46 protein-coding genes and 7 pseudogenes (2 of these 53 cut by a window edge) are annotated in these 57,450 nt (G+C 69.8%); 18 read left to right on the forward strand and 35 right to left on the reverse strand.

Annotation, left to right across the window (positions count from 1 at the left end):
* A protein-coding gene (locus AB0O76_RS06265) for a pectate lyase (RefSeq protein ID WP_365486012.1) crosses the window boundary here: on the forward strand, positions 1-759 show its 3' portion. The gene continues 87 nt to the left of window position 1, outside the view; only the last 759 of its 846 coding nucleotides appear in the window; its start codon lies off the left edge, out of view; its stop codon occupies positions 757-759.
* A gap of 18 nt (positions 760-777) precedes the next feature.
* Here the strand turns inward: AB0O76_RS06265 and AB0O76_RS06270 are convergent, their stop codons facing one another.
* Positions 778-1,230 (reverse strand): hypothetical protein, encoded by a 453-nt coding sequence (locus tag AB0O76_RS06270; RefSeq protein ID WP_365486014.1) that lies wholly within the window; start codon positions 1,228-1,230, stop codon positions 778-780.
* Positions 1,231-1,268: 38 nt separating this feature from the next.
* On the opposite strand from AB0O76_RS06270, the pseudogene AB0O76_RS06275 reads away from it, so the two are divergent.
* A pseudogene (locus tag AB0O76_RS06275) lies at positions 1,269-1,777 on the forward strand (helix-turn-helix domain-containing protein); the annotation flags it as partial.
* A 32-nt stretch (positions 1,778-1,809) separates the two neighbouring features.
* Here the strand turns inward: AB0O76_RS06275 and AB0O76_RS06280 are convergent.
* Complete coding sequence (locus AB0O76_RS06280) at positions 1,810-2,508, reverse strand: helix-turn-helix domain-containing protein (protein ID WP_365486016.1); 699 nt, start codon at positions 2,506-2,508, stop codon at positions 1,810-1,812.
* A 200-nt stretch (positions 2,509-2,708) separates the two neighbouring features.
* Between AB0O76_RS06280 and AB0O76_RS06285 the strand changes: the two are divergent.
* Positions 2,709-4,490, forward strand: a pseudogene (locus AB0O76_RS06285) (ABC transporter ATP-binding protein); the annotation flags it as partial.
* The gene (locus tag AB0O76_RS06290) at positions 4,487-6,202 is read left to right on the forward strand and encodes an ABC transporter ATP-binding protein (RefSeq protein WP_365486018.1); all 1,716 of its coding nucleotides are present in this window, start codon (positions 4,487-4,489) and stop codon (positions 6,200-6,202) included. The pseudogene AB0O76_RS06285 and the gene AB0O76_RS06290, both read left to right, overlap by 4 nt.
* Before the next feature lie 109 nt (positions 6,203-6,311).
* On the opposite strand, the pseudogene AB0O76_RS06295 reads toward AB0O76_RS06290, so the two are convergent.
* From AB0O76_RS06295 to AB0O76_RS06340, 10 genes and pseudogenes are all read right to left on the reverse strand, one after another.
* Positions 6,312-6,434: pseudogene (locus AB0O76_RS06295) on the reverse strand (rhamnogalacturonan acetylesterase); the annotation flags it as partial.
* The gene (locus AB0O76_RS06300; protein WP_365486020.1) at positions 6,431-7,795 is read right to left on the reverse strand and encodes a sugar ABC transporter substrate-binding protein; all 1,365 of its coding nucleotides are present in this window, start codon (positions 7,793-7,795) and stop codon (positions 6,431-6,433) included. The gene AB0O76_RS06300 and the pseudogene AB0O76_RS06295, both read right to left, overlap by 4 nt.
* A gap of 11 nt (positions 7,796-7,806) precedes the next feature.
* Positions 7,807-9,351 (reverse strand): family 43 glycosylhydrolase, encoded by a 1,545-nt coding sequence (locus AB0O76_RS06305; RefSeq protein WP_365486022.1) that lies wholly within the window; start codon positions 9,349-9,351, stop codon positions 7,807-7,809.
* Entirely contained in the window at positions 9,348-10,202 is an 855-nt protein-coding gene (locus tag AB0O76_RS06310) for a PmoA family protein (RefSeq protein ID WP_365486024.1), read from the reverse strand. The genes AB0O76_RS06305 and AB0O76_RS06310 overlap by 4 nt, the downstream gene beginning before the upstream one ends.
* A 331-nt stretch (positions 10,203-10,533) precedes the next feature.
* Positions 10,534-11,712, reverse strand: a pseudogene (locus AB0O76_RS06315) (Gfo/Idh/MocA family oxidoreductase); the annotation flags it as partial.
* A complete protein-coding gene (locus AB0O76_RS06320; protein WP_365486025.1) occupies positions 11,709-12,542 on the reverse strand; it encodes a carbohydrate ABC transporter permease in 834 nt (277 codons plus the stop codon). The pseudogene AB0O76_RS06315 and the gene AB0O76_RS06320, both read right to left, overlap by 4 nt.
* Positions 12,539-13,495 (reverse strand): sugar ABC transporter permease, encoded by a 957-nt coding sequence (locus tag AB0O76_RS06325; protein ID WP_365486026.1) that lies wholly within the window; start codon positions 13,493-13,495, stop codon positions 12,539-12,541. The genes AB0O76_RS06320 and AB0O76_RS06325 overlap by 4 nt, the downstream gene beginning before the upstream one ends.
* A gap of 133 nt (positions 13,496-13,628) precedes the next feature.
* Positions 13,629-15,344: an L-arabinonate dehydratase gene (araD, locus tag AB0O76_RS06330; RefSeq protein WP_365486028.1), complete on the reverse strand. Its 1,716-nt coding sequence runs from the start codon at positions 15,342-15,344 to the stop codon at positions 13,629-13,631.
* A complete protein-coding gene (locus AB0O76_RS06335) occupies positions 15,341-16,267 on the reverse strand; it encodes a dihydrodipicolinate synthase family protein (RefSeq protein ID WP_365486030.1) in 927 nt (308 codons plus the stop codon). Before AB0O76_RS06335 ends, araD begins: the two co-directional genes overlap by 4 nt.
* On the reverse strand, positions 16,264-16,911 hold the full coding sequence (locus AB0O76_RS06340; RefSeq protein ID WP_365486032.1) for a GntR family transcriptional regulator: 648 nt from the start codon (positions 16,909-16,911) through the stop codon (positions 16,264-16,266). The genes AB0O76_RS06335 and AB0O76_RS06340 overlap by 4 nt, the downstream gene beginning before the upstream one ends.
* Before the next feature lie 266 nt (positions 16,912-17,177).
* Between AB0O76_RS06340 and AB0O76_RS06345 the strand changes: the two genes are divergently transcribed.
* From AB0O76_RS06345 to AB0O76_RS06365, 5 genes and pseudogenes are all read left to right on the forward strand, one after another.
* Positions 17,178-18,479 (forward strand): extracellular solute-binding protein, encoded by a 1,302-nt coding sequence (locus AB0O76_RS06345; RefSeq protein ID WP_365486034.1) that lies wholly within the window; start codon positions 17,178-17,180, stop codon positions 18,477-18,479.
* Positions 18,480-18,490: 11 nt separating this feature from the next.
* Positions 18,491-19,474 (forward strand): sugar ABC transporter permease, encoded by a 984-nt coding sequence (locus AB0O76_RS06350; RefSeq protein WP_365486347.1) that lies wholly within the window; start codon positions 18,491-18,493, stop codon positions 19,472-19,474.
* Positions 19,471-20,340 (forward strand): carbohydrate ABC transporter permease, encoded by an 870-nt coding sequence (locus AB0O76_RS06355; RefSeq protein ID WP_365486036.1) that lies wholly within the window; start codon positions 19,471-19,473, stop codon positions 20,338-20,340. Before AB0O76_RS06350 ends, AB0O76_RS06355 begins: the two co-directional genes overlap by 4 nt.
* A gap of 39 nt (positions 20,341-20,379) precedes the next feature.
* Complete coding sequence (locus AB0O76_RS06360) at positions 20,380-20,928, forward strand: hypothetical protein (RefSeq protein WP_365486349.1); 549 nt, start codon at positions 20,380-20,382, stop codon at positions 20,926-20,928.
* Between the two features lie 80 nt (positions 20,929-21,008).
* Positions 21,009-22,266 (forward strand): annotated as a pseudogene (locus tag AB0O76_RS06365) (hypothetical protein).
* Here the strand turns inward: AB0O76_RS06365 and AB0O76_RS06370 are convergent.
* From AB0O76_RS06370 to AB0O76_RS06390, 5 genes are read right to left on the reverse strand one after another with little or no spacing between them, the layout of a single operon-like run.
* Positions 22,263-22,976 carry a hypothetical protein gene (locus AB0O76_RS06370; protein WP_365486038.1) on the reverse strand — a complete coding sequence of 238 codons (714 nt, stop codon included), beginning with the start codon at positions 22,974-22,976 and terminating at the stop codon, positions 22,263-22,265. The pseudogene AB0O76_RS06365 and the gene AB0O76_RS06370 overlap by 4 nt on opposite strands.
* Positions 22,973-25,009 (reverse strand): beta-galactosidase, encoded by a 2,037-nt coding sequence (locus tag AB0O76_RS06375; protein WP_365486040.1) that lies wholly within the window; start codon positions 25,007-25,009, stop codon positions 22,973-22,975. Before AB0O76_RS06375 ends, AB0O76_RS06370 begins: the two co-directional genes overlap by 4 nt.
* A 2-nt stretch (positions 25,010-25,011) precedes the next feature.
* On the reverse strand, positions 25,012-25,944 hold the full coding sequence (locus tag AB0O76_RS06380) for a carbohydrate ABC transporter permease (RefSeq protein ID WP_365486042.1): 933 nt from the start codon (positions 25,942-25,944) through the stop codon (positions 25,012-25,014).
* Positions 25,941-26,873 (reverse strand): ABC transporter permease subunit, encoded by a 933-nt coding sequence (locus tag AB0O76_RS06385; RefSeq protein WP_365486044.1) that lies wholly within the window; start codon positions 26,871-26,873, stop codon positions 25,941-25,943. The genes AB0O76_RS06380 and AB0O76_RS06385 overlap by 4 nt, the downstream gene beginning before the upstream one ends.
* 1 nt (position 26,874) lies before the next feature.
* Entirely contained in the window at positions 26,875-28,551 is a 1,677-nt protein-coding gene (locus AB0O76_RS06390) for an extracellular solute-binding protein (RefSeq protein WP_365486046.1), read from the reverse strand.
* A gap of 290 nt (positions 28,552-28,841) precedes the next feature.
* Between AB0O76_RS06390 and AB0O76_RS06395 the strand changes: the two genes are divergently transcribed.
* Genes AB0O76_RS06395 through AB0O76_RS06405 form a run of 3 tightly spaced genes read left to right on the forward strand, consistent with a single transcriptional unit; the run spans position 28,842 to position 34,254 of the window.
* Positions 28,842-31,700, forward strand: coding sequence for a glycoside hydrolase family 3 C-terminal domain-containing protein (locus tag AB0O76_RS06395; protein WP_365486047.1), 2,859 nt, complete (start codon positions 28,842-28,844; stop codon positions 31,698-31,700).
* Positions 31,697-33,970, forward strand: a complete 2,274-nt coding sequence (gene yicI / locus AB0O76_RS06400) for an alpha-xylosidase (protein ID WP_365486049.1) — start codon at positions 31,697-31,699, stop codon at positions 33,968-33,970. The genes AB0O76_RS06395 and yicI overlap by 4 nt, the downstream gene beginning before the upstream one ends.
* Entirely contained in the window at positions 33,967-34,254 is a 288-nt protein-coding gene (locus AB0O76_RS06405) for a hypothetical protein (protein WP_365486051.1), read from the forward strand. The genes yicI and AB0O76_RS06405 overlap by 4 nt, the downstream gene beginning before the upstream one ends.
* Before the next feature lie 22 nt (positions 34,255-34,276).
* Here the strand turns inward: AB0O76_RS06405 and AB0O76_RS06410 are convergent.
* From AB0O76_RS06410 to AB0O76_RS06445, 8 genes and pseudogenes are all read right to left on the reverse strand, one after another.
* Positions 34,277-35,287 (reverse strand): annotated as a pseudogene (locus tag AB0O76_RS06410) (glycoside hydrolase family 43 protein); the annotation flags it as partial.
* 65 nt (positions 35,288-35,352) lie between these two features.
* A complete protein-coding gene (locus AB0O76_RS06415) occupies positions 35,353-36,507 on the reverse strand; it encodes an aldose epimerase family protein (protein ID WP_365486053.1) in 1,155 nt (384 codons plus the stop codon).
* Positions 36,508-36,602: 95 nt separating this feature from the next.
* Positions 36,603-37,832, reverse strand: coding sequence for a multiple monosaccharide ABC transporter permease (gene mmsB, locus AB0O76_RS06420; RefSeq protein ID WP_365486055.1), 1,230 nt, complete (start codon positions 37,830-37,832; stop codon positions 36,603-36,605).
* Between the two features lie 10 nt (positions 37,833-37,842).
* Complete coding sequence (mmsA, locus tag AB0O76_RS06425) at positions 37,843-39,381, reverse strand: multiple monosaccharide ABC transporter ATP-binding protein (RefSeq protein WP_365486350.1); 1,539 nt, start codon at positions 39,379-39,381, stop codon at positions 37,843-37,845.
* Between the two features lie 17 nt (positions 39,382-39,398).
* On the reverse strand, positions 39,399-40,520 hold the full coding sequence (gene chvE / locus AB0O76_RS06430; protein ID WP_365486056.1) for a multiple monosaccharide ABC transporter substrate-binding protein: 1,122 nt from the start codon (positions 40,518-40,520) through the stop codon (positions 39,399-39,401).
* A gap of 3 nt (positions 40,521-40,523) precedes the next feature.
* Positions 40,524-41,492, reverse strand: coding sequence for a hypothetical protein (locus AB0O76_RS06435; RefSeq protein WP_365486058.1), 969 nt, complete (start codon positions 41,490-41,492; stop codon positions 40,524-40,526).
* A 115-nt stretch (positions 41,493-41,607) separates the two neighbouring features.
* Positions 41,608-42,630: an alcohol dehydrogenase catalytic domain-containing protein gene (locus AB0O76_RS06440; RefSeq protein WP_365486060.1), complete on the reverse strand. Its 1,023-nt coding sequence runs from the start codon at positions 42,628-42,630 to the stop codon at positions 41,608-41,610.
* Entirely contained in the window at positions 42,627-43,805 is a 1,179-nt protein-coding gene (locus AB0O76_RS06445; protein WP_365486062.1) for a mandelate racemase/muconate lactonizing enzyme family protein, read from the reverse strand. Before AB0O76_RS06445 ends, AB0O76_RS06440 begins: the two co-directional genes overlap by 4 nt.
* A 229-nt stretch (positions 43,806-44,034) precedes the next feature.
* On the opposite strand from AB0O76_RS06445, the gene AB0O76_RS06450 reads away from it, so the two are divergent.
* Positions 44,035-44,805, forward strand: a complete 771-nt coding sequence (locus AB0O76_RS06450; RefSeq protein WP_365486064.1) for an IclR family transcriptional regulator — start codon at positions 44,035-44,037, stop codon at positions 44,803-44,805.
* A gap of 12 nt (positions 44,806-44,817) precedes the next feature.
* Here the strand turns inward: AB0O76_RS06450 and AB0O76_RS06455 are convergent, their stop codons facing one another.
* Positions 44,818-45,339 carry a methylated-DNA--[protein]-cysteine S-methyltransferase gene (locus AB0O76_RS06455; protein ID WP_365486066.1) on the reverse strand — a complete coding sequence of 174 codons (522 nt, stop codon included), beginning with the start codon at positions 45,337-45,339 and terminating at the stop codon, positions 44,818-44,820.
* 237 nt (positions 45,340-45,576) lie between these two features.
* Between AB0O76_RS06455 and AB0O76_RS06460 the strand changes: the two genes are divergently transcribed.
* Positions 45,577-47,598: an NADPH-dependent 2,4-dienoyl-CoA reductase gene (locus AB0O76_RS06460; protein WP_365486067.1), complete on the forward strand. Its 2,022-nt coding sequence runs from the start codon at positions 45,577-45,579 to the stop codon at positions 47,596-47,598.
* Between the two features lie 42 nt (positions 47,599-47,640).
* Positions 47,641-48,180 carry a PadR family transcriptional regulator gene (locus AB0O76_RS06465; RefSeq protein WP_365486069.1) on the forward strand — a complete coding sequence of 180 codons (540 nt, stop codon included), beginning with the start codon at positions 47,641-47,643 and terminating at the stop codon, positions 48,178-48,180.
* Positions 48,181-48,255: 75 nt separating this feature from the next.
* On the opposite strand, the gene AB0O76_RS06470 is transcribed toward AB0O76_RS06465, so the two are convergent.
* Together AB0O76_RS06470 and AB0O76_RS06475 are read right to left on the reverse strand one after the other, a co-directional pair.
* Positions 48,256-48,768, reverse strand: coding sequence for a hypothetical protein (locus tag AB0O76_RS06470; RefSeq protein WP_365486071.1), 513 nt, complete (start codon positions 48,766-48,768; stop codon positions 48,256-48,258).
* Between the two features lie 208 nt (positions 48,769-48,976).
* Positions 48,977-49,132: pseudogene (locus AB0O76_RS06475) on the reverse strand (fibronectin type III domain-containing protein); the annotation flags it as partial.
* 156 nt (positions 49,133-49,288) lie between these two features.
* On the opposite strand from AB0O76_RS06475, the gene AB0O76_RS06480 reads away from it, so the two are divergent.
* The gene (locus AB0O76_RS06480) at positions 49,289-50,044 is read left to right on the forward strand and encodes a glycoside hydrolase family 75 protein (RefSeq protein ID WP_365486073.1); all 756 of its coding nucleotides are present in this window, start codon (positions 49,289-49,291) and stop codon (positions 50,042-50,044) included.
* Between the two features lie 18 nt (positions 50,045-50,062).
* Here the strand turns inward: AB0O76_RS06480 and AB0O76_RS06485 are convergent, their stop codons facing one another.
* From AB0O76_RS06485 to AB0O76_RS06510, 6 genes are all read right to left on the reverse strand, one after another.
* Entirely contained in the window at positions 50,063-50,473 is a 411-nt protein-coding gene (locus AB0O76_RS06485) for a PTS fructose transporter subunit IIA (protein WP_365486075.1), read from the reverse strand.
* Complete coding sequence (gene dhaL / locus AB0O76_RS06490; RefSeq protein WP_365486076.1) at positions 50,466-51,113, reverse strand: dihydroxyacetone kinase subunit DhaL; 648 nt, start codon at positions 51,111-51,113, stop codon at positions 50,466-50,468. The genes AB0O76_RS06485 and dhaL overlap by 8 nt, the downstream gene beginning before the upstream one ends.
* A 95-nt stretch (positions 51,114-51,208) precedes the next feature.
* Positions 51,209-52,201: a dihydroxyacetone kinase subunit DhaK gene (dhaK, locus tag AB0O76_RS06495; protein ID WP_365486078.1), complete on the reverse strand. Its 993-nt coding sequence runs from the start codon at positions 52,199-52,201 to the stop codon at positions 51,209-51,211.
* 745 nt (positions 52,202-52,946) lie between these two features.
* The gene (gene efeU, locus AB0O76_RS06500; protein WP_365486080.1) at positions 52,947-53,768 is read right to left on the reverse strand and encodes an iron uptake transporter permease EfeU; all 822 of its coding nucleotides are present in this window, start codon (positions 53,766-53,768) and stop codon (positions 52,947-52,949) included.
* Positions 53,769-53,821: 53 nt separating this feature from the next.
* Positions 53,822-54,460, reverse strand: coding sequence for a hypothetical protein (locus AB0O76_RS06505; RefSeq protein ID WP_365486082.1), 639 nt, complete (start codon positions 54,458-54,460; stop codon positions 53,822-53,824).
* A gap of 3 nt (positions 54,461-54,463) precedes the next feature.
* Complete coding sequence (locus AB0O76_RS06510; RefSeq protein ID WP_365486084.1) at positions 54,464-55,075, reverse strand: iron transporter; 612 nt, start codon at positions 55,073-55,075, stop codon at positions 54,464-54,466.
* A 273-nt stretch (positions 55,076-55,348) separates the two neighbouring features.
* On the opposite strand from AB0O76_RS06510, the gene AB0O76_RS06515 reads away from it, so the two are divergent.
* The gene (locus AB0O76_RS06515) at positions 55,349-55,741 is read left to right on the forward strand and encodes a cupredoxin domain-containing protein (protein ID WP_365486086.1); all 393 of its coding nucleotides are present in this window, start codon (positions 55,349-55,351) and stop codon (positions 55,739-55,741) included.
* 100 nt (positions 55,742-55,841) lie between these two features.
* Positions 55,842-56,174 carry a chitin binding peritrophin-A domain-containing protein gene (locus tag AB0O76_RS06520; RefSeq protein WP_365486088.1) on the forward strand — a complete coding sequence of 111 codons (333 nt, stop codon included), beginning with the start codon at positions 55,842-55,844 and terminating at the stop codon, positions 56,172-56,174.
* A gap of 157 nt (positions 56,175-56,331) precedes the next feature.
* Here the strand turns inward: AB0O76_RS06520 and AB0O76_RS06525 are convergent, their stop codons facing one another.
* Positions 56,332-57,450, reverse strand: partial view of a hypothetical protein gene (locus tag AB0O76_RS06525; RefSeq protein WP_365486090.1) — the 3' portion only. It continues 303 nt past the right edge of the window; 1,119 of the gene's 1,422 nt are visible here — the last part of the coding sequence; the start codon falls outside the window, past its right edge; its stop codon occupies positions 56,332-56,334.

The following is a 57,450-nucleotide window of genomic DNA, read 5'->3' on the forward strand; positions in this document are numbered from 1 at the left end:
CTGCTGACCGGCGCCGCCGTCGGCGCCAATGTGATGCTCTCCCCGGCGGGAGCGGCCACCACGGCCGCCGCCGACTGGCCGACCCCCACCGGCGACAAGCCCGTCACCGAGACCATCGAGGTGTCCGGAACCTTCGACGGTGAACTCCAGCGCTTCTACGGCAGCGGAGACCTCGGCGGCGACGGCCAGGAGGAGGGCCAGGACCCGATCTTCAAGCTGAAGGACGGCGCGGTCCTGAAGAACGTCGTGCTCGGCAAGCCGGCCGCCGACGGCGTGCACTGCTCGGGCAGCTGCACCATCGAGAACGTGTGGTGGGAGGACGTCGGCGAGGACGCGGCGACGTTCAAGGGCACATCGGCGAGCTCGACGTACACGGTGACCGGCGGCGGCGCGAGGCAGGCCGACGACAAGGTCCTCCAGTTCAATGGCGCGGGCACGCTGAACGTCACCGGATTCCAGGTCTCGGACTTCGGCAAGCTGGTGCGCTCCTGCGGCAACTGCTCGACCCAGCACAAGCGCACGATCACCATCGACGACGTGGACGTGACCGCGCCCGGCAAGTCCCTGGCCGGCATCAACACCAACTACGGCGACACGGCCACCCTGAGCCGGATCCGTATCCACGGCGACGACGACAAGAAGATCGAGCCGTGCGTCCGCTACACCGGCAACGACTCGGGCGACGAGCCCGAGGAGACGGGCAGCGGCCCTGACGGGACGTACTGCAAGTACAGCGCGTCGGACATCAGCTACGAGTAGCTGGTGGCCCGACGGTCGTCACGCCGTCTGCGAACGGAAACCGTGGCCGAGCTCCGCACCCCCGAGGCCGAAGGAAGGGGCGGCGTGTACGCGGACGACCTCGCACTCCATGATCCGGAAGCCGGAGTCGGGTCCCGCGGGTGCAGCCCGGCCGCGGCGAACTTGTCCGGCTCGTGGCGGTAGACCCCGCGCTTGGCGGCCGGTACCGGGTCCGCGCCGGTGAGCGGGGCGAGGCGCTCCACCGCCGCCCAGAGGTCGGGGGGAGGGGAGGTTGACGACCAGCTCCGGGCGGTCCGCGAGATTGGCGGCGGTGTGTCCCTCCGCGCCCAGGCCGATGACGACGGTGTGGCCGAGCGCCCAGGCCGAGGAGATGGGCGCGAGATTCGCCGTGCCGTCCGGGTTCTCGGTGGTCAGCAGGGCACCGCCTCCAGAGCCCGTCGGCGGACGGCGTCGTCGCCCCCGACCTCGCATCGCTGGCCGGTCTCCTTGCCGATCGCACCCGCGCTTCGATGTGCCTGGCCCTGCTCGACGGCCGCGCCTGGACGGTCACCGAGCTGGCCCGGCATGCCGGGGTCGCGCCGTCGACGGCGACCGGGCACCTGCATCAGCTGGTCGCGGGCGGGCTGTTGGCAGAGGAGCGGCAGGGGCGGCACCGGTACGTGCGCCTCGCGGGATCGTCGACCGCCGAGATGATCGAGAGCCTGGCCTCGCACGCCCCGCTGCGTCCCGTCCCGGTGCGCTCGCTGTCCGACGCGCACCGCCGACGCGCCCTGTCCTACGCCCGCTCCTGCTACGACCACCTGGCGGCGCCGTGGCCGTCGCGATCACCGACGCGATGACCGAACGGTCACTGCTGACCTGGGACTACGGGCCTTCGCTCAGCGAATCGGGCAAGGCGTGGCTGCGCGACATCGGCGTCGACGACCACCGCCCCCGCGGCTCCCGGCGCGCCCATGTGCGCACCTGCCTGGACTGGACGGAGCGGCGACATCATCTGGCGGGGGCGGTGGGTGCGGCCTTCTTCCAACGCGCACTCGACGACACCCTTGCTCAGGGAGAAGTCACCGACGTGGCCTGTGCGAGCAGCCCGTCGACGAACGCGCGGAGCCCCTGGGGGTAGATGTCCCGTGCGGCCAGCGCGGCCCATCGCACGCCGATGGCGGCCAGGCGGGGCACCTGGGACGGGTCCAGGTCGTCGCGGTAGGCGAAGGGATGGCCGGCGGCGTGCCGGCGGGCGGAGTGGGCGCGGACGAGCACCTCGCCGACGGTGTAGTACCAGAGGCTGCGGAAGACGTCGACGCTCTGCTCGGGTGTGCATCCATGGTCCTCGGCTCCGGCCACGACGGCTTCGACCATCCACATCGCCGATTCGTCGAGCAGGCCGACGAAACCGTCGGCCGACAGGACTTCCGCGGCCCATGGCCAGGCGGCGAGCGCGTCGTGCAGCGCGGTGGCGGCCACGACGATGCGCTCCCGTGGGGCGCCGGGCAGTTGGGGGTGCTCGATCTGGGCGACGTGGTGATTGAGCAGCAGGAGCAGGAGATCGTCCTTGCTCTGGATGTGGTGGTACAGGGTCGTCGCCCCGATGCCGAGCTCGGCGGCGAGCCGCCGGATGGTCAGCTTCTCCCAGCCGTCCCGGTCGATCAACTCGCGGGCCGCCGCCAGGATCTGCGCACGGGAGGTCACGGGCGGGCGGCCGGTGCGGCCCTGAGGTGCGGGAGGGCGCGGCGACGGGGGCGATGCGGGCATGGCCCCCATCATGCCGTCCGGCCGTCCTCCGTCGTGAAGCCGGTGCGGCTTCCGCATTTCGCGGTCGACAGCGGACAACCTCGATGCTACTTTCGGAACGCGTTCGGAAAGTCGTAAGGCAGTGCCGATGACGGGGGTCCGCGATGACGAACAGAGCGAGTACGACGGGGAGTTCGGCGGCTCCGCCGGGCCAGGGCGTGGCGGAGCCGCCGGGACAGAACATGGCGGCACTCCTTCGCCCGCATGCCCCGAGTTTCGCCGGCGTGGTGATCCTGCAGGTCATCGGCGCTGTCGCGGGCCTGGCGCCGCTCCTCGCGGTCCTCGAACTGGGACGCACCTTGCTGTCGCAGGGGCCGATCGACCGCGGTCATGTCTGGACCGTCGTCATCGCGGGTGCGGCCGGCTTGTTCGTCAGGCTGCTCTTCACGGCCGCATCGTCGGGCATCGGGCATGTCGTCGACGGCAAGGTGCAACTGACGTTCCGCCGGCAACTGGCCGCGCGCCTCGGACGCGTACCGATCGGCTGGTTCTCGCGGCGCCGGACCGGCGAGCTGGCCAAGGTGGTGGGGGAGGACGTGAGTGCCGTGCACCCGTTCATCGCCCACACTCCCGGTGAACTCGTCTCCGCGTTCGTGGTGCCGCTGGTGTCGCTCGTCTACCTGTTCACCGTCGACTGGCGGCTCACCCTGATCACGCTGATACCGGTGGTCCTCGCGGTGGCGCTGGTACCCCTGATGATGACGCCGACCCGGCTGCGCGAGCAGGAGGAGTTCGACGCGGCCATGGGGCGGATCTCGAGCTCCGTCGTCGAGTTCGTGCGGGGCATCTCGGTGGTCAAGGCGTTCGGCGGGTCCGAGCGCGCCCACGGCAAGTTCCGCACGGCCACGGACGATTTCGTCGGTACGTTCCACCGCTGGGTGCACGGCATCTCCCGGATCGCCGCGGGGATGCAGCTGGTGCTCTCGCCGCCGTTCGTCCTGCTCGTCGTGTTGATCGGCGGCGCGGCGCTGATCACCGACGGTGAGCTGGCACCGGCCGACCTGCTGCCCTTCCTGCTCCTCGGCCTCGGCCTGACCGCCCCGGTGGCGGCCCTCGGCCACGGCTTCGACGAGTTGCAGGCCGCCCGCCGCGCGGTCGGCCGGATCCGGGACGTGCTCGCGGTGCCTTCGCTGCCGGAGCCCGCGAAGCCGGTCGCACCGCAGGGGCACCACGTGGAGCTGCGTGACGTCCGATTCGGCTACGAAGCCGATCGCGAGGTGCTGCGCGGGATCGACCTGATGCTCGAATCGGGGACGGTCACCGCGATCGTCGGCCCGTCGGGCAGCGGGAAGTCCACACTGGTCCAGCTCCTTCCGCGGTTCTTCGACCCGACTCATGGCGCGGTCTTCATCGGCGGCGCCGATCTGCGCGAGCTCGGCAGCCGGGAGCTCTACCGGACCGTCTCCTTCGTTTTCCAGGACGTACGCCTGTTGCGCGCGTCGGTGGCGGACAACATCGCCCTCGCCGTACCGCACGCCGACCGCGACGACGTCGTGCGCGCCGCCCGCCTCGCGAACATCCACGACAGGATTCTCGAACTGCCCCGCGGATACGAGTCGGTGATCGGCGAGGACGCAGGACTCTCGGGCGGCGAGGCGCAGCGGATCTCCCTCGCGCGCGCCCTGCTCGCCGACACGCCCGTCCTCGTGCTCGACGAGGCGACCGCCTTCGCCGACCCGCAGACCGAACTCGCGGTGCGCCAGGCCCTGGCGACGCTGGAGGGCGAGCGGACCATTCTGGTCATCGCCCACCGCCTGGAGACCATCAGGGACGCCGACACCGTCGTGATGCTGGACGACGGGGAGATCGTCGAGCGCGGCAGGCCCGCCGAACTCCTTGCGCGCGACGGCAAGTTCGCCGCGTTCTGGCAGTCCCACCGATCGGCCGTCGCCGATGAGCTCGAATCCCATGCCGGTGTACCGCAAGGAGACGAACCCCGATGATCCGCATGCTCCTGCGCGTCCTGGGACGCGAGTACGCCCGGCCGGTCCGACGCACCGTGGCCCTGATGACCGCGACCGCCGTCGCCGAGGGCCTGTCGTACGCACTCCTGGTCCCCGTGCTGCGGGCCCTGTTCGGCAGCACACCCGACGACGCCTGGCCCTGGCTGACCGCGTTCGGGATCGCGATCGCGTGCTACGCGGCGCTGCGCTACCTCAGCGACCTGTCCGGCTTCCACGTCGGGACGGCGCTGCTGCGCGGCATGTACCACCGGCTCGGCGACCATCTGGCCCGACTGCCCATCGGCTGGTACGGCGCGGGCCGCCTCGGGGAGGTGTCCGTCCTGGCCAGTCGCGGCGTCCTGCAGGCGATGGCCGTGATCGCGCATCTCCTCGCACCGTTCATCTCCGCCAGTGTGACCCCTCTGACGATCGTCGTCGTGATGCTGGCCTTCAACTGGCAGATGGGCCTTGCCGCGTTGGCCGCCGTACCGATCGTGGCGGCGATCCAGCTCTGGACGGGGCGCTCGATGGCCGCGGGCGACGCGGAGCGCGCCGAACGCGACGAGGAGGCCACCGGGCGGGTCATCGAATACCTTCAGGTCCAGCCGGTGCTGCGGGCCGGGGGCCGCACGGCTGAACGCTTCCAGCTGCTCGACGACTCCCTCCAGGACGTCGAGCGCGCCTCCCGCCGCTCCACGCTGGCGGCGCTGCCCGGCGCGGTCGGCCTGACCCTCACGGTGCAGGCGATGTTCACCGGCCTGTTGGTCCTCGCCGCCTACCTCGCGCTCGACGGGGACACCGGCGTGCCGGAGATCCTGACGATCCTGGTCCTCGCCGCCCGCTGCGCGGATCCGCTCCTCTCCCTGACGGACATCGGCGGCAAACTCCGCGGCGCCCGTTCCGTACTCGTCAAACTCGACGTGGTACTGCGCACCGAGCCGCTCCCTGAACCTGCCGAACCGGTCCAACCGGCGGGCCACGACCTGGAGTTCGCGTCCGTCACCTTCCGGCATGGCGAGCGCACGGTGTTCGACGGGGCGTCCCTGTCCGTGCCCCAGGGGCAACGGCTGGCCGTAGTCGGCCCATCTGGCGCAGGCAAGAGCACCTTGCTGCAACTGCTCGCCCGCTTCTACGACGTGGACGCCGGCGCGGTGTGCGTGGGAGGCGTGGACGTGCGCGCCATCGACACGGAGGTGCTGATGGCGCAGATCGCCTTCGTCTTCCAGGACGTCTATCTCTTCGACGGCACGATCGAGGAGAACGTACGCCTGGGCCGCCCCGACGCCGACGAAGCCGAGGTCCGCGCGGCAGCGACCGCGGCACGCCTCGACGAGGTGATCGAGCGACTGCCCGACGGCTGGGCGGCGAACGTAGGCGAGGGCGGCGCACTGCTCTCGGGCGGCGAACGCCAACGAGTCTCGATCGCACGAGCACTCCTGAAGAACGCCCCCATCGTGCTCCTCGACGAGGTGACCTCCGCACTGGACCCGGTCAACGAGGCGGCTGTCCACGAGGGCATCGAGCGCCTGATGGCGGGCCGCACGGTGGTGATGGTGGCGCACCGGATGCGGACAGTCCAACGCGCCGACCGCGTCGTCTTCCTGGACGGCGGCCACATCATGGAGGAAGGCAGCCACGACGCCCTGCTGCACCGCGGCGGCCGCTACGCCGACTTCTGGAACATCTCCCTGACGCCCGCTGCGATGGAATGAGGCAGCGGGAAGGCAAGATCAGCGGCCCTTGCCGCGCCCGCGAGCACCGGCCGCGCGCCACGGGACCGCGCCCCGTCGACGTACTGCTGCAAGTACTCCCGGTACGTGGGCCGGTCTCGGGAGCCGCGTCCGTGTACTTCTGCGCGGCGGTGGAGTCACCGGCGGTGTAGAGGGTGACGGGCCGCGCCCCACCGGAGCGGGCGAAGGCCGACGGCGTCGGGCGCGCCGTCACTTGTGCTGGTCGTTCCACTCGGCCTGAGCGTTGTTCAGCTGCTCGGCAAGAGTGTCGAGGAAGTCCTTCGCCGACATCTTGCCGAGCAGGACCTTCTGGTAGTTCGGCTCGTTGTCGGCCTTGCTGATGGTGTTCCAGTCGGGCAGGTAGTACGGCAGCTGCACGACCTTCAGGGAGCCGTCGTTGAGCGCGGCCGCGGCCAGCTTCGTCGGCTCGGCCTCGTTCAGCCAGGCGTCCTTGGAGGCCGCGGTGTTGGCGGGGATGGCACCCGCCGACCTGTTCCACTTGCTGTTGGACTCGTGCGAGGCCGCGAACTCGATGAACTTCCAGGCGGCCGCCTTCTTCTTGCTGGACTTGAACAGGCCGAGCCCGTCGACCGGGTTGGACACCTGGACGCGTACGCCCTGGTCGGTCGTGGGGTTGGGCAGGCCGCGGAACTTGCCCACGCCGAGCGCCTTCACATGGTCGGTGTAGGAGCCGAGGTTGTGGCTGAGCATGCCGATCTGGCCCGTGTCCCACTGGGCGTTCATCTTCTTGAAGTCGTTGTTGACGTCGGCCGCGGGGGTGTTGTTCTTGTAGAGCGCGACGTACTTCTTCAACGCCGCCACGTTCTTGGGGTCGTTGACGGTGGTCTTCTCGCCGTCCCAGAACGAGCCGATGCCGGACTGGCCGTAAGCCGCGTCGAGCGCCTGCGCGATGGAACCCTCGCCGCCGCGAATCGTGTACCCGAACTTGTTCTCGCCCTTGGCGGTGAGCTTCTCGGCCGCCTCGTAGAACTTGCCCCAGGTGGTGGGTGCGTCAAGACCGGCCGCCTTGAAGAGGTCGGTGCGGTAGTACAGCACGCCGTTGCTCGCCGACGTCGGCACCGTGAAGAGCCGGTTGCCGCCGCCCGCAGCGCGGACGCTGTCGACCATGCCCGGGTTCAGCTTCCCCTCCAGGGAGCTGTCGCTGAGCCGCTGGTCCAGCGGCTCCAGGGCGTTCTGCGCGGAGATCCCGGCGAGCATCGCCGCACCGACGCCGCCGACGTCGGGCAGGCCGCCGCCCTGGATGGCGGTGTCGTACTTGGACTGGACGCTCTCGGCGGGGATCGGCACGTACTTGACGCGGATGTCCGGGTTCTTCGCCTCGAAGTCCTTGATGATCTCCTTCCAGACGTCGGTGCGGACACCGCCGTTGTTGTCCCAGAAGGTGATCTCGCCCTTGCCCGAGCCCTCCTGGCCCTTGTCGCCACCGGCCCCGCTGCCGTCGTCGCCACAGGCGGTGGCGGTCAGCGCGAGCGAGGCGGCGATGGCGACGGCGGCCACCGTGCGACGGCTTCTGCCGCCGCTTCTGCTTCTGTTTCGGGGGATGCTGATGTTCATGTCGGCTCTCTTCATTGAGGTGAGGTAATCCGGAAGTGGGTGAACAGGGCGGTCCCGGCGCCGCTGCGTCCGGCCGGGGCCGTGCCGAACAGGCCGAGCAGCGCGCCGACCCACCGCCACGGTGTCGCCGCGAAGACTTGGCCCGATGGGCACAAGCCGTCGCCGGTGTCGGCGGAGAAGCGGCAGCGTGCGCCGTCCGCGATGGCGATGCGCAGCCGCGCGGTGCCGTCGGGGGCGGGGCGCGGACGCTCGGCGTCGCGCTCACGCTCGGCGACGGACTCGGCGAACCGGTGCACGAGGCGCACCGCCCCGTCCCCGTCGCGTTCGAGGCCGATCCAGCTGAACGCGTCGCCGAGCACGGCAAGACCGGCCCTGGCGTCGGCCGCCGTGCCGTCGAGCCGAAGGCCGACCTCGACGGTGCACGGCGTCAGCGGAAGCCGCTGCGTCAGAACGTGGGGGAGGCGGCGCAGGTCGTGGGCGTCCGGGGACCGTACGCAGGTCAGTCGCAGACCGTCCGCTGTGTGCGAAGTCGCCCAGCCGTCACGGGGGTTGGCCGACCACTGCCACTGGTGGCCGTGGCGTCCGCCGGGGAAGTCGTCGTCGGTGGCGGGCGCGGACACCGGCTGCGGAGGCAGGTCGGGCTTCTTGTGTACGTCGACGGGGGCGCCGTCGTTCCCGATCACCGGCCAGCCGTCCGCGCCCCGGCGCATCGGCTGCAGATGGACGACCCGGCCGTACGCGCCGCGCTGCTGGAAGTGCAGAAACCAGTCGTCGCCGGACGGCGTGCTCACCCAGCCGCCCTGGTGCGGGCCGTTGACGTCCGTGCCGCCCTGCTCCAGGACGATCCGCTCCTCGTAGGGGCCGTGGAAGGTCCGTGAACGGAAGGCACCCTGCCAGCCGGTCTCCACACCGCCGGCCGGGGCGAGGATCCAGAACCAGCCGTCGTGGCGGTACAGCTTGGGCCCCTCCAGCGTGAACCAGCCGGGGATGCGGTCCGCGTCCACCAACACCCGTCCCTCGTCGAGGAGTTCACGGCCGTCGGGGCTCATGCGGTGACCGGTGAGGCGATTCTTGACGCCGGAGCGCGACTTGGCCCAGGCGTGCACGAGATACGCCTCGCCGCGCTCCTCGTCCCACAGCGGGCAGGCGTCGATCAGCCCCTTGCCCGCCTTGACGAGATGCGGGGCGCTCCAAGGGCCGCGAATATCGGGGGAGTTGACCTGGAACACGCCGTGGTCGGGGTCGCCCCAGAAGATCCAGAACCGCCCGTCGTGGTGCCGGATCGACGGCGCCCACACCCCGCAGTCGTGCCGCGGCGCGGCGAACGCCTCGGCCGGTTCCAGGCGCTCAAGGGCGTGCCCGATCAGGGTCCAGTTCACCAGGTCGCGGGAGTGGAGCAGCGGCAGCGCCGGGGCGCGGCCGAAGCTTGACGCGGTGAGGTAGAAGTCGTCGCCGACCCGGACGACGTCGGGGTCGGACCAGTCGGCGGCGAGCACGGGATTGCGATAGGTCCCGTCACCGAGGTCACCCAGCTTGTGGAGGATGGTCGTGCTCACGCGGTCACCGCCTTGCGGACGAGCCCCGCGGCCTCGGCCCGGCTCGGGCGGCCGTCGGCGACGACGGTGACGACACGGCGTACGACGGTGTCGCCAGGACCGATCGGCAGGCGCCGCTCCTGCGCGAGCGAGGAGCCGACGCCCGGATACTCGGCGGTCCGCACGAACCACGGGTCGCGCCGCGTCTCGGGCGTCGCCCCGGCGAACACGAGGGTCCAGCCGTGGCCCGCGAGGGCCAGCCAGTCGGCCGGGGCGCCGTGCACGGCGGCCTCCCCCTCGGCGTCCGCGGTGAACACCTCGGGAGTCCGCGCCTCCTTGGGGGCGCGCCAGAAGAATCCCCCGTAGGCGGCGCCGGGGCGGCCGTTGGTGGCGGGGCTGCCGATCGAGATCTCCGCGGCGCCGGGATTGGTGAGGGAGAACGTGAAGTCCAGCGCCCAGGCGGACGTGGTGAGGGGCGTGACGGCGACGGTGCGCCGCTCGCGCAGCAGCTCGCACTCCCCGTCGAGCCAGCCGATCTCCTCCACGAAGCCGTCGGGGTCGCGCAGCTTGAACTCCAGGTGGCGCTGTTCACCGTGGTTGTCGAGCTCGGTGGGCCCCTGATCGCGTACGAAGGTGCGGCCGCCCCAGAAGTTGCGGCCCGCCGCGTCGGGCACGGCGACGCCCACGCCGAGGTGGTGCGGGTGGTCGGCGGGACCGAACTCGGTGACGGGGAGGCCGCCGAAGGTGCGGACGGGATGGAGGTAGGGGCGCGGGGCGAGCCGCGGGCCGACCGAGGGGTGGATGACGTAGCGGCCGACGGTGCGGCCCGAGCAGCGCAGCAGGAGCGCGGTGTCGGTCGAGGTCCGGTTCATGGGGGTCTCACCTCGGTGGGGTTTCGGAGGGGGAGGGATCGGAGGGGCAGGGCTCGGGGGTGGAGGTACGCGGGGCGGTGGGACGTGTGGTGGGGGTCTGCGGGGCGGTGCCCCGAGCGGCGGCGGGCTCGGTGGTGGAGGTTTGTTGGGCCGGTGTCCCCGAGGTGGCGGGCCTAGTTGCGGAGATCTGAGGTGCTGGGATCCCAGGGGCAGGGGCAGGGGCAGGGGCAGGGGCAGGGGCCGGGGCCGGGAGGGCAGGGGCCTGAGCGGCCGCAGGCTCAGCGGCGGAGAGCCGTGAAGCCGGGAGCCGAGCTGCGGGGTTTCCGTTGGGCAGGGCCCAGAACGTGCCGAGCTCCGCGTAGCCGCACAGCGTGTCGGCGCTCGCCGCGACGATGCCGTCGATGCCGTGGACGACCCGGCGCCGGGCCGCGCTCTCACCCGTACCGGGCACGCTGCGCCAGGCCTCGACCGGGAGGGGGCGCGGGTCGGGTGCGAGCCGTATCGCTTCAACGACCTTCATGAAGGCGCCCGTCGACGCCGGCGGAACCAGCAGCTCGGCGCGGCCCGCGAGATGGTCGACGAGGTTCTCCAGGAGGTCCGTCCGCCCGTGCAGGACCTCATCGGGTCCGTGCCCGGCGCGCTGCACGAGCACCCGGTCCTGCTTGTACCAGAAGGTGATGCGGCCCTCGGCGCCGTGGACGATGACGTACGGCTCGTCAGGGCGCTCGGCGCAGAGGGTCGCGGCGACACCGACGCGGCCGCCGCGCGCGGTGCTGATCCCCACGAACGAGGTGTCGTCGGACTCGATGGCGTTGGCGCGGAACAGCTCCGTGTCCACCCGCGTGACGTCATCGGTCCGTGTGGACCCGTCGACCGCCAGGGCGGTGGCGACGGCATGGGCGAGGGGGTTGGTCAGGACCCCGTCCACGACGTCCACGCCGTCCATGCGGCGTCGCCCGGCCCACGGGGCACGCCGGTAGTACGCCTCGTCGCGCGCCCAGGCCCCGGCCGCGCCGACGCCCATCGGCTCACCGATCGCACCGTCGGCGACCAGCGCGCGCACCGCGGGCACGGCGTGCGAGCCGAGCGACTGGAACCCGACCTGGCAGGCCACGCCCCCTGCGGTCACCGCTTCGGTGATCCGCAGGAACTCGGCGTACGACGGTGCGGGCGGCTTCTCCAGGAGCAGATGAACACCCCGCGCCGCCGCGGCGACGGCCAGGTCGGCGTGGGTGGGAATGGGCGTGCAGACGACGGCGACGGCGGCTCCCGTGGCATCGAGGAGGCCCGCGAAGTCCGCGGACTGCGCGGGCGCGCCGGCCACGTCAGGCTCGCCGACCCCGTCAGGCTCGTACACCCCGTCGAGCTCGGCGGCGCTCAGCGGTTCGAGCTCGCAGATCCCCACGAGGCGTACGAGACCGGCCTGTTGGAGGCGTCGGATGTTCTCGAGGTGCCATCGGCCGTGCCCGCGCGCACCGGCGAGGACGAGCGGCAGCGGAGCGCTTCTCATCCCTTCACCGCCCCCGCGCTGAACCCCGTGACCAGCCACTTCTGGATGAAAGCGAAGACGATCACGACGGGCAGGGCGGCGATGACGCCGCCCGCGGCGAGCGCGCCGAGGTCGACGCTGTCGGCGCCCATCAGGGTGGCGAGGCCGACCGGGATCGTCTGCTTGTCCTGGTTGGAGAGGAACATCAGGGCGAACAGGAAGTGGTTCCAGCTGTGTACGAAGGCGAAGGAGCCCACCGCGATCAGACCCGGCCGCAGGAGGGGCAGGACGACGGTGCAGAAGGCGCGGAATCGTCCGCAGCCGTCGACCCAGGCGGCCTCTTCCAGGGAGTACGGCACGTTCTTGATGAAGCCGCTGATCAGGATCATCGAGAGCGGCAGCTGGAAGACGGCCTCGGCGATGATGACGCTGCCCAGGGAGTTGATCATCTGGAGGTTGGCGAAGATCTGGAAGAGGGGCACCAGCATCAGGGCGCCGGGGATGAACTGCGAGCACAGCAGCGCCAGCATGAAGCCGCGCTTGATCTTGAAGTCGAAGCGGGCCAGGGCGTAGCCGCCGGCGAGGGCGACGAGCGTCGTCATCAGCATCGACAGGACGCCGACGACGAGGCTGTTCTGGAAGAAGAGCCCGAAGCTCCGCTCGGTCCACACCTTGTCGAAGTGCTCGAACGTGATCGGCCAGGGAAGCAGCGAGGTGGAGCCCGCAGGGCGGATCGCGAAGAGCAGCATCCAGTAGAACGGGATGAGGGTGAAGAGGAGATAGAGGCCGAGCGGCAGATAGATCTGCCGGCGCGGGGCCTCGTCCCAGGCGCGCCGCAGGGTGGTGGTCATTTCTCCTGACCTCCGAACTTGCTCAGCCGCAGATAGACCATCGAGCAGAAGAGGAGGATCACGAACGCGATGGACGTCAGCGCGGAGGCGTAGCCGAAGTCGTGCGAGTCGACGGCGATGGACGCGATGCGCAGCGGCAGCGTCGTCGTCTCGCCCGCGGGTCCGCCGCCGGTGAGGGTGTAGAGCAGGTCGACGTTGTTGAACTCCCAGACGGCGCGCAGCAGCGTGGAGAGGATGATTGCGTCCTTGAGGTGCGGCAGCGTGATGTGGAAGAACTGCCGGAAGCGGCTCGCGCCGTCGACCTCGGCCGCCTCGTACAGGTCCTTCGACACGGACTGCAGATCGGCGAGGATGAGGATCGCGAAGAAGGGCACACCGCGCCAGAGTTCGGCGACGACGACGGCCGGGAAGACGGTGCCGGTGTCGGAGAGCCAGGACGTCCCGTACGAGCCGATGCCCATGTCCGCGAGGTAACGGGTGATGCCCGTCTGGGAGTTGAAGATCAGCAGCCAGATCGTCGAGGTGAGCACGCCGGACACGGCCCACGGCGAGAAGACCAGGGCGCGGGCCATCGCTCGTCCGATGAAGGTCTGGTTGACGATCAGCGCAAGGCCGAGGCCGAGGAGCAGCTGCAGGACGACCTCGACGGCCACCCACTGCAGGCTGAAGCCGAGCGTCTGCCAGAACTGTGGGTCCTCCGTGAACGCGGTGACGAAGTTGTCGAAGCCCGCGAAGCCGTCCCGCCAGGGCTTGGTGGGGTTGTAGTGGCGCAGGCTGTAGTAGAAGACGCTGATGACCGGGTAGGCGATGAAGCCAAGCATCAGGAGTCCGGCCGGCGCGATCAGCAGATACGGGAGGCGGCGCGGGGTCGCTCCCGTCCGGCGCCGTCGCGCACCCGGCGTGCGGCGCCGGGGCGGTGGCTGCGGTGGCGCTTTCGCCACAGCTGAGGCCATGTCTGCTTCTCCGTTCTCAGGGTCTGCTTCAGGGTCTGCTTCAGGGGCTGCTTCACGGTCGGCGAGATGAAGCGCTTCGCAGACGTTGTTCGAAATCTCGCACAAACAGAAGGGCGCACAGCGCGATCGGAGTTCAGCCCGCGTACGGGTCGGGAACCTCGCCCTCACGGGCCAGGAACGCGAAGTCGCAGCCGGTGTCGGCCTGTGTGATCTGCTCGTTGTAGAGCGCGCCGTAGCCGCGCCCGTAGCGCGCGGGCGGCGGTGTCCACGCGGCGCGCCGCCGCTCCAACTCCTCGTCGGGCACGTCGAGATGGAGCGATCGAGCCTCGACGTCCAGGGTGATCAGGTCGCCCGTGCGGACCAGGGCCAGCGGCCCGCCGACGTACGACTCGGGCGCGATGTGCAGCACACACGTGCCGTACGACGTGCCGCTCATCCGCGCGTCGGAGATCCGCACCATGTCGCGCACCCCCTGCTTGAGCAGGTGGTCGGGGATCGGGAGCATGCCGTACTCGGGCATGCCCGGGCCGCCCTTGGGGCCGGAGCCGCGAAGCACCAGGACGTGGTCGGCGGTGATGTCGAGCGCGGGGTCGTTGATGGTGCGCTGCATCGTCCGGTAGTCGTCGAAGACGACCGCGGGGCCGGTGTGCCGCAGCAGGTGCGGTTCGGCGGCGATGTGCTTGATCACGGCACCGTCCGGGCAGAGGTTGCCGCGCAGGACCGCCACCCCGCCCTCGTCGGCCAGCGGCCTGTCGCGGGGGCGGATGACCTCGGGATTGTGCACGGTGGCGCCCGCGAGCTGCTCGCGCAGGGTGTCGTGCGCGACGGTGGGCCGGTCCAGGTGGAGCACGTCGGTCAACTGGGCCAGAAACGCCGGGAGTCCGCCCGCGAAGTGGAAGTCCTCCATGAGGTACTGCCCGCCGGGGCGCAGATTGGCGAAGACCGGCACGGTCCGCGCGATTCGGTCGAAGTCGTCCAGTGTCAGCGTTACGCCGCTGCGGCCCGCCATGGCGATCAGGTGGATCACGGCGTTGGTGGAGCCGCCGAGCGCGAGCACGGTGGCGACCGCGTCCTCGTACGCCTCACACGTGAGCAGCTTCGACAACTTCACGTCCTGGTGGACGAGTTCGACGATCCGCATCCCGGACGCGGCCGCCATCCGGTCGTGCCCGGAGTCCACCGCGGGAATGGAGGATGCGCCGGGCATCGTTACGCCGAGGGCCTCGGCCGCCGCGGTCAGCGTCGACGCGGTCCCCATGGTCATGCAGTGGCCGGGAGAGCGGGCCAACCCGCTCTCCAGCTCGGCCAGTTCGCAGTCGCCGATAAGACCGGCGCGCTTGTCGTCCCAGTACTTCCACATGTCGGTGCCGGAACCGAGCACCTCGCCCCGCCAGTGCCCCGGCAGCATGGGCCCTGCCGGTACGAAGACGGCCGGCAGGTCGGCGCTCGCGGCCCCCATGAGCAGGGCGGGCGTCGTCTTGTCGCAGCCGCCGAGCAGCACCGCGCCGTCCACCGGATAGGACCGAAGGAGTTCCTCGGTCTCCATGGCGAGGAGATTCCGGTAGAGCATCGGGGTCGGCTTCTGGAAGGTCTCCGAGAGCGTGGAGACGGGGAACTCGAGCGGGAATCCGCCCGCCTGCCACACCCCGCGCTTGACCGCCTGGGCGCGGTCGCGCAGATGGACGTGGCAGGGGTTGATGTCGGACCAGGTGTTGAGGACCGCGATGACGGGCTTGCCCAGATGCTCCTCGGGCAGATACCCGAGCTGCCGGGTGCGCGCCCGGTGGCTGAAGGACCGAAGCCCGTCCGTGCCGTACCACTGGTGGCTGCGCAGTTCGTCGGGTCTCATATCGCCCACGCCTTCACCAGCGCCGCCACCTCGTCGCGCCGCTCGACGGGAAGCACCCGGCTCGGCGGGCGCACCTCGCGGCGGCACAGACCGAGCGCGGCGAGCGCCTCCTTGACGACGGTGACGTTGTCCGCCGACTGGTCGGCGGCGCGCAGCTCCTCGAAGCGCCGGATCCGCTCCCACACCTCCATGGCCGCCGGATAGTCGCAGGACCGCAGGGCGTCGCGCATGCGCAGCGACACCTCGGGCGCGACGTTCACCAGACCCGAGGTGAAGCCGGTGGCGCCGACGGCCCAGTACGCGGGCGCGTACAGCTCGGCGAGCCCCGCCACCCACACGAAGCGGTCGAGCCCCGCGTCCCGCGCGAAGGCCGCGAAGGCGGCGGCGTCCGGCGTCGCGTACTTCGCACCGATCACATTGGGGCACAACTCACCGAGATCCGCGAGGCGTTGACCGGTCAGCCGCGGGTTGCGGATGTACGGCACGACGCCGAGATCGGGCACCGCCCCGGCGACGGCACGGTGGTAGTCGACCCAGCCGTCCTGTGACACGTACGGATGCACCGGCTGATGGACCATCACCATGTGCGCCCCGGCATCCCGCGCGTGCCGGGCGGCGGCGACCGCGGTCGGCAGGTCATGGCCGACACCGACCAGGACGATGGCGCCGCTCCCGGCCACTTCCTCCATGGTCAACTCGGTGACCAGGAACCGCTCTTCGGGGTCAAGCGCGTAGAACTCGCCCGTGTTTCCGTTCGGCGTGAGCGTGCGCACGCCGCCGTCGATGAGGCGTCGTATCAGCGCGCGATAGGTGTCCCGGTCCACGGACCCGTCATCGGCGAACGGCGTGACAGGGATCGCGACGACGTCGGCGAGCGCGGAACGCAGCGCGTCGAAACGGGAGTTGTGGCTCGGTCCGGTCATGAAAGCTCCCCCTCCGGGAACGCCCGCCGCACGAACGAGGCGATGTGGTCATGGAGTCCGCGCGCCGCGGCGTCGGCTTCCCCCGCGAGCGCGAGCCGCAGGATCTCCTTGTGCTCGGCCGCCTCCCGCTCCCAGGAGGGCTGGGCGGCCCAGGCGACGGCGGAGACCAAGGCAGCCTGGTCGCGTACGTCGTCGAGCATCCTGGCGAGCAGCGGATTGCCGCACGGGATGTAGAGCGCGCGGTGGAACTCCCGGTTGGCGAGGGAGCGTTCGGCCGCGTCCGCCGCGTTGTCCGCCCGCTCCAGCGCGTCGCGCGCCTCGTCCAGGAGGGCCGCGCCGCCCCGGACGGTACGCCGCAGCGCCTCCGGTTCGAGCAGCAGGCGTACGTCGTAGACCTCCTGCGCCATGGCCGCGTCCACCATGCGCACGGTGGCGCCCTTGTACTGGCTCATCACGACGAGCCCGGTCCCGGCGAGCGTCTTCAGCGCCTCCCGTACGGGTGTCTTGGAGACCCCGAACTGCGCGGCGAGCTCGGTCTCGACGAGGGTCTTGCCGGGCGCCAACTGCCCGGTGAGGATGCGGTGTTTGACCGCTTCGAGCACGTACTGCGTGCGCGAAGGGATGGGGTGGGGCGCAAAGTTCATCGATGCTCTCAGTCGTCGTGCAGCCGTCGTGCAGTCATCGCGTATCGCGTCTCATATATGACGTACGAAGTACGACGCGATGAAGCTAGGGCGCCCGTTGCCCCGCGTCAATGTTTCGTGCAGGAAAAGCCGTTGAGTTGTTCGAAGCGCTTCGACCGTTCCTGCTCGAACCGTTGACGTACCCATCGCGGCTTCTTACCTTGTCTCAGCAAGCGCTTTCCTGTAACGATTCAATCGCGTACCGATGTACTGACGGAGGACGAACTGTGCCGACGAATGGGGAAGTTGACAGGCGCGGCCTGTTGAAACTGGCCGGCGGCTCGTTGGCGGCCCTCGGACTGACCGCGGCGGGCTGCGGCGGCGGAAGCGGGTCGGGCGACGGGACCGTCACCATCCGGTACGCGTGGTGGGGCTCCGACGACCGCGCCAAGCGGATCAACCGGACCATCGAGCTCTTCGAGAAGAAGTACCCGAAGATCAAGGTGAAGACGGACTTCCAGCCCTACCTCGACTTCTGGAAGAAGTTCAACACCCAGGCGTCCGGGGGCAATCCGCCGGACGTCTTCCAGAACGCGATCGGCTTCCTGCGCAAGTACGACCAGCGCAACGTGCTGCTCGACCTGAACGCACAGGCCAAGGCGGGCAACCTGCGCCTGGACGGTTTCCGCGCGGGCCTGGAGAAGTTCGGCGAGGTCGACGGCAAGCTGCTCGGCGTCCCTGTCGGCAGCAACTCCATGGCCCTGGTGATCGACAAGCCGGTCTTCGAGAAGGCCGGGGTCACCCCGAAGGCGGGCTGGACCTGGGACGACTTCCACACCGCGATGGAGAAGATCCGCAAGCAGGGCAGGGCGGGTGACAGCGGCCTCTACGGCGTCATGTACCTGTACGACCCCTATCTGCGCCAGCGCGGCAAGGCGTTCTTCACCGAGGACGGTCTCGGCTTCGACGAGGCCGACCTCAAGGAGTGGTGGACCAAGGGGTACGACGGTGTGAAGTCGGGGATCTACGCCGACCCGAAGAAGGTAGCCCAGATCAAGCCGAAGTCGGCCGTGGCCGCCGAGATCGCCGCCGCCGAGTTCACCTGGGACAACTTCACCGTCCGCTACACCGCCGAGGGCAAGAGCGAGTACGGCCTCGCACCGCTCCCGACCACCGACGGCAAGAAGACGGGGCAGTACCTCGGCTCGCTGATGCTCAGCGGCTCCAAGCGCACCCAACACCCCAAGGAAGTGGCGCAGTTCATCGACTTCATGGTGCACGACCCCGAGGTCGCCGAGATCATGGGCTACGACCGCGGGGTGCCCACCACGACCGCGCAGTACGAGGCGTATAAACCCGCCGACGAGAAGGACAAGGTGATCGCCTCGGTCAACAAGGAGATCGCCGCGTACGAACAGCAGCTGGTCGACGCCGGTGTCCTGGAGACCATCACGCCGCACCCGGCGGGCGCCGACGTCTGCGAGGCCGCCTTCCTGCGCATCGCCGAGGAACTCGCCCTGGGGGAGCGGTCGGTGGACGAAGCGGTGAAGCAGTTCTTCACCGAGTGCAAGACCGCGCTCGGCTCCTGATGGGCGGCACGATGACGTCCCTGCACACCCCGGTGGCCCCGGCCACCCCCGAGAAGCCGCCGCGCGGTCCGCGCCTCCCCGCCGCCGCGCGGCGGCGACGGCGGGGCGAGACCCTGGCCGGGTTCCTCTTCATGTCGCCGTGGCTCGCGGGCTTCCTGATCCTGACCGCCGGGCCCATGGTCGCCTCGCTCTACTTCGCGTTCACCGACTACAACCTGTTCGACGCCCCCCAGTGGATCGGCTTCGACAACTTCACCGAGATGTTCGGCGACCCGCGCTGGCGCAAGTCGGTCGAGGTGACGCTCTGGTACGTCGTCGTCGGCACCCCGCTCAAGCTGGCCGCGGCGCTCGGCGTGGCGCTGCTGCTCAACCAGCAGCGACGCGGACAGGCCTTCTACCGGGCCGCGTTCTACGCCCCGTCCCTGCTCGGCGCCAGCGTCTCGATCGCCGTCGTCTGGAAGGCGATCTTCTCCGACGACGCCATCGTGGACCGTACGCAGCGGGCGATCTTCGGCATGGACGTGGGCGGCTGGACCGGTGACCCGCAGTGGATCATCTACAGCCTGATCGCGCTCACCGTCTGGCAGTTCGGCGCGCCGATGGTCATCTTCCTGGCGGGCCTCAAGCAGGTGCCGCGCGAGCTGTACGAGGCGGCGGAGATGGACGGCGCGGGAACCTGGCGGCGGTTCTGGAACATCACGCTGCCGATGATTTCCCCGGTGCTCTTCTTCAACGTCCTCCTGGAGACGATCCACTCCTTCCAGATCTTCGCGTCGGCGTACATCGTCGGGGGCGGCGCGGGCGGCAACGCCTGTGGTCCTGCGGACGGTTCGCTCGTCTACACCTGCTATCTCTACGTCCAGGGCTTCGAGAACAGCCGGATGGGCCTCGCTTCCGCCATGGCCTGGATGCTGCTGCTCGCGGTGGCGCTCGTGACGGCGGTCCTCTTCTGGTCCCAGAGGCGCTGGGTGCATTACGAGGAGGGATCCCGTTGAGCAGCGCGTCCCGCGTTTCACCCGTACGCCATCGACGCACGGCCGGTTCGGCGGCCTGGCACATCGGCTCCCTGGCGGTCCTCGCCGTCGTCCTCTACCCCGTGATCTGGGCGATCGGTGGCTCGTTCAAGCCGAACGAGGAGATCGTCGGCAGCCTCGACCTGTTCCCGACCGACCCCATCGTCGCGAACTACGCAGGACTCGCCGACGGCATCGCCGACATCTCCATCGCCACCTTCTTCTCCAATTCCCTCTTCCTGGCACTCGGTTCAGTAGTCGGCGTGCTCTTCTCCTGCTCCCTCGCGGGCTACTCCTTCGCCCGGATCAGGTTCGCGGGCCGCAATGTCCTCTTCACGCTGATGATCGGCACCCTGCTGCTGCCGTACCACGTGCTCCTGATCCCGCAGTACGTGATGTTCCAGAAGATGGGCCTGATCAACACCTATACGCCGCTGCTGCTCGGCAAATATCTGGCGGTCGACGCCTTCTTCGTCTTCCTGATGGTGCAGTTCATGCGGAACCTGCCCAGGGAACTGGACGAGGCGGCGCGGCTCGACGGCTGCGGGCACCTGCGGATCTACTGGTCGATCGTGCTGCCGCTGTGCAGGCCCGCCCTGATCACCAGCGCGATCTTCACCTTCATCAACTCCTGGAACGACTTCATGGGCCCGCTGATCTATCTCAACGACCCTTCCAAGTACACCGTCTCGCTGGGCCTGAAGATGTTCGTCGACCAGGAGGGCGTCGCCAACTACGGCGGCATGATCGCCATGTCCCTCGTCGCGCTGCTGCCGGTCCTCGCGTTCTTCCTGGCCTTCCAGCGGTATCTGATCGACGGCATGGCCATGTCGGGCCTGAAGGGCTGAGGCCGAGTGAGCGGCCGCGTGCGCGCCAAGTCCGTCTTCATGGACCGGTTCGGTGCCTTCGCCGAATGTCTCCTGACCGGGGTGTGGATCGCGCTCGCCGCCCTGCCCCTGGTCACCCTCCCCGCCGCCTTCGCTGCGGGCGCCCGTCATCTGAACCGCCATCTGGCCCATGAGACCTCCGGCTGGCGGGAGTTCACCGCCGATCTGCGCGCGGCGGTGCGGCACGGCTGGCTGGTGGGCCTCGCCGGATGGGCGGCGCTCGCCCTGCTGCTCGCCGACATCGCGTTCGTACGGGCGGGGCTTCCCGGCGGGACGTTCGTCGGCGCGGTCGGGGTCCTCGCCCTGTTCGTCCTGGTCGTCGCGGGGCTGCGGGCGGCCGCGAGCTGGGGCCCCGATGCGTCGTGGCGCGCGCTGCTCACCGGGGCGGTGCGTCGCACCCTGGGCGATCCCGCCGGTTCGCTGGTGATCGTCTGCGGCTTCGCCGTGGTCGCGGCGTCCGCGTGGTTCGCCCTGCCGCTTGCGGCTCCCGCACTGGGGATGGTCGCGGCGGCCGCGCTGGCCGTCGAGCGGCGGGGCGCGGCGGACTGAGCCCCGCCTCAGGGCCGGTCCTGCGACGAGCCGCCCGCAGCTCTGTATCTGTCATGCCCACACAAAGAGAGAGGATTACCGTGTCTCCGATCCCCCGCAGGTCCCTCCTCAAGGCCGCCGCCGTGGCCGGTGCCGCCGCGCAGTTCAGCTGGGCCCTTGGCCGCGGCGAAGCCGAAGCGGCTCCCCGCGCGTCTGCAGACGACGGCCCCGTCGGCATCGGCTGGCTGGAGAAGGGCGGGCTCGGCGCCGCCCCCGGCTCCACCTTCGGCGTCCCGTGGCCCAAGGGGGCCCACCCTGCCGGGCAGAAGTTCGCCCTCACCACCGCCGACGGCAAGGACATCCCCGTACAGACCTGGGAGACCGCCAGCTGGCCCGACGGCTCGCTCAAGTGGACCGCCCACGCGGTGGGCCCGGCGGCGGAAGGCGCTGAGAAGTTCACGCTCAGAGCCGGGACACCGGCTGCACCGGACAAGAAGATCAAGGTCACCGAGACCGGCCGTGCCATCACCGTGGACACCGGAACCATCAAGACCGTCATCGCCAAGGACGGCGGGCAACTCGTCGAGTCCGTCACCCGCAACGGCGTGAAGATCGCCACCGACGGGCGGCTCGTGCTGCTTCGCCAGGGCGACCTCGACGACGGCGACCACGGCAACGCAGATCCGCACCGAGCCGTACGAGCCCGACCGCAACGCCCTGTCCATCGGCTTCGGCACCGACTGGAGCGGCCTCGCGGCAGCCTGGCTCACCGAGTGGGAACGCGGCGGCCCCAAGGCGGCCGAGGCCGAAGCCCGCCTCCGCTCCACCATGGAGACCATCGCCGCCCAGCCGAACGGCTTCGTCCAGGGCAGCGGCCTCTACGACCTCGACACCGGGAAGTTCGCCGTGGCCGCCGAGCCCGCCGTGAACGTCGCCCACCTCTCCGCGATGTTCGGCCTGGTCGAGATGTGCGCCGAGCTGATCGGCCTCGTCGACCAGCCGAAGTTCAAGGAGGCATGGCTGGACTACTGCCGCTACTTCAACGCCACCAAGGCCGAGCAGAAGGAGCGCTACGGCAAGGACTTTGGCAGCCTGCTGCTCTTCCAGGGGCACTCCCGCCAGGACGCTTACGCCGCCGCCCAGTTGAAGGACGAGAAGCTCGCGGCGCGCGCCTGGCAGAAGTTCCACGACAGCGACGGCTATACGAAGGCCATGAGCTGGGACCGCACCGACCTCACGGGCCCTGCCGTTCTGGAGCCCGGCTACGAGAACCTGCGGATCAACACCAACGAGACCGCCCTCTTCGGCCTCGCCGCCATCCAGAACCTGGCCCTCGTCGGCGATGAGCTGCCCGGCTAGCCGCCCGACACCGTAAGGGAGTTGGTGGTGAAGTCGAGGCCTCCGGCCGAGCCGCTGATCTCGTAGCCGAACTGCACGTCACCGATGGTCTCGTTGCCCATCCAGCCCTTGGTGTTCTTGATCCACTTGAGGATCGGGAGGATGTCGACGGTGCCGGCCGAGGAGTCGGAGGTGCGCAGGAACGAGAAGACCTCGTTGGCGCCGTTGGTCCCTTTGTAGACCTCCCAGGTGTGACCGCCGAGGGCGACGGTTCCCTGGGAGGTGCCGAGCGGGCCGACGTTCCCGTTGTAGTTGACCCAGAGCATGATCTCGTAGTCGTGGTCCGTGTCCCAGATGTCGTACGAGGAGTTGTAGTCGCCCGCCGACGGGACCTTCACGTCGTACGAACTCTTCAGCGAGGACAGCGAGTCGACCGGCTTGCCGATCACCTTCGTGGCGTTCGGGTAGGACTTGATGCCGCTGGTGTTGGGGTGGTCGGCGTGCACGCTCCACTTGGTGCCGGAGTCCGCCGACACGCACTGGCTGCCCGCGCCCGAGCCCCAGATGTTGTTGTAGAGGGTGTAGCCGTCGAGGGTCGTGTTGCCCCACTGGTCGCAGGTGCTCCACACGGCGGCCTGGGCGGGGGCGGAAGCGAGCCCGAGCGCCGCGCCCGCCAGCAGGGTGGGGGCGAGGAGCAGGCGGGGCAGTGTGCGGCGGGGGTGTCGTGTCATGTGTGGTCTCCAGGGTGGGGGGATTGCCGCGGGTCCGGGTCGGGCCCGCGGTCGTCGTCGGTGGTGCGGCGCAGGACGGCCACACCGTGGCGGCCGAGGGCGATCGCGCCCTCGACGGTCCTGCCGGTCAGCAGATCGAGGTGCCTGCCCGGCACGGGCACGGTCACCTCGCCGCGGCCGTGGTGCAGGAGGAACAGGAGAGCGCCGCGGCGTACGGCCTCCACTCCGCGGGGGAGGCCTGCGAGCGGAGGTCGTACGCCTGCTTCGGCGGCCACGCGCGCGAGCAGGCCGCGCAGGGCCTCGGGCTCGGGGAGCGTGGACACGTACCAGGCGCGGTCGCGGCGCAGGACCGCGGGCAGCCCGTCGAGCTCGCCGACCTTGTAGGCCGTGACGGTCACCGCGTCGTCGTCGGGCTGCAGCTCCTCCGACCAGAGCGTGCCGGTGAACTCCCCGCAGTCCACGGTCTCTTGGGCCTCCAGCGGCCACCACTCGTGCACCGTGCGGATGCCGAAGAGCGCGCGAAGGCGGGCGTCCATGCCGCCGGGCCGTACCCGGTCGTCCGTGTCGGCCACGCCGGTGAGGAAGCCGCAGACGAGGGTGCCCCCGTCGCGTACGTACGCGATGAGGTTGTCGATCGCCGCGTCGGTGAGGAGATAGAGGTGCGGGACGACGACCAGGCGGTACGGGGTCAGGTCGTGCTCGGGGTGGGCGAAGTCGACCGGCGTGTTCGCCTCCCACAAAGCGCGGTGCCAGGCGCGAAGGACCTCCGCGTGGTCGACCAGGGCGGAAGGGCGGCCCTCCTGCTGCCCGGCCCACCAGGAGTCCCAGTCGTGCAGGACCGCCACCTCGGCCGTGACGCGCGTGCCCGCCACCTCGGGGCCGATCGCCGCGAGTTCGGCGCCAAGACCTTTGACCTCCTGGAAGGTGCGGCCGTGCTCACCCGCGTGGCTCAGCATCCCGGAGTGGAACTTCTCCGCGCCCTGCCGGGACTGGCGCCACTGGAAGTAGCAGACGGCGTCCGCGCCACGCGCCACGGCCTGCCAGGTCCAGAGGCGGCCCAGCCCACGCGGCTTGGGGTGGTTCACGCCGCGCCAGTTGACCGGTCCCGCAGCCTGCTCCATCAGCATCCACGGGCCGCCGCCCGCCTGCGAGCGCGTCATGTCCTGGACCAGCGCGCCCTGTTGGGCACCGAACGGATCCCTCGGATCCGGGTAGAGGTCGACGGAGACGACGTCCTCGTGCGCGGCCCACTTCCACGCGTCCTGGCCCGACCACAGCGGCATGAAGTTGGTGGTGACCGGCACATGCGGCGTGTGCGCCGCGACGATGTCCCGCTCGGCGAGGAAACACTCGAGCCAGGAGTCGGACGTGAAGCGCTTGAAGTCGAGCACCTGGGTGGGACTCTTCAAGTAGTGGGCGCGGCGCGGCGGCAGGATCTCCGCCCAGTCGTCGTAGCTCTGGCCCCAGAAGGCGCTTCCCCAGGCCGAGTTGAGCGCGTCGAGCGACGCGTACTTCGCCCGGAGCCAGCGGCGGAACGCGGCCGCAGCCTCGTCGCCCCAGTCGTAGGTGCAGTACTCGTTGTTGATGTGCCACATCGTGAGCGCGGGGTGGTGCGCGTACCGGGCGGCCAGATCCTCGGTGATGGCGGCCGCATGCCGTCGGTAGGTGGCGCTGGAGTGCGCGAAGTGCTGGCGCGAGCCCCACCACTCCACCTGGCCGTTCTCGTCACGGGGCAGCGTCTCGGGGTGCAGCCGGCCGAGCCACGGCGGGGGAGCGGACGTCGGAGTCGCGAGGACGACGCCGATGCCGTGCTCGTGCATCAGGTCCATCAGCCGGTCGAGCCAGCCGAACTCCCTTGCTCCAGGCCGGGGTTCGAGCTTCGCCCAGGAGAAGACGCCGAGCGTGACGGAGTTGACCGAGGCCTCACGCATCAGGCGTACGTCGTCGGGCCAGACCTCCTCGGGCCACTGCTCGGGGTTGTAGTCGCCGCCGAACAGGATCCGGCCGCGAGTGGCGTCGTGAAGAGAAGGCATCGTCAGCCCTTCACCGCGCCGGTGAGCATGCCCTGCTTGAAATGCCGCTGCACGAAGGGCGAGAGGACGGCGACCGGAAGCAGGGCGAGCACCATCACGGCCATCTGGATGGCGAGCGGTGACAGATGGCCCGTGTTGATCGCCTGGGCCAGGCCCGTCGGCCGCTGCTGCTTGATGACGAGCTGCTGCATGACGTTCTGCAGCGGCATCATGTCCGGGTCGCTGAGGTAGATCGACGCGTTGAACCACGCGCTCCAGTAGCCCACCGCGTAGAAGAGCGTGATGACCGCGATCACCGCGCGGGACAGCGGCATGACGATCCGCAACAGGATGCGCAGGTCACCGGCCCCGTCGATGCGGGCGCTCTCGATCAGCTCCTGTGCCGTGCCCATGAAGAACGCCCGCAGGACGAGGATGTTGAAGACGTTCAGGGCGCTCGGCAGGATCAGCGACAGATAGGTGTCCGTGAGGCCGAGGCCCTGCACCACCAGATAGGTGGGGATGAGTCCGGCGCCGAAGAACATCGTCGCGACGATCACCAGGAGGATCGGGCGGTGCAGGACCGATCCGGGGCGCGAGAGACCGTACGCGCACAGGACGGACACCACCATGCTGAACAGCGTGCCGACGACCGTGACGACCACGCTGACCAGCGCTGCCCGCGACACCTGGCCGCCGCCGAGCAGCTCCTGGTAGTGGACGAAGGTGACGCCCCGGGGGATCACCACGAGCCCGCCCGTCTCGGTGATCGTCTTCACCGAGGAGAGGCTGGTGACGACCACCACCCACACCGGGAAGAGGACCGCGAGGCAGACCAGGGTCAGCGTCACGCCCTTGGTGGCGAGGCCGGCCCGGGTCGGGGGTTCTTCCCACACCGGGCGCAGGCCGGTGCGGCTTCCGGGCTTGATGCCGAAGTTCAGGAGGCCCTGGCTCATCGCTTGTACACCCCCTGCTCGCCCATGAGATGGGCGGCCTTGTTGGCCCCGAGCACCATCAGGAGTCCGAAGACGCCCTTGACGATGCCGATGGCGGCGCCGTAGCCGAAGTTGCCGTTGTCCAGGCCGGTGTTCCACACGTAGGTGTCGAGGACCTCGGAGGCGGTGGGGCCCACGGCGGTGCGCTGGAGCAGGATCTGCTCGAAGCCGACCGTGAGCGCGTTGCCGACCTGGAGCACGAGGAGCAGGGCCACCACCGGGCGCAGCGCGGGCAGTTGGATGTGCCACATGCGCCGCCAGCGGTTCGCGCCGTCCATCGCCGATGCCTCGTACAGGTCCGGGCTGACCGCTGCCAGTGCGGCGAGGAAGACGATGACGCCCCAGCCCGCGTCCTTCCAGACCATCTCGAAGGTGACAAGGAACTTGAACAGGCCCGGGTCGGTCATCAGGTCGAAGCCCTCGTGCCCGTGGTCCCGCAGAGTCTGTGCGATCAGGCCCGCCCCGCCGAACATCTGCTGGAAGACCGTGATGACCAGGACCCACGAGAAGAAGTGCGGAAGGTAGAGGATCGCCTGGGCGACCGCCCGCACACGGGGCCGCACGAAGCTGTTGATGAACAGCGCGAGCGCGATCGGCAGCGGAAAGAACAGCGTCAGCTGGATCGCGAAGATCGCGAGGGTGTTCCTGACCGCCTGCCAGAACAGCCGGTCCTCGACCATGTGCCGGAAGTGCTCGAAGCCGATCCAGGGGCTCTGCGTCATCGCCTGGAACGCGTTGTCGGCGATGTAGGGGTCGTAGTCCTGGAAGGCGACGACATTGCCGATCAGCGGTACGTAGTTGAAGACGAGCAGGATCAGCAGCGCGGGCAGCACCATGAGGAGCAGGACGCGGTCGCGGCGCAGCCGGTGCCGCAGGGGGAGTTGCGCCATGTCAGGACGCCGCGTCGCCGGTCTCGTCGAGCAGCTCCCTGTACCAGTCGCGCAGCTTGTCGCCGCCGCCCGACTTCCAGTCGGATGCCGCCTGCTGCATGTCGCTGACCTTCTTGCGGCCGCGCACGATGTCCTTCTCCAGGTCCTCGAACTCGGCGTTCAGCTCGGTGTACCGGGTCGGCTCGATGATCATCATGCCGTGGAAGAGCGGCTTCTTCGTGTGCGCTCCCTGGCGCTGCTGCCACTCGACCATGCCCTCGGTGACGTCCGGCAGATCGGGGTAGGCGACGAAGGGAGCGGGCGACGCCAGATACTCGTACGTCGAGAAGACCTCGTTGTTGCCCTTGCCGTTCTTGGTGAGGACGCCGTCCTTGAACGTGTGGTGGACGCCCTCGACGCCGTACATGCGAAGGCGCTGCTCCTTCGAACCGTAAGGAGCGGCCGTGTAGTTGGCGAGGGCGAGGATGTCGCGGACCGTCTTCTCGTCGGCCTTCTCGCTGATGAACGTCCAGATGTCGGCCGGCGGACGCGCGTACAGCGTGGGCGTGCCGCCGTCGGCGGCGAAGTAGTCGAACGCCTCCATACGGAACTTCTTGTCGTCCACGCGCTGCACGGCCGCCTTGCCGTACCAGTCGGACAGGTCGTGGCAGTACATCCAGACCTTGCCCGCCGCGCACAGGTCGCCGATGCTGCCGGTCTCGGCCTTTGCGTCGGGGTGGACGAAGCCCGCCGAGTAGAGCTTGCGCGACCACTCAAGGGCTTCCAGGTACTCGTTGGTCTCGTAGCGGTTGACGAGCTTGCCGTCGACGAGCTTCCAGTAGTACGGCTTCTCCGGCAGCACCCCGAAGATGTTCCAGGCCGCCCAGCTCATGTCGCCGCACGCCCACACCTTGCTCTTCGGGGCGTTGAGCTGCTTGCACAGGTCGTAGAACTCCTGGGCGCTCGTGGGTGCTTCGAGCCCCTCCTTCTTGAAGAGGTCGGTGCGGTAGAACGGCGCGATGTTCGGAGTGGTGGCGGAGGGCATCGGCAGGCCGCGCAGCCTGCCGCCGAAGATGGAGCGCTGCCAGGCGCCGGTCGGGATCGCGGCGAGGTTCGGGTACTCCTTGACCTTGTCGCCGCTCAAGTAGGGGCCGAGGTCGGCGAACTTGTTGGCGATGGCGCTGGGTATCTTGCCGGTCAGCTCCCAGCCGGGCACGACCACGGCGTCCGGCACACCGCTGGATGCGAGGACCGCGCCCAGCTTCTGGCCGTACGTGTCGCCTTGCTGGTTCTGCCACTTGACGCGGACACCCGCCCCCTCGTCCATCGCCGTCCAGTAAGGATTCCCCTGCTTGGGGACGTTGCCCCAGATTGGCGCCATGACGGTGAACTCGCCGCCCTGGCCCAGCTTCTGAGGCACCGACACCTTGAGCTCGGCCGCGGGCAGGGCCTTGGTGAAACCCGCGGCCGAGCCGTTCTTGGCGGGGATGTCAGGCGCGGCGAGGTCCGAAGCGGCGTACGCGGGCAGCAGGTCCTTGAGCTTCTTCCCCGTGGTGGTGCCCTCGTTCTTCGAGCCGCTGCCGCCGCAGGCCGTGAGCAGCGGGGCGCCGCCGGCCGCGGCGAGCGCTGCGAGGCCGGAGGAGGCGAGGAATGATCTCCGGCTCGAACGGGAGCTAGTGGAGGGGGAGTTCGGCGTCATGGCGTCAACCCTTCGTGGCGCGTGCCCGGACACACGGCGATCACCGCCGGTCGGCTTTCGAAGCGCTTCGATATTGCTGCGAGGTTAAGTGAAGCTCTGAGTCGTAACAAGACTCGGTTCCGAATTGCTGTGCTGCATACGGGAGTTCTGAGTCGGCGCCAGGTCAAGGGAGATCGCCGGGTCTCGCGTGGCCGCCGCCTTGACATCGGCTTGAGTGACACAGAACATCGAAGCGCTTCGAAGAGCGCGCCACCTCCATCGCTCCCACCGCTTGCCAAGGGGATCCGCACGTGACCGCAAGCCCGCTTCCCTTCCGCGACCCGCAACTGCCCATGGAGCGGCGCGTGGACGACCTGCTGTCCCGCCTGACGACCGACGAACGCATCGCGCTCCTGCACCAGTTCACGCCCGCCGTCGAACGTCTCGGCATCGCCGCGTTCCGCACCGGACAGGAGGCCCTGCACGGAGTCGCCTGGATGGGACCCGCCACCGTCTTCCCGCAGGCGGTCGGACTCGGCGCCACGTGGAACGACGACCTCGTCCGCAGGGTCGGCGAGGCCGTCGCCACCGAGGCGCGCGCCATGCGTGCCAGGGACGACCGCGTCGGCCTCAACCTCTGGGCCCCGACGGTCAATCTCCTGCGCCACCCCCTGTGGGGCCGCAACGAAGAGGGCTACTCGGAGGACCCCCGCCTCACCTCCGCCATCGCCGTCGCGTACACCCGCGGCCTGCGCGGCGACCACCCGGTCCACTGGCGCACCGCCCCCGTGCTCAAGCACTGGCTTGCCCACAACAACGAGACGCACAGGGACACGTCGTCCGCGTCGGTGCGCCCGCGCGTCCTGCACGAGTACGACATGCGGGCCTTCCGCGCCGCCGTCGAAGCGGGCGCCGTGGCCGGGGTGATGCCCGCGTACAACCTGGTCAACGGCCGCCCCAACCACGTATCGCCGTATCTGCGCGAGCACTTGCGCACCTGGACCGACCAGGAGCTGCTCGTCTGCTCGGACGCCGGGGCGCCCAGCAACCTCGTCGACTCCGAGAAGTACTTCGACTCCCACGAGGAAGCCACCGCGGCGGCGCTCATTGCGGGCGTGGACAGCTTCACCGACCACGGCACCGACCCGTCCGTCATCACCGGACGCATCCAACGAGCCCTGAAACAGGGCCTGTTGACCGAGACGGACATCGACACGGCAGCACGCCGTCAGCTGTCCGTCCGCTTCCGGCTCGGCGAGTTCGACCCCGGCCAGGGCCCGTACGCGGACCCGGCCTCGCACGCCTTCGACACCCCAGGACACCGCACGCTGGCCCAGGAAGCCGCCGAGCAGGCCGTGGTCCTCCTGAAGAACGACGGACTGCTCCCGCTGCCCGAAGGCACCCGGATCGCGGTCGTCGGACTCCTCGCCGACGCATGCAAGACCGACTGGTACAGCGGCACCCTCATCCACCGCAGCACACCCCTCGACGGGCTGCGCGAGCGATTCGGAGCCGACCGCGTCACCTTCGTCGAGGGCGTGGACCGGGTGCGCCTGAAGAGCGCGGGGGGCTGGCTCCAGGTGCCAGAGGGTGAAGGGGACGAGCAAATCCCCGTAACCGAAGGTGTCCTGGACCCGGCCCTGATCTCCGGGCGCACCGATCTGGCCCCGCTGACCTGCGGCCCCGAACCGACCGAGTTCGCGCTCGTCGACTGGGGCGGCGGCAGATGGACGCTGCGCGCCTCCGACGGCCGCTACCTCTCGGTCGCCGACGACGGCTTCGTGCGGGCGTCCGCGGACCAGCCGGCAGGTTGGGTCGTACAGGAGACGTTCGTGCTGGTCGGCCACGGTGACGGGTACCTCATCGAGCACGCGGGGACGGGTGGATACGTCTCTGTCGCCGCCGACGGCGTGAAGGTTGCCGATGAGCCGGAAGTCTTCACGGTCGACGTCCTGGAGCGCGGCGATGACGCGGTCGCCCGCGCCGCCGCCCAGGCCGACGCCGTGCTCGTCGTCGCCGGGAACGACCCCCACATCAACGGCCGCGAGACCGAGGACCGCACGACGCTCGCCCTGCCGCCCCACCAGGAGCGGCTGTGGCGCGCGGCCCACGCCGCCAACCCGCGCACCGCCCTCGCCCTCGTCTCCTCGTACCCCTACGCGGTCACCGACGCCGATGCCGCGCTCCCCGCGCTGCTGTGGACCGCCCACGGCGGACAGGCCGCGGGCACCGCGCTCGCCCGGGTCCTGGCCGGCGACGTCTCCCCGGCCGGACGCCTCCCGCAGACCTGGTACGCCGCCGACACCGACCTGCCTGACCTGCTCGACTACGACGTGATCGGCTCCCGGCAGACCTATCTGTACTTCGACGGCACCCCGCTCTATCCGTTCGGGCACGGCATCGGCTACTCCTCCTTCGTATACGAGGACCTGGCGGCCGCGCGCGAAGGGGAACTGCTCCGCGTCGCGTTCACCGTCACCAACACCGGGTCCGTCGCCGCCGACGAGGTGGTGCAGCTCTATACCCGCGGCCCCGGGGAAGCGAGCCTCGCTCTGCCGCACCGGCAGCTCGCCGCGCATCGCCGCATCCATCTCGCGGCCGGGGCGACGCGCGGCCTGGAATTCCAACTGCCCGTGTCCGAGCTGGGGTTCTGGGATGTGCGGCACGACCGCTGGGCGGTGGCGCCCGGCACGTACGAGATGCTCGCCGGAGCCTCCAGCGGGGACATCCGGCTCACCACCGCCGTCGAGATCGACGGCACCCCGATCGCCGCCAGGCCGGTGCGGGAGGCCGGCCTGGCGGCCACCGGCTACGACGAACAAGGCGGCACCGAGATCGTTGATCGCGCGAGGAGCAGCGGTGATGCCGTGCGCGCGGTGGACGACGCGATCGGTGAACTGATTTTCCGTGACTGCGACTTCGGTGACGGCGTCTCGGCCGTGTCCGTCGAGGCGGCGGGCGCGGGCGCCGTCGACCTCATCTCGGGCAGCACCGCCACCACCGTCACCGTCCCGCAGACCGGCGGTGTGTACGACTACGCCCTGCACGCCTCCGCGTTCACCGCATCGGGAGTGCGCGACCTGCGGGTGCGGCTGCGCGGTCCGCTGCGGCTCGCGCGGATCGCCTTCACCGCCGCCACCGCCACCGCCTCGCGGAGGGACACCGTATGAAGTTCACCGACGGCTGCTGGCTGATGCGCGAGGGGGTGAGCGCCTCGTACGCGCGAGAAGTGCGGGACGTGCGAGCCGGCGACGGACGGTTCACGGCGTACGCCGCCGTCCAGAAGGTCCGCGAGCGTGGCGACACCCTCAACACGCCGCTCATCACCGTCGAATGCTTCTCGCCCGCCGAAGGTGTGATCGGCGTCCGGGCGACCCACCACGCGGGAAAGGCCGAGCACGGACCGGAGTTCGGCCTCGACACCGCCGACGGCGCGGGATTCGTCAAGCGGCAAGGCACCGTCACCGAACTCACCAGCGGTCCGCTCACCGTGCGCCTTGACGCGGCCAAGCCCTGGAACCTCGACTTCCGCGACGCCGATGGGCAACGGCTGACCGCCGTGGAGGGCAGAGGCACCGCCTTCGCCACCGCACCCGACGGCACCCACCACATGATCGGCCAACTCGCCCTGGGCGTCGGCGAGTACGTATACGGCCTGGGCGAGCGCTTCACGCCGTATGTCAGAAACGGCCAGAGCATCGACATCTGGCAGGCAGACGGCGGCACCAGCAGTGAGCAGGCCTACAAGAACATCCCCTTCCACCTCTCCTCACGCGGCTACGGCGTCTTCGTCAACCACCCCGGCAAGGTCTCCTACGAGATCGGCTCCGAGTCGGTCGGCCAGGTGCAGTTCAGCGTCGAGGACCAGTCGATCGAGTACTACGTCGTCGCCGGGCCCACCCCCAAGGACGTGCTGCGCCGCTACACCGCCCTGACCGGCCGCCCCGCGCTGCCGCCCGCCTGGTCGTTCGGCCTGTGGCTGACGACCTCCTTCTGCACGCCTTACAACGAGGAGACCGTCACCGCCTTCGTCGACGGCATGGCCGAGCGCGACATCCCGCTGAGCGTCTTCCACTTCGACTGCTTCTGGATGCGCGAATACCAGTGGACGGACTTCCGCTGGGACCCGGAGGTCTTCCCCGACCCGGAGGGCATGCTGCGCAGGCTCCGCGAGCGTGGGCTCAAGGTCAGCATGTGGATCAACCCGTACATCGCGCAGAAGTCGGAGCTCTTCGCCGAGGCGGTCGCCGATGGGTATCTCGTGCGCCGCCCGAACGGCGACATCTGGCAGTGGGACCTGTGGCAGCCCGGCATGGCGCTGGTGGACTTCACCAACCCGGCCGCCCGCGCGTGGTACGCGGACCGCCTTCGCACCCTGCTCGACCAGGGCGTCGACTGCTTCAAGACCGACTTCGGCGAACGCGTCCCCACCGACGTCGTCTGGCACGACGGCTCGGACCCCGAGCGCATGCACAACTACTACACGCAGCTCTACAACAGCACGGTCTTCGAACTCCTGGAAAAGGAGCGGGGGACGGGCCAGGCGGTCCTCTTCGCCCGGTCCGCGACCGTCGGCGGCCAGCAGTTCCCCGTGCACTGGGGCGGCGACTGCTTCGCCTCGCTCGGTGCCATGGCCGAGTCGCTGCGCGGCGGCCTCTCCCTCTCGCTCTCCGGCTTCGGTTTCTGGAGCCACGACATCGGCGGCTTCGAGGGCACCCCCGACCCGGCGGTCTTCAAACGCTGGCTCGCCTTCGGCCTGCTCTCCTCGCACAGCCGCCTGCACGGCAATGTCTCCTACCGGGTGCCGTGGGCGTTCGGCGACGAAGCGGTCGCCGTGGCAAGGCAGTTCACACTGCTCAAGCACCGCCTCATGCCGTATCTGTACGCGGCCGCCGTCGAGGCCCACCGCACGGGCGTCCCCGTCATGCGGCCCATGCTCCTGGAGTTCCCGGGCGACCCGGCCTGCCGCACCCTGGACCGGCAGTACATGCTCGGCCCCGACCTCCTGGTCGCCCCCGTCTTCACCACGGAGGGAGACGTCGAGTTCTACGTACCCGAAGGCACCTGGACCCACCTGCTGACCGGCGAGAGCGTCCGGGGTCCCGCATGGCGGCGCGAGCGGCACGGCTTCGACAGCCTCCCGCTGTACGTGCGGCCCGGCGCGCTGCTCCCGCTGGGCGCCGACGACCGGCGCCCCGACGGTGACTGGCTCCAGGACCTCACCCTCCTGGTCACCCCGGACACGGAGGACGGTACTGAGATCACCGTCCCCGACCCGGAGGGCAGGCCCGCTGCCGTCTTCCGCGCGGCACGGGACGGCGCCGGGCTGCGCGTCACCGTGGAGGGGACGGCCCGCGCCTTCCGGGTGCGGACGGTGGACGGCAGCGCGGAGGCACACGGCACCGGCTCCGTGAACCTGCCCCATGTGGCCCCGAATTGATCGTCGCCGCCGTCGTCGGCGGCATCGCCGCGCTGGGCGTGACCGCCGCCGCCCTCGTCACCACCTCCATGATGTCGACCGCGGGGGTCTTCCAGTTCAATGGCGCGGGCAAGCTGGTCATCACGAAGTTCCAGTGTCCGACTTCGGGAAGCTGGTGCGCTCCTGAGATCGCCACCTGCGACCGCTTCACCGGCAACAACACGGGCGCCGAGCCGCACAAGACGGGCTCGGGTCCCGACGGCAAGTACTGCAGGTTCACCGCCGGGGACATCAGCTACAAGTAGGCGTCTGCTACAAGGAGGCGTCCGCGTCGAGCAGCCGGTCGTACTCGGCCTGCGTCACGGGTAGCACCGTGCCGTGCCGAGCGCCGGCCGGCAGCTCGGCGTTCTTCGTCTCCGTCCACGTGCCCGATGCCAGGTCGGACGTCTCGAACAGGACATAGCCGCGGCCGCCGAACTCGTCGATGAGCATGTACCACTTGTCCCTGGTGTTGGACTTGAACACCGCGGGCCCCTCGCCCCGTTCGACCGCCTCCTTCCCGATGCAGTCGGCCACGAAGTCGTACGACGTGTCCGTGAGGGACGCCGACTTCTCCGCGGTGATGAACTTCGAGCAGGGGGTGCCGGACGCGGGATCCCGCTCGTCCTTGGTGAAGCGGTAGTAGTCGCCGCCGTCCTTGACCACCGTGGAGTCGATCACCGAGTAGCCGGGGTCGTTCCACACCTTGGGCTCGCTGAAGGTGCGGAAGTCCTGCGTCGTCGCGTACAGCATTTTGTTGTACGTCGATCCGGTGTGGTCAGGGTCGTCGGCGGCGTAGATCTTGGACGCCCAGAAGACGACGTAGGCGTCGAGCTCGTCGTCGTAATACGCCTCCGGGGCCCAGGTGTTGCCCGCCGTGTCCGGGGCGACCTTCACCAGGCGCTGGTCGGTCCAGTGGACCAGGTCGGTGGACTCCCACACCATGATCGACTTGCTGCCGGTGCGCTGCACCTGGTCCCAACTGCCGCCGCTGCCACCGTACATCCGCAGATCGGTGGCGATCTGATAGAACTTGTCGCCCTTCGGGGAGCGGATGATGAACGGGTCGCGCAGCCCCTTGGTGCCGAGCTCCGACGTGAGCACGGGCTTCCCGCCGTTCAACTCCCGGTAGTGGGTGGGGTCGTTGCCGCGGCTGAGTGCCATGCGGATCTGCTCGCCGTCCGCGGTGCCCTCGCCGGTGAAGTAACTGAAGAGATATCCCGCGTACTTCTCCTCCGCCTTCGCGGGGGCCGGACCCGGGTGCGCGGCGGCGCCGGGGGCGGCGAGCAGACCGGCCATCAGGGCAAGCAGCGGGATCAGGATTCTGGGGCGCAAGGTGTGTCCTCTCGGGGCCACGGCGCGGCTCAGCGCGCCGAGAAGGTGTGCACCGTGCTCGACCGGTAGGTCTCACCGGGCCGCAGCACCGTCGACGGGAAGGACGGCTGGTTGGGGGAGTCGGGGAAGTGCTGGGTTTCCAGGCAGAGGCCGTCGCCCTGCCGGTAGATGCGTCCCGAAGGCCCGGTCAGGGTGCCGTCCAGGAAGTTGCCGGAGTAGAACTGCACGCCCGGCTCCGTGGTGGCGATCCGCATGGAGCGCCCCGACTCCGGGTCCCGCAGTGTCGCGAAGTGCTCGGGGCGGCCGGTGCTGCCCTTGTCCAGGACCCAGTTGTGGTCGAAGCCCTGGGCGGTGACGAGCTGCTCGTGCGAGGTCCGGATGTCCTTGCCGACCGTCTTCGCGCGCCGGAAGTCGAAGGGCGTGCCCGCCACCTTCGCCAGCTCGCCCGTCGGGATCAGACCGGAGTCGGTGGGCGTGAACCGGCCGGCGGCCAGGGTCAGTTCGTGGTCGTAGATGCCGCCGCTGCCCTCGCCCGCGAGGTTGTAGTACGTGTGATTCGTCAGGTTCACCACGGTGGCCTTGTCCGTGGTCGCCGCGTAGTCGATGCGCCAGTCGCCGCGCGCGGTGAGGGTGTACGTCACCTTCACCCGCAGCGTGCCGGGATAGCCCATCTCGCCGTCGACGCTCACATACCGCAGGACCAGGCCGACGCCCGTGGAGTCGGTGAACGGCTCCACGTCCCACACTCGCGTATTGAAGCCCTTGGCCCCGCCGTGCAGGCTGTTCTCGCCGTCGTTCACGGAGAGCTGGTGGGTCTTGCCGTCCAGGGTGAAGCGGCCCTTGGCGATGCGATTGCCATAGCGGCCGATGAGGGCGCCGAAGAAGGTGGTGGCGGTGAGGTAGTCGTCCAGGTTGTCGAAGCCGAGCGACACGTTGGTGTACCGGCCGTGCCGGTCGGGGAGTTCGAGGGACTGGACGATGCCGCCGTACGAAAGCACCTTCATGCGGGTGCCACCGTTTGCCAGCGTCCAGCGGTACACCTTGGTGCCGTCGGTGAGCTTCCCGAACAGCTCCTTGGTGGGTGTCCTGCTGCCGTGCGCGGCCGCCTGCGAGGTGCTGGTCGCTGCCACGGTGAGTCCCGCGGCAGCGGCCGCGGCGAGGACAGTGCGTCTGCTTGTTTCCATGTGCGGCTCCAATGTCTCGGGCCCCGAAGGGGCGCGGGGAACTGCGCGGCCGGCCAAGGGCGGCCCGCAGGTTTCTCTCTGCCTCCAGCGGGCGCTCAGCGCCCGACCTTGCGCTTGTTCCAGACGTCGAACCCGACCGCGGCAAGCAGCACCAGGCCCTTGATGACCTGCTGGTAGTCGGTGCCGATGTTGACCAGGGACATGCCGTTGTTGAGGACGCCGAGTACCAGGCCGCCGATCACGGCGCCCATCACCGTGCCGACGCCACCGCTCATCGACGCGCCGCCGATGAACGAGGCCGCGATCGCCTCGAGTTCGAAGTTCAGGCCCGCCTGCGGAGTGCCCGCGTTCAGGCGCGCCGCGTACACACAGCCCGCGAGCGCGGCGAGCACACCCATGTTGACGAAGATCAGGAAGGTGACGCGCTTGTCCTTGACGCCGGACAGCTTCGCCGCGGCCTTGTTGCCGCCGAGCGCGTACACGTGGCGTCCCACGACCGCGTTGCGCATCACATAGCCGAGGGAGATGAGCAGGCCGCACATGATGAGCAGGACGACGGGAACGCCGTGGAAGCTCGCGAGGGTCAGCGTGAAGGCGACGACGGCGGCGGTCATGGCCACCAGCTTGGCCACCCACAGACCCGTCGGCGTCACGTCGAGGTCGTACGCCAGCTGCTGCTTGCGGCTGCGCCACTCGCGGAAGAGCAGGAACGCGACCGTCACGGCACCGAGCAGCAGCGTCGGGTTGTGGTACTGCGTGTACGGGCCCATCTCGGGGATGAAGCCCTTGGCGATGTTCTGGAAGCCCTCGGGGAACGGCGAGAGCGACTGGCCCTCCAGGACGATCTGCGTGAGACCGCGGAAGAGCAGCATGCCGGCCAGCGTCACGATGAACGACGGGATGCCGACGTAGGCGATGAAGAAGCCCTGCCACGCGCCCGCGACCGCGCCGATGAGGAGCGACAGGACGAGTGCGAGCACCCAGGGCATGTCGTGTTTGACCATCATCACCGCCGACATGGCGCCGACGAAGGCGACAAGGGAGCCGACGGACAGGTCGATGTGGCCGGCGATGATGACGATCATCATGCCGATGGCCAGGATGAGGATGTAGCCGTTCTGCTGGATCAGGTTGGAGACGTTGTTCGGCAGGAGCAGCGTGCCGTCGGTCCAGATCTGGAACAGGATGACGATGAAGGCCAGGGCGACGAGCATGCCGTACTGGCGCATGTTGGAGCGCACGCTCTGCAGCAGCAGATCACGCGCGGACTCCTTGGCGGGCGGCGTGGACGAGGTGTCACGTGGTGGCGTGGTCGTGGTGGTCATGGCGGATGCCTCAGCTTCTGTTCTTGGTCATGTGGCGCATCAGGAGTTCCTGGGTGGCGTCCGCGCGGTCGACCTCACCGGTCAGCCGGCCCTCGGCCATCGTGTAGATCCGGTCGCACATCCCGAGCAGCTCGGGCAGTTCGGAGGAGATGAAGAGCACCGCCTTGCCCGAGGCCGCCAGCTTGTCGATGACGGTGTAGATCTCGTACTTGGCACCGACGTCGATGCCGCGCGTCGGCTCGTCGAGGATGAGGATCTCGGGATCGGCGTGGATCCACTTGCTCAGGACGACCTTCTGCTGATTGCCGCCGGAGAGCCGGCCCACCTGCTCGAAGACGGTGGGGGCCTTGATGTTCATCGACTTGCGGTAGCGCTCGGCGACGGAGCGCTCCTGGTGCTCGTCGACGAAGCCGTCCCGGCGCCGCATGCCCGGCAGCGAGGCAAGGGAGATGTTTCGGTTGATGTTGTCGATGAGGTTCAGGCCGTACTGCTTGCGGTCCTCGGTGACGTACGCGATCCCGGCGTCGACCGCGGCGGGCACGGTCTTCGTCATGACCTCGCGCCCGCCGACGGCCACCGTGCCGGCGACGTACTGACCGTAGGAACGCCCGAAGACGGACATCGCGAGCTCCGTGCGGCCCGCGCCCATCAGGCCCGCGATGCCGACGATCTCGCCGCGCCGCACGGTCAGCGACACGTCGTCGACGACCTTGCGCTGGTGGTCGACCGGATGCCGCACCGTCCAGCCCCGCACGGCCAGCGAGAGGGATCCCGCGTCCTCGCCCTCATAGGGCGTGCGGTCGGGGAAGCGGTGGTCGAGGTCGCGGCCGACCATGCCGCGGATGATGCGGTCCTCGGCCACCTGCGGTGCGGACGACGGGGTCTCACGGACCCTCAGGGTCTCGATGGTCTGGCCGTCGCGCAGGATCGTCACCGAGTCGGTGATGGCCCGGATCTCGTTCAGCTTGTGCGAGATGATGATGCAGGCGATGCCCTGCTCGCGCAGCTCCAGGATGAGGTCGAGGAGCTTGGCGCTGTCCTCGTCGTTGAGCGCGGCCGTCGGCTCGTCCAGGATGAGCAGCTTCACCTCCTTCGACAGGGCCTTGGCGATCTCCACCAACTGCTGCTTGCCCACGCCGATGTCGGCCACCGGTGTCTGCGGCTTCTCGCTCAGGCCGACCCGCTTGAGCAGCGCGCTCGCCCTGCGCAGCGTGTCGTTCCAGTCGATGAAGCCCCGGCTGCTCTGTTCGTTGCCGAGGAAGATGTTCTCGGCGATGGACAGATACGGGACGAGCGCCAGCTCCTGATGGATGATCACGATGCCGTGCTTCTCGCTGGCACGGATGTCCTTGAAGGCCATGCGCTCGCCCTCGAAGTGGATCTCGCCGTCGTAACTGCCGTGCTCGTGAACGCCGCTGAGGACCTTCATCAGCGTCGACTTGCCCGCGCCGTTCTCGCCGCAGATCGCGTGGATCTCCCCGGCACCCACGGTCAGATTCACATCGGAGAGCGCCTTGACGCCGGGGAACGTCTTGGTGATCCCGCGCATCTCCAGTACGGGCCCGCTCACTTGAGCTGCCCAGCCTTGAAGTAACCCTCGTCGACAAGGAGTTGGGTGTTGGACTTGTCGACGCTGACCGGGTCGAGGAGGAAGGACGGCACGGTCTTCTTGCCGTTGTTGTAGTCCTTGGTGTTGTTGACCTTGGGTTTCCTGTCGTTCAGGACCGCGTCACCCATGGCCACCGCCTGCGCGGCCAGCTTGCGGGTGTCCTTGAACACTGTCTGCGTCTGCTCGCCGCGGATGATGGACTTCACCGACGCGAGCTCCGCGTCCTGCCCGGTGATCACCGGCAGTGGCTCGCTCTTGGATCCGTAACCCGCGCTCTTGAGGGCGGAGATGATGCCGAGCGAGATCCCGTCGTAAGGCGAGAGGACCGCGTCGACCTTCTCGGTGCCGTAGTTCTTGCTGATCAGGTCGTCCATGCGCTTCTGCGCGGTGCCGCCGTCCCAGTCCAGAGTGGTGGCCTGGTTCATCCTCGTCTGCTTGCTGCGGACCGTCAGCTGGCCGCTCTTGAAGTACGGCTGGAGCACCTTCATGGCGCCGTTCCAGAAGTACTTCGTGTTGTTGTCGTTCGCCGAACCCGCGAACAGCTCGATGTTCTTCGGGTCGCCGCCCTTCTCGGGCTTGCCGAGCTCCAGCTTCTTGACGAGGTACTGGGCTTGAAGGCGGCCGACGCGCTCGTTGTCGAACGACGCGTAGTAATCGACGTTGTCCGTGCCGAGGATGAGGCGGTCGTACGAGATCACGGGGATGCCCGCGTCGTGCGCGCGCTGGAGGACCTCGCTGAGCGCGGAGCCGTCGATGGCGGCCACCACGAGGAGGCTGCGCCCCTTGGTGATCATGTTCTCCAGCTGGGCGATCTGGTTCTCGACCTTGTTGTCGCCGTACTGCAGATCGGTCTTGTACCCGGCCTTCTTGAACTGCTTGGCCATGTTGTTGCCGTCGGCGATCCACCGCTCGGAGGCCTTGGTCGGCATCGCGAGGCCGATGGTGCTGCCCTTGCCCTCGTCCGGCTGGTAGCGGCTGCCGCCCTTGGCCTCCTGACCGCAGGCGGTCAGCGAGCCGAGCAGCACGGCGGTGGCCACGGCGGCGGTGAGACGTGCTTTTCTGGTGATGCGGGTACTCATGGTTCAGTCCCCTTCCGGGACGGGGAAGCGCTGGAGCTCGCCGGGCAGACGTGCGCCGAGCGGCGACATTCCGCCGTCCGCGCCGTGCCGGGCGAGCAGATCGAGGACGAGCCGTCCGCGCCGGACGCGCTCGCGGGCGGTGGCCAGGGTGTGGTCGCGCAGCTGGGCGCCGTAGGGGTAGATACCGGGCGACCTGCTGAGGCCGAACTTGAGGTAGAGCGGGGCGCCGCGCCGGATCAGCTCGGCCGCCTCGTACATCCGCACGTAGCCGCCGAGGTCGTCCGGCGCCTCGACGTACAGGTCCATCGGGGCGCGGCTGACCCGGCGGATCTCCGTGAGGTGGTCGAGCGCGAGATCGGACGGGATGTTGAGCGAGTCGGCGCCGAGCTGCTCGAAGACCGCGTACGAGGCCGGGTTGACCGGTCCGATGAGGGCCGACACCTTGAACGTGGTGTCGGCGGGCAGTGCCCCGGCGGTGCGCAGCCGGTGCAGGGTCCACAGCACGCCCTCGTCGGCGACGAGCAGGCAGCGCACCCCCAACTCCGTTGCGCGCACGGCGTCTTCGACGCATCCGGCGAGCGCGTCATGGCCGCGCGAGCGCAGTCCCGCGCCACCGGAGTCGGTGCGCGTTGCGGCGCCGATGTCCCAGGTGCCGCGCGGCCCGGTGAACAGGCAGAGCTCGATGTCCCGTTCCGCGCAGGCCTCCACCATCTCGGTGATCTCGTCGTCGGTGAGCATCCAGACGCCGCTGCCCTGGCTGATCCGGTGGATCGGCACATCGAGCCGCGAGCTCTCCTTGAGCACCACGGCGAGCGCCTCGGGGCCCTCCACGGAGGGGATCTCGGTGCGCCAGGTACCGCCGTCGGGGAAGCTGTGCGGCGATGCGTCCGCCGGGTCGAGTGCGGGCACGGTGTGTCCGATGCGGGCGAGGGCGTCGGCGCCGGGGCGACGAGGTGCTGACGGGCTGGTCACGGGACTCCCATATGCAGTGTTCGATATTTCGTACGTTGGTCGGGTCGATGGGTGTACGGCGGCGCGGGGGCCGTCGGGGGCGCCGCGCACCGCCGTACGGATCAGGGGGCGCGGATCAGGGCCGGAGCAGCACCTTCCCGGTCTTCGGGTCACCGCCGCCGACCAGCGCGACGGCCTCGCCGAACTGCTCCAGCGGGAATTCGTGGGTGATCAGCGGGGCCGGGTCGAGCGGCCCGAGCCGGAACGCCCGTACCGCGTCCGACCAGGCGGCGGACGGCGCGCCGAAGACGCTGCGCACCTCCAGCTGGCTCAGCGACAGGTGCACCGGGTCGATGCCGGTGGCGCCGGGCGTGAACATGCCGGTGAGCACCACCCGGCCGCCCCGGCGCGCGAGCAGACAGGAGGAGGCCGCCGTGGTCGGCGCGCCCGCGGTCTCCAGGACCAGGTCGTAGCGGCCGTGGTGGCCCTCCGCGTCGGCGGGTGTCAGGCTCTCGCTCGCGCCGAACTCAAGGGCCTGCGCGCCGCGTTCGGACCGCGGGTCGATCACCGTCAGCTCCGCGGGCGAGGATGCGGCGAGCAGCTGCACCGCGAGCAGCCCGAGGGTGCCCGCGCCGACCACCGCGATCCGCTCACCGGGCCGCGGCCGCCCCGCCCGCACCGCACCGGCGATCACCGCAGCGGGTTCGAGCAGGGCGGCGGCGCTGAGGTCCGCGTCGTCGTGCAGCGGGTGGACCAGCCGGGCGGGGACGGCCACGTGGTCGGCGAAGGCGCCGGGCTCGGTGAAGCCCGTCTCCGCGTAGCCGCCGGTGCACAGGCTCGTCTCGCCGCACCGGCACCGCTCGCACGTCCCGCAGGCCCGGAAGCCCTCGGCGACGACCTTCCGCCCGACGAGCGCCGGGTCGACGCCCGCGCCCGCGGCCTCGACGGCGCCGGACCACTCGTGCCCGGGGGTCACGGGGTAGCGCACGTACGCGGCGTCCCGATGCCCGTCGTAGACCTCACGGTCGCTCATGCAGATCCCGGCGGCGGCCACCCGCACCAGGACCTCGCCCGGGCCGGGCTCGGGCGTCGCCCCCACCACGAGCCGGTGCGAGCCCGGCTTGTCGATGACGATCGCGCGCGAGGAGCCGGAGCTCACTTCCCCGCCCCCTTGGGCTTCCCCGCCCCCTTGGGATCCCGCTTCTCCCAGCCATCGGCCCACAGGTCGAACCGGGCCTGCTGCTGCGGGAACTCGGCCGCCGCGTCGGTGTCCAGCTCGACGCCGAGTCCCGGCTCGTGGGACACCTCGAAGTAGCCGTCGACCACCTGGGGCGCTCCCTTGACCACCTTCTTGATCTCCGCGTCCGCGAAGTCGTTGAAGTGCTCAAGGATCTTGAAGTTCGGTGTGCAGGCGGCGACTTGGAGCGAGGCCGCGGTGAGCACCGAGCCGCCGACATTGTGCGGGGCGACCAGCGTGTAGTGCGTCTCGGCGGTCGCCGCCAGCTTGCGGGTCTCCAGGATGCCGCCGATGTGGCCGACGTCCGGCTGGATGATGTCGGCGGCCTGCGACTCGAAGAGCTCCCGGAACTCGATCCGGTCGTGGATCCGCTCGCCGGTGGCGATCGGCATGTCCACCTTGGCGGCGACCTTCTCCAGGGCCTTGAGGTTCTCCGGCGGCACCGGCTCCTCCAGCCAGGCGGGCCGGAACGGCGCGAGTTCCTTTGCAAGCCGCACCGCCGTGGACGGGCTGAACCGGCCGTGCATCTCCAGCATCAGCTCGGCGTCGGGACCGATCGCGTCCCGGACCGCCTCGATCAGCGACACCGCGTACGACGTGCCCGCCTGATCCAGCTCGAAGTGCCCGGTGCCGAACGGGTCGATCTTCAGGGCGCGGTAGCCCCGCTCGACCACCGCGCCGGCGGCCTTGTGGTACGCCTCCGGGGTGCGCTCGGTGGTGTACCAGCCGTTGGCGTACGCCTTGACCTTGTCGGTGACCTTCCCGCCGAGCAGCTGCCAGACCGGCACGCCGAGCGCCTTGCCCTTGATGTCCCAACAGGCCATCTCCACACAGGCGATGCCCGACATCACGATCTCGCCGGCCCGGCCGTAGTCGCCGTACTTCATGCGCCGCACGAGATCCTCGACGGCGAACGGGTCGGACCCCACGATGTGGTTGGCCGCCGCCTCGCCGAGATAGCCGAGCAGGGCGTCGGTACGACCGAGCATGCGGGTCTCGCCGACGCCGGTGAGCCCCTCGTCGGTGTGGACCTGGACGTAGGTGAGATTGCGCCAGGGCGTCCCCACCACGTGCGTGCTGATTCCCGTAATACGCAAGGCAGTTGCCCCTTGGTTGTTCGGTATTTCGTCACACGTTCGAAATGTTGGCGTGACGGTATTCACGCAGCCGGTGGGGTGTCAATGGGTCGTACGAAAAGGTCTTGACCCTCGGGGGACCGCCGGGCCATTGCGCGCCGAACGTGGCTGTGACTAGCCTGTGTTCGTCATATCGATCATTGACCGAAGTTTCGGACGCGACTTCGGACCACGGGGTGGGAGGCCGACCATGGGACGACTGGTGCCAGCGGTGACCAGGGCGCTGGACATACTCGAGCTGTTCCTCGAGGGCGACGGGACCCTGTCCGCCCCCGAGGTGACCCGCAGGCTCCAGCTGCCCCGCACCACCGTGCACGAACTGCTCACCACCCTTGCGGCCCGCTCCTACCTTGTCCAGATCCCGGACCAGACGGGCCGCTACCGCCTCGGCGTACGCGCCTATCAGCTCGGCAGCCGGTACGCCGAACAGCTCGACCTGGCCGCCGAGGGCCAGCAGGTGGCGCGCGAGGTCGCCGAGACCTGCGACGAGACGGTGCATGTGGCGGTCCTGGAGGACACCGACGTCATCTACATCGCCAAGGTGGACTCCACGCACGCCGTCCGCATGGTCTCCGCCGCGGGCCGCAAGCTCCCCGCCCACTGCACATCCGTCGGCAAGATGCTGCTCGCCTCACTGCCGCCGGCCGAGCTGGAGGCACGCGTGGCGGGCCGCGAGCTGACGGCGATGACCCCGAACAGCATCACGGAGCCTCGGGCGCTGCTCGCCGCGCTCGCCGAGATCCGCGAGCGCGGCATCGCGGCCGAACACCGCGAGTCCAACCCGGACGTGAGCTGCGTGGCCGCCCCGGTCCGCGACAGCGCGGGACGGGTCGTCGCGGCGCTCTCCATCTCCGTACCGATGATCCGCTGGAGCGAGGACCGCGAGCGCGAACTGGCGGGGCTCGCGGCCAAGGGCGCGGACGATCTGTCGGTACGGCTCGGTCACCGGGGCGGGCGCTGACCTGAAGGGCCTTTACGCCGACTCGGACTCCAGGTCCAGGAGCCGCTGCTTGCGCTCCAGACCGCCCGCGTAGCCGGTCAGCGAGCCGTCGGCGCCGATGACTCGATGGCAGGGGCGCACCACGAGCAGCGGATTGCGCCCGATGGCCGTGCCGAGCGCGCGAACGGCGGCACGCGAGAGTCCCATCCGTTCGGCGAGCTTCCCGTACGTCGTGGTCGTGCCGTACGGGAGGGTGTCGATGGCGTGCCAGACCCGCCGCTGGAAGTCGGTGCCGACGCCGCTCACGTACTCGATGTCGAACCGCGTCAGGCTCCCCTCGAAGTACGCGCGCAGCTGCCCGGCGATCTCCGCGAAGGCCTCGTCGTCGCGCACCCAGTCGTCCTGGACGACGGCGCCGCCCTTCTGCCCCGGCATGGACAGCGAGGCCAGCGCGGTGCCGCCCTTCGCGGTGGCCGACGCCTCGCCGACCAGCAGCAGCTCGCCCAGTGGGCTGTCGATGGTCGTGTAGAGGGCCTTGGCGGTGGCCTTGGACATCGGATGCTCCCTTCTCTGCCCCGGGTGGCTGTTCGCGGCTGTTCTCCGTGTGCCCCGTGTCCCCCGGTGACAGGGACAAGTCTGCGGGGTGCGGAGCGGTCCGGCTGGCGGGATTCGGACGCAGCGCTCAGGCGGCGTGCCGCAGTGGTCCCCGCCACGTCTTTATGCAACTAGTTGCACAACGGTCGGGCGTCCTCTAGAACTGTGCTGACGACACACCGCGTACGGAGGGCCCGCATGTCCCGCTACCCGAACCTGCTGAAACCGCTCGACCTGGGCTTTACCACCCTGCCCAACCGGGTCCTGATGGGCTCGATGCACGTGGGCCTGGAAGAGGCCCCGAACGGTTTCGAGCGCATGGCGGAGTTCTACGCGGCCCGTGCGCGCGGCGGCGTCGGCCTCATCGTCACCGGCGGCATTGCCCCGAACGAGCTCGGCCGGCCCTGGGACGGCGGGGCCAAGCTGACCACCGAGGCGGAGGCGCAGGAGCACGCGGCCATCACCGCGGCCGTGCACGCCGAGGGCGGGAAGATCGCGATGCAGATCCTCCACTTCGGGCGGTATGCCTACCACGACAAGCTGGTCGCGCCGAGCGCGCTCCAGGCGCCGATCAGCCCCTTCGTGCCCCGTGCGCTCACCGACGACGAGGTCGAGCAGACCATCGAGGACTTCGTGCGCGCCGCCGAGCTTGCGAAGCTCGCGGGCTACGACGGCGTCGAAGTCATGGGCTCCGAGGGCTACTTGATCAACGAGTTCATCGCGGCCCCCACCAACCGGCGCACCGACCGCTGGGGCGGCTCCTACGAGAACCGCATCCGCTTCCCCGTCGAGATCGTCCGCCGTGTCCGCGAGCGCGTCGGCGCGGACTTCATCATCATCTACCGGCTGTCCATGCTGGACCTGATCCCCGGCGGCTCGACCCTCGAAGAGGTCGTCCACCTCGCCAAGGAGATCGAGGCCGCGGGCGCCACCATCATCAACACCGGCATCGGCTGGCACGAGGCGCGCATCCCCACCATCGCGACGTCCGTGCCGCGCGGCGCGTACACCTTCGTCACCAAGAAGGTGATGGGCGAGGTCTCCGTGCCGCTCGTCACCACCAACCGCATCAACACCCCGGAGATCGCCGAGCAGTTGCTCGCCGACGGCGCCGCCGACATGGTGTCCCTGGCCCGTCCGCTGCTCGCCGACCCCGACTTCGTCGCCAAGGCGCAGGCCGAGAAGTCCGAGGCCATCAACACCTGCATCGGCTGCAACCAGGCCTGCCTCGACCACACCTTCAACCTGCAGATCACCTCCTGCCTGGTGAACCCGCGCGCCTGCCACGAGACGGAACTGGTCCTGTCCCCGACGCGCACCAAGAAGCGCGTCGCCGTCGTCGGCGCGGGCCCGGCCGGACTCGCCTTCGCCGTCTCGGCCGCCGAGCGCGGCCACGACGTCACGCTCTTCGACGCGGCCTCCGAGATCGGCGGGCAGCTCAACGTGGCCCGCAAGGTCCCCGGCAAGGAGGAGTTCGACGAGACCCTGCGCTACTTCCGTACCCAGCTCGAACTGCACGGCGTGGACGTCAAGTTGGACACCCGCGCCACCGCCAAGGACCTCGCTGACGCGGCGTACGACGAAGTGGTCGTCGCCACCGGAGTCAGTCCCCGCACACCCGAGATCCCGGGCGTCGACCACCCCAGCGTGGTCGGCTACCTCGACGTGCTGCGCGACAACGTGCACGTGGGGGAGCGGGTCGCGATCATCGGCGCGGGCGGCATCGGCTTCGACGTCGCCGAGTTCCTGACCGACGGCGGCGAGAAGGCCAGCCTGGACCCCGCGACGTACTTCCGGCAGTGGGGCGTCGACATGGACTACAAAGACCGCGGCGGCCTGACGAAGCCCGAGCGGCCGACCCCGCCGCGCTCCGTCCACCTCCTGCAGCGCAAGACGTCCAAGGTCGGCCAGGGCCTCGGCAAGACGACCGGCTGGATCCACCGCACGGAGCTGCGCCACCGCGGCGTCACGATGGTCGCGGGCGCCGCCTACGACCTCATCGACGACGCGGGCCTGCACATCACCGTCGACGGCCACTCCACGGTCATCCCCGTCGACACGGTCGTCCTCTGCTCCGGCCAGGACCCGCGCCGCGACCTGTACGAGGAGCTCGTCGCCGCCGGCGTCGACGCGCACCTCATCGGGGGCGCGGACGTGGCCGCCGAGCTGGACGCCAAGCGCGCCATCAAGCAGGGCACGGAGCTTGCCGCCGCCCTGTGACGCGGCCGCACCGCTTCGTACGCCGTACCTAGGATGGCCGCCATGTCACTCCCGCACGCGATCCTCACCGCTCTGCTCGAAAAGCCTTCGTCGGGTCTCGAGCTGACCCGCAGGTTCGACAAGTCGATCGGCTACTTCTGGTCGGCCACGCACCAGCAGATCTACCGCGAGCTGGGAAAACTGGAGCGGGACGGGTCCATCCGCGCGCTGCCGCAGGAGCAGGCGACGCGCGGGCAGAAGAAGGAGTACGAGGTGCTGCCGGCGGGCCGCGCCGAACTGGCCCGCTGGACCGCGGCGAGCCAGGACCCCAAGCCGCTGCGGGACACCCTCCTGCTGCGGCTGCGGGCGGCTGCGGTCGTCGGAACGGACGGCATCGAGGCCGACCTGCGCCGCCATCTCACCCTGCACCGGCGGCAGTTGGCCGAGTACGAGGAGATCGAGAAGCGGGACTTCCCGCCGGGGAAGGACGCGGTGGAGGACCGGCTGCGGCATGTGGTGCTGCGAGCCGGGATCGACCTGGAGACGTTCTGGACCCAGTGGCTGGAGCGGACGCTGGAGGAGCTGGGCGCGCCGCGGGCGTGACAGCGCGCGCATGACGGCTGCCGTCGGCCCGACGTGGGTCGGCCCGGCGGCAGCCGCTTCCTTCCACGGCCTGGTTCAGAGCCGGGGTGGTGCTCCGCGGCGGCGCAGGTACCAGGCGCCGCCGCCGACCGCGGCCGCGGCCACCAGGGCCCCGCCCCCGACGAGGGTCAGCGTGCTGTAGTCCACGCTGCCACCGCCCATGCCGCCTCGGACGCCGAGCGCGGGCGCCGTCGCCGTCGACGAGATCGTCGGCGTGGAGCCGACCCTGACCGTCGAGGGACCGACCGTCGACCCGTCGTCGCACCGCACCATCACCGAATGGGTGCCGGTGGTGACGTTCGTCCAGGAAGCGCTGCCGTTGATCAGCGACGTCTGCCGCCCCGCGGCGAAGCTGGCCGCGGAGGGGCTCATCAGCGAGGCAATGCCGCCGTTGGCGCAGTCTGTCGTGGTGGCCCGGACCGTTGTGCCGGTGGCGGTCACGGTGAGCCCCGGACCCGCCGCCGCCGGAGCGGCCAGTGCCAGCGGAAGAGCTGCGGCTGCGGCGGCGATGGTCAGTCCGGAGCGGACGGATATCTGAGTAGAACGCATGAGTCTGCCCTCCGGTGGCACGGGAGGCGGTACGTCCCATGCGCCGCCGGAGGTAGGGAAGCGCCCGTGCTACCTGCGGACGAGCCAACGTGCCATCGGCCAGGACCGCATGCGGACGGCCACCGGGCAGGTGACGGAATCCTTCGTACGGCCGACAGCCGACCCGACGTCACGTCCGGGGAGCCGTGCCGCCGACCCGGGTGGCGCAGCGGTACACGTCGTAGCCGGTGACCCCGGTGTCGTCCGTGGCCCGGTTCCACATGACGTGGGCGGTGGTGGCGCTGCCCGCCTGGACGGTGACGCCGCGCGGGGCGGCAGGGGGCGCCACGTCCTTCGTGCCACGCAGTTGGCGGGGGCACGTCAAGAGGCCCGCGTGCACCGTCCGGACCCTGAGCGGTGGCCGGGACGTACGAGCCGGGACAGATTGGGACTTCTGCGTCTTGGCCATGCCCCCTGGCCCTCCGGCCTCCGGTCCATGGCCGACCGGCCGTCAGTTTCCTCCCAGGGAAGGTCTTTTCTCGTGCGTACCAGAACGGCGGCGCTCGCCGTCGCCGCCGGAGCCGCTCTGCTGGCCCCCGCTTCACTGCCCGCGACGGCGCAGGAACAGGGCGAGCCGAACCCCAAGTCACCGGATATCAGGGAGAGTTCACTACCGGGCCGTGAGGCGCTGCGCGGGAGCACCGCCCGCGAAGGCTCGGTCAGCGCCGCCGCCCTGCTCGCCAAGGCCGGATCGTGCCGGCAGATCTCCCACGGCAAGTACCGCAGCGACGACGGCGCCCCGGCGAACATCCCCGTCTGCGGCAGACGAGGCGCCGTGTTCTGGAAGGCCGACATGGACATCGACTGCGACGGACGGCCCGGCAAGGCCTGCAACCGCCGCGCCGACCCCCTCTTCTTCCACGCCACCGCCTTCCAGCAGTCCGACGGCCGCCAGCTGAACGCCGAGCGCCTGCCGTACGTCGTCGTGCCGGGCGCGAGCCGCCGCTGGAACCACACGGCACACGGCGTCAACGGCGGCTCCGTCGCCGCCGTGATCCACCGGGGCAAGGTCCTGTACGCGGTGGTCGGCGACACCGGTCCCACCGACCTGATCGGCGAGGCGTCCTACGCGGCCGCCAAGGCGCTCGGCATCCGTGCCGACCCCAAGTCCGGCGGCGCGGGCGCCGGCGTCACCTACATCGTCTTCAAGGGGCGCGGCGCCTCCCCCATCGAGAGCCACCGGGCCGCGGTCGCCCGTGGCGACGCGCTGGCCCGGCAGTTCCTCCACCAGAACTGAGGCGGCGAGAGCAGAGGCTCACACCTTGCGGTACGCGTACGCCTCCGCTGCCGCCGCCTCCACGGCGTCGAGGTCGGCGCCCGCCGACGCGGTCACCACGGCCGCGACCGCGCCCTCCACGAACGGGGCGTCCACCAGGCGGGCGCCGTCCGGGAGTTCATCGCCCTCCGCGAGCAGCGCCTTCACGGTGAGGACCGCGCTGCCCAGGTCGGTGAGGACCGCGACGCCCGCGCCGCGGTCGACCCGCGCGGCGGCCGCGGAGATCAGCTCGGCGCTGGTGCCGAGGCCGCCGTCCTCGGTACCGCCCGCACCCGCCACGGGCGCGGTCGTCCCGCCGCCCGCGAGCCCGGCGGCCAGCGCGGCGACCGCGTCGGCGACGGGCCCGCTGTGCGAGACGAGGACGATGCCGACCAGCTTCTCGTCACTCATCGCCGGCCCCCTCGCCGCCGGCGGTCCCGCTGCCGGCGGTCTCGCTGTCTGCGGTCTCGGAGAGCGCGTCGAAGAGCAGCGCCGACGACGTCGCGCCGGGATCCTGATGCCCGATGCTGCGCTCGCCCAGATAGCTCGCCCGGCCCTTGCGTGCCTGCAGCGGCGTGGTGGCGAGCGCGCCTTCGTTGGCGGCGGCGCGCGCCGCGCCGAAGGACTCCCCGAGCGCGTCGACCGCCGGTACAAGGGCATCCAGCATCGTCTTGTCGCCGGGCGCGGCGCCGCCCAGCGCGCCGACGGCGTCGACGCCCGTACGGAACGCGTCGGCGAACTGCTGCTCGCTGACCTCGGCGGCGTCACCGAGCGCCTTGCCGGTACGCCGAAGCAGCGTGCCGTACAGCGGCCCCGAAGCGCCGCCGACGGTCGAGATCAGCTGCCGCCCGGCCAGCATCAGCACGGCCCCCGGCGTGGCGGGCTCCTCCTTCTCCAGGACGGTCACCACGGAGGCGAACCCCCGCTGCATATTGCTGCCGTGGTCGGCGTCACCGATCGGCGAGTCGAGCTCGGTGAGCCGCTCCGCCTCCCGGTCGACGAGAGCGGCGGACGAGATCAGCCAGCGGCGGAAGAATGCGGCGTCGAGCACGGAATCTCCTTGCGCGGTAGAGCGATTGACTACGAGACGTACGAATGCCTATGAGACGTACGCGAAGTGCGAGACGTACGAGGCGATCACCGGGGTCAGACACCCCAGCGCAACCCGGGTGTGCGCACCGGCGCGTTCCACAGCCGCAGCAGCTCCTCGTCGACCTGACACAGGGTCACGGACGCCCCGGCCATGTCCAGCGAGGTCACGTAGTTGCCGACCAGGGTGTGCGCCACCACGACATCCCGCTCGGCGAGGACCCGCTGCACCTCGGCGTTGAACCCGTACAACTCGAGGAGCGGAGTGGCACCCATCCCGTTCACGAGCACGAGCACGGGATTGCGCGGACGAAGATCCTCGAGCACGGCGTCCACCGAGAAGTCCGCGATCTCGCGCGACGTCATCATCGAGCGCCGCTCACGCCCCGGCTCTCCATGGATCCCGACCCCCAACTCCAGCTCGCCGGGCGGCAGATCGAAGGTGGGACTCCCCTTGGCGGGCGTGGAGCAAGCACTCAGGGCCACCCCGAAGCTCCGGGAGTTCTCATTGACCTGACGGGCGATCGCCTCGACGCGCTCCAGCGGCATGCCCTCGTCGGCCGCGGCACCGGCGATCTTCTCCACGTACAGCGTCGCGCCGGTACCGCGCCGCCCCGCCGTGTACAGACTGTCGGTGACGGCCACGTCGTCATTGACGAGCACCTTGGCGACCTGAATCCCCTCGTCCTCGGCGAGTTCGGCCGCCATGTCGAAGTTGAGGACGTCCCCCGTGTAGTTCTTCACGATGAACAGCACGCCCGCCCCGCTGTCCACGGCGGCCGCGGCGCGCACCATCTGATCCGGCACGGGCGAGGTGAACACCTCACCGGGACACGCGGCCGACAGCATGCCCGGACCCACGAACCCGCCGTGCAGCGGCTCGTGCCCGGATCCCCCGCCGGAGACGAGGGCGACCTTCCCCTCGACGGGAGCGTCCCTGCGCACGATCACACGATTCTCCACGTCGACCGTCAGCTCCGGATGCGCGGCGGCCATCCCCCGCAACGCGTCCGCGACGACTGTCTCCGCAACGTTGATCAGCATCTTCATGGATACCTCCTGGTGAGCTGCGAACCTGAGGCCAGTATCAGGCCAGTGGCGTCAGTCGGTGCTCACCGAACGAGTTCGTGACGAGCACGTCGACGGATGAACCATGGAAATGAGGGGCTCCGGGATTGCCGGAGATGGCGGGATCGCAGTGCCTACGACAACAGCCTGGACCTGACCACGCGTAGGACATGAAATCTTCGGCCGGGCGACGGGACCACTTGCTCGACGGAGCGGGTAGGGCAGAGCCGCCGCATGAGACCGGCACGCTGCCCGCGACGGACGGTCAGGTGCGGGACGAGCTGGACGGTGCCGGCCGTCGAGTCTGGTTCGACCAGTTCCTTCCGGTGGAGCGGTGGTTCCTCGTCCGTCTGGACGCCACAGGTCCGGTTCTGCTGGCGCATCCCTGGCCCGTAGGGCATCGTCCTGATGCCGACCGGCTGACGGGGGACATCCCTGCCGGCACCGTATGGATCGCGGCGCAGTTCACGCCCGGTCAGCTGGAGGTGGCTCACAACACCCGGGTGACTCTGACTCTCGCCCTCGATCCGGGCAGCAGCGCCGGAACCGACACCGACACCGACATCGGACCCGATACCGGCCGGGGCAGGCCCCGAAGCCGCCCGGTCCGTCTGCGGCATGCCCCGGACCGGGTTCTTTCCAATGCCGACTGGCAACAGACCCCGATCCGACCAGTAGTAGGACACCAGTTCGCCGGTGGCAGAGACGAAAGGCGTTCGGCGACGGCCTATGCCGGGGCCTGTGCTTCCTTGGCGGGCTGTGGGCGCAGGAACCAGAACAGGACGGGTGCGAGGTAGAGCGCCCAGGCGGTGGCTTGGAGCACGCTGGGGTTGGGCTGGAAGTTGAAGATGCCCTTGAGCAGGGTGCCGTACCAGCTGTCGGGAGGGATGGTCGCGCTGATGTCGAAGAGCCGGTCGTCCAGGCCGGGGAGGAGGTCGGCTTCCTGCAGGTCGTGAATGCCGTAGGCGAGCACGCCCGCTGCCACGACGACGAGCAGGGCACCGGTCCAGGTGAAGAACTTCGCCAGGTTGATGCGCAGCGCGCCGCGATAGAAGAGCCAGCCAAGGACGACGGCCGTGAGCAGTCCGAGGGCGGCTCCGATCACCGGCCGCACGCCGTCGCCGGTCGCCTGGACGGCGGACCATATGAACAGCGCCGTCTCCAGGCCCTCGCGGCCGACCGCGAGGAATGCGGTGGCGACCAGCGCGCCGGTGCCGATGGCCAGGGCTTCGTTCAGCTTGCCCTGCAGCTCGGCCTTGAGGTGCCGGGCGGTGCGGCGCATCCAGAAGACCATCCAGGTGACCAGGGCGACGGCCACGATGGACAGGCCGCCCCCGAGCGCCTCCTGTGCCTCGAAGGTCAGCTGGGAGGAGCCGAATTGCAGCACAGCGCCCACGGCCAGGCTCAACCCGACGGCGATGCCCACGCCGAGCCAGATCGGCGGCAGTTTGCCGCGGTTGTCGGTCTTGACGAGATAGGCGACGAGGATGCAGACCACGAGGCTGGCTTCCAGGCCCTCGCGCAGGCCGATCAGGTAGTTGGCGAGCACGCAGGTCTCCTAGCGAAGATCGTGAGGTGTCGGTTCATTCGTGCGGTGTCGCTTCAGCGGTGACTGTTGAGGAAGCCGATGACGCTGGCGCCCCACCATCCGATCTGGGAGATCGAGGCGGCGATCCCCGTCTGCATCAGCAGGCGTCGTGGCACGCTCCCGGCTTCGGACTCGGGTTGCTCCTGCAGGCGCCCCAGGCGTTGGCCGATCCACTGCGCGTAGAGGCCGTTGAGCATGACGGCGAGGACGAGTCCGAGTTTGATCAAGGTCAGCGGCGATGCCAGATCCGGGCGGAGGAACAGCCCGGACAGGACGAGTCCGCCAAGGCCCAGCCAGATCGGGGTGTGCAGGGCGCAGGCGGTCTGGAGGACGTCGCTCAGTCGTCGACGTCCCAGCAGCCAGAGCAGCGCGAACCAGTCGACGGCGAGCACGGCACCCAGTCCGACGACGAGAGCCGCGAGGTGGAGGAAGCGGGCCGCGGCCAGCAACGGCGGGTCGGCGTGGACATGGGAGGCCGTCCAGCAGGCTGCTGCCATGACCGCGCACGCGACGATGCCCAGGGCGACCAGCGCCCACGGAGGTGTCGGAGCACGGTCGGGGCTTTCGTCTCCGACGGCGAGGGCGGGCCGCCCCGGTCCCCGGGCCTTTTGGGGTCCGGGGGCGGCCTGGCCTCTGGCGAGGGTGGATTCCACCGGTCAGTTCTCCGGCTTGAGTTCCACGTTACGGAATGTGGCGGTGGCTCCCTCGCTGAGCGCGGGCTTCTCGCCGCTGCCGCCGTGCCGCAGGAAGGTCGGGGCGTCGAGCTTCGCGCGGAGGGTGTACTTACCGGCCTTGGGTATCGAGAAGTTGTTGGCGTAGTGGAAGAACTCCGAGTAGTAGAAGTTCAGCTTCTTGGCCTGGACGACCTTGCCGTCCTTGTTGACCACTTCGAGCGTGATGGGCACGTTCGGCACGATGCGGCCGGACTTGGCCTCCATCGGAATGATCTCGATGTGGTGGGTCTCGTCCTTGGCCGGGGGCCGGTGGACCTGCTTGCCGTGCTTGCCGTGCTTGCCGTGTTCGGCGTGGAACCACGGCTCGGCCGCCTCGACGATGTAGCCGACGTTGAATTCGCCCACGCGCGCCTTGCCTCCCCGGGCCGCGATCTCCGCCGCCAGCACGGTGTGCTGGTGGGCGACGCCGGCCGGGGCAGTCTCCTTCGACTTGCTCTGGGCGGCGGGCTTCTTGTCCGAGTCGGCGCCACCGCAGGCGCTCAGAGCAAGGGCAAGCGGCACGGCGAGGCAGACGGCGGGAACCAATCTGGGCATGGCTGAATTCCTTCTGTTGGGGAGTGAGGTTAGGCGAACCTAAGTCCGTGGTGCGTCCGCGTCAACTCTCCTCATACTTCGGGCATTAGCGCTCAATGCGGTTACTAACCGTGGGAGTGGGCTGCCGTTTTCATGGGAGTTGGGCGAGGGTGAGTGGTTCATGACGCTCACGAGGCGTCCAGGGTTGGTCGAGATTTGGACAGCCCGGCGGCTGTGTTGCTTACACTGCGTCCGCCTCCCCCGCCCCACCTCCGCCCTCCCCTGGAGAACCTCATGACGCTTCGCATGTCCCAGCCCATGACCGCGGCCCTGCTAGCGGCAGGCGCACTTGCCGCGCTGGCCGGCTGCACCGAGAAGAGCGACACCGGCGACGCGAAGTCCGGAGCCATCGCCGTCGAGGCCACCGACGACGCCTGCAAGCTCTCCAGGACTTCCGCCAAGGCCGGGCCCATCGCCTTCAAGGTCTCGAACGAAGGCGACAAGATCACTGAGTTCTACGTCTACGGACCGGACCGCAAGGTCGTCAGCGAGGTCGAGGGCATCGGCCCCGGCACCTCCCGCACGATGATCGTGAAGGTGTCCAAGTCCGGGACGTACACCACGGCATGCAAGCCGGGCATGGTGGGCGACGGCATCCGCGGCGAGTTCACCGTCACGGCCAAGTAGCGGCCCCGCGGCGGCTTGATGTCTGCGGTTCCCCCGCCTCGAGTCTGAGCACGCCAGTTGTCCATCAGTGTCAACTGGCGTGCTCAGTCACAACCGATAGGTGGCCATTCCGATCGATAGTGGCCCGTCGGTCGCCCGTGTCGCCGCGTGCGCGGCGCTGGTTCTCCCTGGCGTCGCCCTGCCCGGAGCCGGAACGGCGCTCGCCGAGCCCGCCGACCCGACCATTACGTGCACCGAGGAGGGCAACTTCCCTCACCCCAACGACTTCACGAAGTTCTACCGCTGTAACGAGGGCGGCGAGAGCGCCGTCTTCCACTGCCCGCCCGGGACCGTCTACGACACGGACCTGCCGCCCGGGCACTGCAACTACCCCTGGGCCGGGGAGACAAGGGACAGGGGCCGGCCCGACTCGGCCGCCGGTGCCGCTCCGTAGGCTGCGTGACCTGCCACTGCTGACACCCGGCAGCTCGCCGGGGTGGCTCCTCGCGTTACTCCGCGGGCGTGCTCCGCCAGGTGTCGTGACGTGCTGCCCTTCCCCTGTGTGACACCTGAAGTGCCGAGCCGCACGCACGGAAACCGAGGAGGGGGGCTCAGAGGGGGAGGACACCGGGGAAGGCGCCGTGGCCGGCGTGCGGGGAGGTGAGGGCGAGCCAGCCGTGGCCCCGGGTTTCGGTGCCTGAGCCGACCATGCCCGGGTCGACCGAGAGATGGCCGCAGGCGGTGCGCGCGCCGGCGGTTCCCGCGTTGGGCGGGGCATCGTCGTACTCCGGGTCGAAGTCGGGGTCGTCGGCCGCGAGGGTCTCCCAGGGGAGCGGGTCGCCCTCCCATTCGGGGTCGCTCTCGGCGGCGTACTGCCGGATCACGCTGCCCTCCTCGGCGACGAACCACACGTCGGAGCCGCCCGCGTCGTCGACGAAGAAGAGCTGCGCCTGGGCGCAGTGCCGGCTGACGCGCTCGACGGTCTCGACCATGTCCTCCCAGCCCTCCCCGATGAGGAGGTCGTACGGGCCGAAGACGAGGCGCCAGCCGTCCAGCTCCGGGGTGACAAAGACGCGGCCCACGGTCTGGACGGCGCCGTCACCGCCGGGGACGGGCACCTGGATGTCCCGGCCCGCCGCCTCGACGCCAGTGGCGCACGTGATGGGTCGCCGGTGGTGCAGGTCCAGGGCGTCGAAGAGCCCTTCGTAGGAGGCACCCGGCACGGCCAGCCACCAGCCGGAGAGCTGGGGCGACGGTGCGCTCGGCGTCTCGCCCACGATCTTCACCCGGATCAGGCGCTCGATCGCCGCACGGTCGCGGGTGTCGAGCCCGTCGGCACCGCCGCCCGCGACGAGCGCGGCCATCGCACCCCGCCGGGTCCGCGGCGAGGCGGCCGGGTCCCGGCGCAGCGCGCGCAACCTGGTGCGGTACGCCTCGTGCGTCAGGAGGGCGTAGTCGTCGGCCTTGTACGGGGCGGGGCGGCGGCCCGCGTAGCACTCCACCAGGGCGCGCAGCCCGGCATCGGAGTCCGTCCGCAGCCGGACGAGCCCCGCGAACCCGTTGCCCGACGCGCCGCGAGCGGAATCGATGGCCAGCTCCGCGTACCGGTCGGCACACCGCTCGTCGAACGACCCGAGCAGTCGGCCCGCCGCCCAGTCCTTCACGTTGCCGCTCCGCCAGGCCGCGAGCACGGCGTCGAAGGCGGGCGGCCCGACCAGTGCCAGGATCCG

Source organism: Streptomyces sp. NPDC086554 (assembly GCF_040686095.1).
Classification (GTDB): Bacteria; Actinomycetota; Actinomycetes; order Streptomycetales; family Streptomycetaceae; genus Streptomyces.

Coding starts and splice junctions, on each gene's coding strand:
- AB0O76_RS06270 (WP_365486014.1), bottom strand. CDS start 1,230: ATGCGAGGTCGGGGGCGACGACGCCGTCCGCCGACGGGCTCTGGAGGC.
- AB0O76_RS06280 (WP_365486016.1), bottom strand. CDS start 2,508: ATGCCCGCATCGCCCCCGTCGCCGCGCCCTCCCGCACCTCAGGGCCGC.
- AB0O76_RS06290 (WP_365486018.1), top strand. CDS start 4,487: ATGATCCGCATGCTCCTGCGCGTCCTGGGACGCGAGTACGCCCGGCCG.
- AB0O76_RS06300 (WP_365486020.1), bottom strand. CDS start 7,795: ATGAACATCAGCATCCCCCGAAACAGAAGCAGAAGCGGCGGCAGAAGC.
- AB0O76_RS06310 (WP_365486024.1), bottom strand. CDS start 10,202: ATGAACCGGACCTCGACCGACACCGCGCTCCTGCTGCGCTGCTCGGGC.
- AB0O76_RS06320 (WP_365486025.1), bottom strand. CDS start 12,542: ATGACCACCACCCTGCGGCGCGCCTGGGACGAGGCCCCGCGCCGGCAG.
- AB0O76_RS06325 (WP_365486026.1), bottom strand. CDS start 13,495: ATGGCCTCAGCTGTGGCGAAAGCGCCACCGCAGCCACCGCCCCGGCGC.
- araD (WP_365486028.1), bottom strand. CDS start 15,344: ATGAGACCCGACGAACTGCGCAGCCACCAGTGGTACGGCACGGACGGG.
- AB0O76_RS06335 (WP_365486030.1), bottom strand. CDS start 16,267: ATGACCGGACCGAGCCACAACTCCCGTTTCGACGCGCTGCGTTCCGCG.
- AB0O76_RS06340 (WP_365486032.1), bottom strand. CDS start 16,911: ATGAACTTTGCGCCCCACCCCATCCCTTCGCGCACGCAGTACGTGCTC.
- AB0O76_RS06350 (WP_365486347.1), top strand. CDS start 18,491: ATGACGTCCCTGCACACCCCGGTGGCCCCGGCCACCCCCGAGAAGCCG.
- AB0O76_RS06360 (WP_365486349.1), top strand. CDS start 20,380: ATGGACCGGTTCGGTGCCTTCGCCGAATGTCTCCTGACCGGGGTGTGG.
- AB0O76_RS06370 (WP_365486038.1), bottom strand. CDS start 22,976: ATGACACGACACCCCCGCCGCACACTGCCCCGCCTGCTCCTCGCCCCC.
- AB0O76_RS06375 (WP_365486040.1), bottom strand. CDS start 25,009: ATGCCTTCTCTTCACGACGCCACTCGCGGCCGGATCCTGTTCGGCGGC.
- AB0O76_RS06380 (WP_365486042.1), bottom strand. CDS start 25,944: ATGAGCCAGGGCCTCCTGAACTTCGGCATCAAGCCCGGAAGCCGCACC.
- AB0O76_RS06385 (WP_365486044.1), bottom strand. CDS start 26,873: ATGGCGCAACTCCCCCTGCGGCACCGGCTGCGCCGCGACCGCGTCCTG.
- AB0O76_RS06390 (WP_365486046.1), bottom strand. CDS start 28,551: ATGACGCCGAACTCCCCCTCCACTAGCTCCCGTTCGAGCCGGAGATCA.
- yicI (WP_365486049.1), top strand. CDS start 31,697: ATGAAGTTCACCGACGGCTGCTGGCTGATGCGCGAGGGGGTGAGCGCC.
- AB0O76_RS06415 (WP_365486053.1), bottom strand. CDS start 36,507: ATGGAAACAAGCAGACGCACTGTCCTCGCCGCGGCCGCTGCCGCGGGA.
- mmsB (WP_365486055.1), bottom strand. CDS start 37,832: ATGACCACCACGACCACGCCACCACGTGACACCTCGTCCACGCCGCCC.
- mmsA (WP_365486350.1), bottom strand. CDS start 39,381: ATGCGCGGGATCACCAAGACGTTCCCCGGCGTCAAGGCGCTCTCCGAT.
- chvE (WP_365486056.1), bottom strand. CDS start 40,520: ATGAGTACCCGCATCACCAGAAAAGCACGTCTCACCGCCGCCGTGGCC.
- AB0O76_RS06450 (WP_365486064.1), top strand. CDS start 44,035: ATGGGACGACTGGTGCCAGCGGTGACCAGGGCGCTGGACATACTCGAG.
- AB0O76_RS06455 (WP_365486066.1), bottom strand. CDS start 45,339: ATGTCCAAGGCCACCGCCAAGGCCCTCTACACGACCATCGACAGCCCA.
- AB0O76_RS06460 (WP_365486067.1), top strand. CDS start 45,577: ATGTCCCGCTACCCGAACCTGCTGAAACCGCTCGACCTGGGCTTTACC.
- AB0O76_RS06465 (WP_365486069.1), top strand. CDS start 47,641: ATGTCACTCCCGCACGCGATCCTCACCGCTCTGCTCGAAAAGCCTTCG.
- AB0O76_RS06470 (WP_365486071.1), bottom strand. CDS start 48,768: ATGCGTTCTACTCAGATATCCGTCCGCTCCGGACTGACCATCGCCGCC.
- AB0O76_RS06485 (WP_365486075.1), bottom strand. CDS start 50,473: ATGAGTGACGAGAAGCTGGTCGGCATCGTCCTCGTCTCGCACAGCGGG.
- dhaK (WP_365486078.1), bottom strand. CDS start 52,201: ATGAAGATGCTGATCAACGTTGCGGAGACAGTCGTCGCGGACGCGTTG.
- AB0O76_RS06510 (WP_365486084.1), bottom strand. CDS start 55,075: ATGCCCAGATTGGTTCCCGCCGTCTGCCTCGCCGTGCCGCTTGCCCTT.
- AB0O76_RS06515 (WP_365486086.1), top strand. CDS start 55,349: ATGACGCTTCGCATGTCCCAGCCCATGACCGCGGCCCTGCTAGCGGCA.